A 56,435-nucleotide genomic window follows, 5' to 3' on the forward strand; every position below is an offset into this window, starting at 1 on the left:
AGCGGACATGGATGTCCGCTGTCGAGCTGCCATGGATGGCGCTTTTGCGGTCCCGGGACAGGGTGTCGCAAGCCCCGGCGCCGGACTACGAAGCACCTCCTGAGCCAACCACGAAGCGCCCCGGCACAAGCAACAGTGCACCCAACTGAAAGCATCGAGAACCAGAAGGAATAAGCCAGGCATAAAAAAGCCCGGCAAGTGCAGAGGGGGAGCACCGGCCGGGCAGGGCTTGGCTTTCTCAGGGGAAGAGAAAGGGGCATTCCCACCGGGGATGGTGGAAAGACCCGGTGTGGCTTGCGCCACAACCGGATAGACAGGGTCGGGGGGCCGTTGTTCCCCGTGGCGAGAAAAAAATTTTGGCGCGACCGGGGGGGGCTAGTGCGCCTCGTCCCAGTTGCGGCCGCTGCCCGCCTCGACCACGAGCGGAACCGCGAGCTCGGCAGCGCCGGCCATGCGTTCGCAGAGGGCGGGGGAGATCGCGTCGACATCCTCCTCGGGGACCTCGAGGATCAGCTCGTCGTGCACCTGCATTACCAGGCGGACCGTCGGCGCCTCGGCGGCCAGCCAGTGATCCACGTCGAGCATTGCGCGCTTGATGATGTCGGCGGCCGTGCCCTGCATCGGCGCGTTGATCGCCGTGCGCTCGGCGGCCTGCTGGCGCTGCTTGTTGCGGGCGTTGATCTCCGGGAGGTAGAGGCGGCGGCCGAAGAGCGTTTCCACGTAGCCGCGCTCGTGGGCGGCGGCGCGGGTGCGCTCCATGTAGTCGGCGACGCCCGGGTAGCGCTCGAAATAGCGGTCGATGTATTCCTGCGCCTCGTTGCGACCGAGGTGCAGCTGCCGCGCGAGGCCGAAGGCAGACATGCCGTAGATCAGGCCGAAGTTGATCGCCTTGGCCTTGCGCCGCTGCTCTGTCGAGACCTTGTCCAGGTCCGTCGAGAAGACCTCGGCGGCCGTGGCCCGGTGCACGTCGAGGCCGTCGTTGAAGGCGGCGAGCAGGCCCTTGTCGCGGGAGAGGTGGGCCATGATGCGCAGCTCGATCTGCGAATAGTCGGCGGCGAGGAGCCGGCAGCCTTCCGGGGCGATGAAGGCCTGGCGGATGCGCCGGCCCTCCTCCGTGCGGATCGGGATATTCTGCAGGTTCGGGTCCGAGGAGGACAGGCGCCCGGTCGCGGTCACCGCCTGGTGGTAGGAGGTGTGCAGGCGGCCCGTCCCGGGGTTGACCAGGGTCGGCAGCTTGTCCGTGTAGGTGGACTTCAGCTTGGACAGCCCCCGGTATTCGAGGAGCACCTTCGGCAGCGGGTAGTCGAGGGCGAGCTCCTGCAGCACCTCTTCCGCGGTCGACGGCGCGCCCTTCGGCGTCTTGCGTAGCACCGGCAGGCCGAGGCGCTCGAATAGGATCTCCGCAAGCTGCTTGGTTGAACCCAGGTTGAAGGGCCCGCCGGCCAGCTCGTGGGCCTCCGCTTCAAGCTCGCCCAGGCGCTCGCCGAGCGCCTCGCTCTGCCGCGCGAGGCGCTCGCAGTCGAGAAGAGCCCCGTGGCGCTCCATGCGCGAAAGCACGGGGACCAGCGGCAGCTCGATGTCCTCGAAAACGGCGCGCAGCGCGGGCTCCGCCTCGAGCTTCGGCCACAGCATCGCGTGCAGGCGCAGGGTCACGTCCGCGTCCTCGGCGGCGTACGGGGCCGCCTGCTCCACCGGTACCTGGTCGAAGGTGAGCTGCTTCGCGCCCTTGCCGGCCACCTCCTCGAAGTGGATCGTGCGGTGGCCCAGGTACTTGAGGGCCAGGCTGTCCATGTCGTGGCGGGTGGCGGTGGAGTCCAGCACGTAGGACTCGAGCATGGTGTCAAAGCGCACGCCGGCAAGCTCGATGCCGTGGCGCGCCAGCACGCTGGCATCGTACTTGAGGTTCTGGCCCACCTTGCCGAGCCCCGGGTCCTCGAGGAGGGGTTTCAGCTTCGCGAACACCGCGTCGCGATCGAGCTGCTCGGGGGCGCCGGTGTAGACATGGGCCAGGGGGACGTAGGCGGCCTCGCCCGGGGCGACGGCGAAAGAGACGCCGACGATCTCCGCGACCATGTAATTGAGGCTCGTGGTCTCGGTGTCGAAGGCGAAGAGCTCGGCGCCCTTGAGCCGTTCCAGCCAGGCGTCCAGCGCCGCCTCGGTGGTCACCGTATCATAGCCGTCCCGGTCGATCTCGCCGGCAGCGGTCTCCGGTGCCGGCGCCGAGCCGTCGCCGAGCAGCTCCTCGAGCCAGCCCTTGAACTCAAGCCGGGTATACAGCTCGACCAGGGCGTCCTTGTCGGGCTCGCCGGGCGCTAGATCGCCGGGGGCGAAGGGCAGCTCGACGTCGGTCTTGATCGTCGCCAGCCGGTAGGACAGGCGCGCCTTGTCCTCCTGGTCAGCGAGCTTCCTGCCGAGGCTTTTCGCACCGCGCAGCGGCAGTTCGGCCACCTTGTCGAGGTCCGCGTAGATGGCGTCGAGACTGCCGATACCCTGCAGGAGCCCGAGCGCGGTTTTCTCGCCCACGCCGGGGACGCCCGGGATGTTGTCCACCTTGTCGCCCATGAGCGCGAGGTAGTCGATGATCAGCGACGGCGGCAGGCCGAACTTCTCCTCCACCCCCGCCTCGTCGAGCACCGTCTCCGTCATCGTGTTGACCAGGGTGATGTGCCCGTCCACGAGCTGCGCCATGTCCTTGTCGCCGGTGGAGATCACGACCGCGCGGCCGCGGGCTGCGGCCTCCCGGGCGAGGGTACCGATGACGTCGTCGGCCTCGACGCCGGCCTCGCAGATGAGCGGCAGGCCCATGGCGCGGACGATCGCGTGGATGGGCTCGACCTGGTCGCGCAGCTCGTCGGGCATGGGCGGGCGCTGGGCCTTGTACTCGGCAAAGAGCTCGTCGCGGAAGGTCTTGCCCGGCGCGTCGAAGACGACGGCCACCGTGCTCCCCGGGTAGTCCTTGAGGAGCCGCCGCAGCATGCTGATGACCCCGCGCACGGCGCCCGTCGGTTCGCCGCTGGAGGTCGACAGGTCCGGCAGGGCATGGAAGGCGCGGTAGAGGTAGGACGATCCGTCGACGAGAACCAGCGGTGCGGCATCACCCATGGTCGTTCCTCCCGGGGGGGTCAGCGGTTCCAGAGATAGCGCGCGGAGCGCAGCGTGACCTTCATCTTGGCCAGATCCAGCGGGGCCTTGAAGAAGCCGTGGTAATCGCCGCGCGGGTTGATGAGCACCACGTTTGCGCTGTGGTCGATGACGTAGTCCTCGCCCTGGCCCGGCACCTTGCGGAAGGGTGAGTTCAGCTTTGTGGCGAAATTGAAAAGGTCGAGGAACTCGCCGGTCACGCCGGTGAAGTCGGCGTTGAAATAGGGGACGTAGCTGGCGAGCTGCTCCACCGTGTCCCGGGCCGGGTCCACGGACACCATGAACACCTCCGTAGCTGCCGCCTCCGTGCCCTCGAGCTCGCCGGCCAGGCGATCGAGGAAGGCCATGGTGGTGGGGCAGATGTCCGGGCAGTGGGTGAAGCCGAAGAAGACCAGGCTCCATTGGTCCTCGAGGCTCGCCGGCACGAAGGGCTCCCCGCGGTGGGTCACCAGCGCGAAGTCGCCGAGCTCCCGAGGCGTGTCGAGCAGGTAGAGGCCGTTGGCGCGCATCTCGCTCACCGTGAGAATCCGCGGCTGCTGGATGCGATACACGAAGCCGGCGACGATCACCAGGATGAAAGCGAGGACGCCGACGATGGTCAGGCGCACCCCCCGGGGCATGGGCTTGCCGCTGGACCCGCTCACGGTGCGAGGTACCCGAAGGGCAGCAGCCCCGGCGTGAAGAGATAGTGGTCGACGAGCATGACGAGGAACAGGAGCATCAGGTAGTTGATCGAGTACTTGAAGGTCATGATAGCCGCCCGCGGGTTCGTGCCGCGCAGAAGCACGATGGCCCACCACAGAAAGCGACCGCCGAGCACCAGCGCGCCGGCGAGGTAGAGCGGCCCGGAGAGCCGCGTGGCGAAGGGCAGCAGCGTGATCAGGAACATGATGATCGTGTACAGCAGGATGTGCAGCTTGGTGAAGGCCTCACCGTGGGTCACCGGCAGCATGGGCACGTCCACGAGGGCGTACTCTTCCTTGCGATGGATGGCCAAGGCCCAGAAATGCGGCGGGGTCCAGGCGAAGATGATGAGCACCAGCAGCAGCGCGTGGCCGTGGATTTCGCCGGTCACGGCCGTCCAGCCGAGGAGCGGCGGGGCCGCACCGGCGAGGCCGCCGATGACGATGTTCTGCGGCGTCGCGCGCTTCAGGAACAGCGTATAAATAAAGGCATAGCCCACCAGGGAGGCGAGCGTCAGCCAGGCAGTCAGCGCATTGACCCAGACGAGGAGGATGGCCATACCGGCCACGCCGAGGGCGAGGGCGAAGAGGGCCGCGTTCAACGGTGCCACGCGGCCGCGGGCGATGGGGCGATTGCGCGTGCGCGCCATGCGCTCGTCGATGCGCTGGTCCACCAGGTGGTTTACCGCGGCGGCGGCACCGGCGCACAGGGCGATGCCGAGGTTGCCGAGGATCAGCGCATCGAGCGGCACCCAGCCGGGCACCGCCATGCACATGCCGATGACCGAGGTGAGGATCATCAGCGCCACCACGCCGGGCTTGGTGAGCTCCTTGTAGTCGCGCCAGGTAGCCCCGGCGGCTTGCGTCACGGCTTCCGTCATCGCGCTCACCCGGCCGAGTTCTTGAGGAGGAACTTGAGATCGGCCATTACGTCCTTGTAGTTGACGCTGTCGTCGTAGGCCATCATCACCCAGCCCGCCGGGTCCACGAGGTACCAGGTGTCCGGGCGCTCGGCGAGTTCGGGGAACTGCGCGCGCAGGTCGGCGCCGTCCGCGCCGAGGGTGAGCATGCCCACGTGCTGGGTCTCCAGGTAGCCGGCGAAGGTACCCGGGGCGTCGGTACCGTCGCTCAGGGTGTCCAGCGGAAAGGCGGTCTCGGCAATCTTGCGATCGCCGACCCAGGCGCGCTGCAGGCGGTTGAACTCCTTGCCCATGGCGACATGGATCTGCCGGGTGAGGTAGAGCCGGTGTTCACAGGCGGCGTCGCAGGCCCCCGGCGCGGGTATGAGGAGTGTCCACTTCGGTTCGCCCTTTGCGACCGCATTGGCGGCGAGCGCATAGGGCTCGCCCGCCTGATCCACGAGCCCGAGCTCGGCCACCGGCCGCGGCGGCTGGAGGAGCTGCCCGTTGTTGGCGGTGCCGAGGCTGCCCACCAGGTCAAGGTCACCATTGACCACGAAATACCACAGCCAGGTCGCCGCGAGAATCATGGTCACCGGGATACCGGCGATGGTCAGCAAAACCAACCGGTTGCGGTTTACCGTAGCCGGGTCCAGCTCCGGTGCCGTGTTGCCCATGGGCTCAGTCATGCGTCCGTCCGTCATCGTTGGCCTTCTCTGCCTGGCGCCGGCCACGCAGGAGGGCCCAGAGATTGCTGCTGCGCAGCACAAAAAACAACCCCAGCACCGCCGCCATGGTGAACCACTGCACGGCATAGCCCCGGTGCTTGGCCGGGCTCACGTTGACGACGGGCCAGTCCACGGCCAGCGCACCCGGGGCATCCGCGTCGAGGCGCACGCTCCAGGGAAAGACCGGCGCGCCGAGGTCTGCGGCGAGGGCCTCGGCGAGCGGGGCCATTTCCAGCGCCTGCACCACCCGCGGCCAGTCGTCCACGGCGCGGGACTGCTCGCCCAGCAGGTAGGGCGGGTCCGGCGGCACGTAGAGCTGCCCGGTGACCGCCACCATTCCGGTCGGCGAGGCGGGCTCCGGCAGCGAGCGCCGCGCCGGGTCGCCCGCTACCCAGCCCCGGTTGATCAATGCGTAGCCGCCGTCCTTCCGGGCGAAAAGCGACACGACCTCGTAGCCGAAGCGGCCGCCCTGCACCCGGTTGTCAAGCAGCAGGTAGCGATCCGCCAGGTAGCGCCCGCGCAGGCGCACCGGCAGGTAGGCCAGGGCCGCCGGGGCCCGCGCCGCAAGGACGCTGTTCACGGGTACCGGGTCCGCGGCCTGCCGGACCTCGAAGCGCTCGAGCAGCGCGCGCTTCTCCCTCTCCCGGTCGAGCTGCCAGCAACCGAGGCCGATGAGCGCGGGCAACAGGAGGGCGACGAGCAGTGTCGTCCGCCACTCGAGGTCGAGCTCCAGCGCGCCCAGGGAGGCCCGCATCAGCGGGCACCGACTGCGTTATACTGCCGGTTTGCGCAGCATCCGGGGGCCATCGTGCTGAAAGCGCTGATCATCGTGTTCATGGTACTACTCGTGGCCAGCCTCGGGAGCGGGCTGTACTTCCTGCTGGTCGACCAGGGAGACAAGAACAGCCGGCGGACCTTTCATTCCCTCGGGGTCCGCCTCGGGCTGGCGCTGGGGCTGGCGACGGTGATCGTCTACGGCGTCGCCACCGGCCAGCTCGGCCATCGCAACCCCTGGGATGCCGGCCCGAAGGGCGCGGCATCGCGGGCTGCGGAGTGAAACCTCAGAGCATAACTCAGAGGATGTAGACGAAGAGGAACAGGAACACCCAGACCACGTCGACGAAGTGCCAGTACCAGCTAGACCCCTCGAAGCCGAAGTGGTCGTCCGCCGTGAAATGCCCCGCCCGCAAAGAGCGGTACAGCTGCACGCCCAGCATGAACGTGCCCATCAGTACGTGAAAGCCATGGAAGCCGGTGAGCATGAAGAAAGTCGAGCCGTAGATCCCCGAGTTCAGGGTCAGGCCGAAATGCGCATAGGCCTCGTAGTATTCCAGCGCCTGCAGGCAGACAAAAACAACACCGAGGAACACGGTGAGCCCCAGCCACAGGTTGAACTTGCGCCGGTTGTTGTCAAGCAGACCCATGTGCGCGATGTGAACGGTGACGCTCGAGGAGAGCAGGATGATGGTGTTCCACAGCGGCAGCCAAAGATACCAGGCGGAGGCCTCGGCAAAGGCCATGCTCTTCTGGGCGCTGGTGAAGGTACCGTTGTTGGCCATGAGCTGGCTGCCGGCGCCACCGACAGCCTCCTGCGGCGTCTGCATCATCGGCCAGGAAAACTGGAAGCCCTCCCAGAGCAGGTGGTTCATGCGGCCGCCGTCGCCCTCGCCGGCCAGCCAGGGGCCGACCAGGTTGCGCACGTAGAACAGGGCACCGAAGAACGCGGCAAAGAACATCACTTCCGAGAAGATGAACCAGCCCATGCCGAGCACGTAGGATTTCTTCAGCTGGGCGCTGTTCATGCCCGCGATGTTCTCCCGGATGGCCTGGCGGAACCAGGTAAAGAGGGTGGCACCGAAGACAAAGAGGCCGACGTAGAGGATAAGGCTGGAGTTGCTGTCTGCCCCGGGCTCGCCGAAGGTCATGTCGTTCATGAGGCTGGCGGCGCCAAAAATACTGAGCACGAGACCGATGGTGGCCATCACCGCCATCTTGCTCTTTTCGGGTACGTAATAGGTTTCGTGCGCGGTAGACGTCTGGGTTGTCATTCTCTCTCTCCGTTTACGGCGATGCCGCTCCCCTGCGCGGCACCTCAGCGGGCGGCGACGGCGTCGCTCGCCATGTCCGTCACGTCAAACAGCGTGTAGGACAGCGTGATGGTCTTGATATCCCGGGGCAGATCCCGATCGACGATGAACTGCAGCGGCATGTCCGCCGCGCTATCCCCGTCCAGCGGCTGCTGGTTGAAGCAGAAACACTCGGTCTTGTGGAAATAGGCCGCGGCCCGGGACGGTGAAATGCTCGGGATCGCCTGGGCGACCATGGCCCTCGGCAGCGGGTTCTGTGCGTGGAACACCGTGTTCGCCGCCTGGCCCGGATGCACGCGCAGCACGCGATCGCCGGGGCTGAAGGCCCAGGGCATACCGTCATTGTTGCGGGCGATGAACTGCACCGTGATTTCCCGGGTCTCGTCGATGCCGGCGGGCGCGGCCGTGTAGGCCTGCCCGCTGGTCTTGCCGTTGATGCCGAGGGCATCACAGAGCACGTTGTACAGCGGCACCATGACCACGAACACGAAGCTGAACATCACAAGCGCCGCCACCACCAGCTTCGCGGCGGTGTCGACGGCGGGGTTGTCGCTGATGCGCAGCATGGTTCGCCCTGCTCCTTTCCCTTGCCTGCCTTACGAGTGCGCGTGGGCCGGGTCGATCTTCGGCGGCACCTCGAAGGTGTGGTAGGGCGCCGGCGTCGGCACGGTCCACTCGAGGCCCTCGGCGCCGTCCCAGACCTTCTCGTCGGAGACCGGCTTGCCGGCGACGATGGTCGCGATGACGTTGTAGAGGAACAGCAGCTGCGAGGCGCCGTAGATGAAGGCGCCGATCGAGGACATCATGTTGAAGTCCGCGAACTGTAGCGAGTAGTCCGGGATGCGCCGCGGCATGCCCGCCAGGCCCACGAAGTGCTGCGGGAAGAAGGTGATGTTGAAGCCGATGAACGAGATCCAGAAGTGGGTCTTGCCCATGGTCTCGTTGTACATCCTGCCGCACCACTTCGGCAGCCAGAAATAGATCGCGGCGGTCATGCTGAACACGGCGCCGGCCACCATCACGTAGTGGAAGTGGGCCACCACGAAGTAGCTGTCGTGGTACTGGAAGTCCGCCGGAGCGATGGACAGCATCAGGCCCGTGAAGCCGCCGATGGTGAACAGCACCAGGAAGCCGATACAGAACAGCATGGGCGTCTCGAAGGTGAGCGCACCGCGCCACATGGTGGTGATCCAGTTGAACACCTTCACGCCGGTGGGCACGGCGATGAGCATGGTGGCGTACATGAAGAACAGCTCACCGGCCACGGGCATGCCCACGGTATACATGTGGTGCGCCCACACGATGAAGGACAGGAAGGCAATGGCCGCGGTGGCGTAGACCATGGAGTCATAACCGAAGAGCGGCTTGCGCGAGAAGGCCGGGATGATCTGCGACACCACGCCGAAGGCCGGCAGGATGATGATGTAGACCTCCGGGTGGCCGAAGAACCAGAAGATGTGCTGGAACAGCACCGGATCGCCGCCGCCGGCGGCGGAGAAGAAGCTGGTGCCGAAGTGCACGTCCATGAGCATCATGGTCACGGCCCCCGCCAGTACCGGCATCACGGCCACCAGCAGGAAAGCGGTGATCAGCCAGGTCCAGACGAACAGCGGCATCTTCATGTAGCTCATGCCCGGCGCCCGCATGTTCATCACCGTGGCGATGATGTTGATGGAGCCCATGATCGAGGACAGGCCGAGGATGTGAATGCAGAAGATGAAGATCGTGACCGACGGCGCCGCGTAGGTTGTGGACAGGGGCGCATAGAAGGTCCAGCCGGCCGCCGGGGCGCCGCCCTCCATGAACAGCGTGGAGGCGAGGAGCAGGAACGCCGGGGGCAGGATCCAGAAGCTCCAGTTATTCAGGCGCGGCAGCGCCATGTCCGGCGCGCCGATCATCATGGGGATGAGCCAGTTGGCCAGGCCCACGAAGGACGGCATGATCGCGCCGAAGACCATGACCAGGCCGTGCAGGGTGGTCATCTGGTTGAAGAAGGCCGGTTCCACCAGCTGCATGCCGGGCTGGAACAGCTCCGCCCGGATGATCATGGCAAAGGTGCCGCCGAGCAGGAACATGGCGAACGAGAACCACAGGTACATCGTGCCGATGTCCTTGTGGTTGGTGGTAAAGAGCCACCGCGAGAGGCCCTTGGCCGGGCCGTGATGATGATCTCCCATGGTCTTTCTCTCCTCAGCCCTGCTTGTAGTTGAACACGTCGATGGGCTGCACGAGGTCACCCATGTTGTTACCGAACGCGTTCCGCTGGTAGGTGATCACGGCCGCCAGGTCGACGTCGTTGAGCTGGCCACCGAAGGCCTGCATCGCCGTGCCGGGCACACCGTTGATGCCGACATTAAGATGGCCGGCGATCTCGCCGGTCGCGATAGCGCTGCCCGCGATGGCGGTGCCGACGCCGCCCTCGCCCCGGGCGCCGTGGCAGGCCAGGCAGTTGCGCTCGTAAACCGCCTTGCCGCGCTCCATGAGCTCGTCGAGGGTGAAGGTCTGGGCCATGAGTTCCTGGACCTTGGCCGCCTGCTCCTGCTTCTCACCCAGCCACGCGGCGTAGTCTTCCTTGCTCACGACCTCGACCACGATGGGCATGAAGCCGTGATCCTTGCCGCAGAGCTCGGCGCACTGGCCCCGGTAGGTGCCGATTTCATTGGCGCGGGTCCAGGTCTCGTTGATGAAACCGGGAATGGCGTCCTTTTTTACGGCCAGCTCCGGCACCCACCAGGAGTGGATGACGTCGTTGGCAGTGACCAGGAAGCGGACCTTGGTGTCCACGGGGATCACCAGCGGCTCGTCCACCTCGAGGAGGTAGTTTTCATTCTTGTCGTCGGTGTTGTAGATCTCCGACTGCGGCGTCGCCAGGTTGGAGAAGAAGGCGACGTTCTCTCCCTCCTCGGCCAGGTATTCGTACTTCCACTTCCACTGGTAGCCGGTCACCAGCACGTCCATCTCGGCGTCATCGAAATCGTAGATGTCCAGCAGCGTCGAGGTGGCGGGCACGGCCATGGTAATGAGGATCAGGAACGGCACCACCGTCCAGGCGATTTCCACCTTGGTGCTCTCGTGGAACTGCGCCGGCTTCACACCGCGGGACTTGCGGTGGTAGATGATGGAGTAGAACATGACCCCGAACACCAGCGCGCCGATGGCGACGCAGATCCATAGGATGATCATGTGAAGGTCGAAGATGGACTGCCCGACATCGGTAACACCGACGGGCATGTTCACCGCGTTCTTCTCGCCGCCGGCTGCCAGGGCGAGCGCCGGAAGCGTGACGAGGACGCCGGCCGCGCACACGAGCAGCCTTTTAAGGTTATTCAAGGACATCGAGTACTTCTCCAGTTCCAAGCCTGAGGACATCACCACCACCAGTTCAGGCCCGTCGAGCTGCTGAGCGCGCTGGCCGGACTCGCCCCGGGGGCGTGGTCGACAAGCGCGGAGTGGACTGTGTTGCCGCCCGGTTGCGACAAAGCGACGCAGTCCAGGCGGCGCAAAGTATAACGAAAGGCGTCCGCCTACGTAACCGATTTGCATCTGGATCATCCCCCGGGGATGACAACCGAGGAGCCCTACCAGCAGTGGGTAACAACGGCCGCCTTGACCACAAGATATGGGGGATCGCCTGGCCCGCGATTCTCGCCAACGTATCCATCCCGACCCTCGGACTGGTCGATGCGGCGATCCTCGGGCACCTCGACAGCACCCGCTACCTTGGTGCCGTGGCCATCGGCAGCGCCATCCTCTCGTTTCTTTACTGGGGCTTCGGCTTCCTGCGCATGGGCACGACCGGGCTGGTCGCCCGTGCCGGCGGCGCCGGGAAGCCGGGAGAGGCTCTCAGGGTACTCGCGCGCGCCGCCGCCCTCGGCGTGGCCATTGCCGCGCTCATCGTCATCCTGCACCCGCTCTGGCTGTCCCTGGGCCTGTCCCTCATGCAGCCGGACCCGGCTCTCGCCGCGCCCGCCGCGAGCTACATCCAGCTGCGGCTGCTCAGCGCGCCGGCGGTCCTGGCCACCTATGCGGTGGTCGGCTGGTGCATCGGTCGCCAGGACACGCGCTGGCCGATGGCGATCCTGCTGGTGACCAACGGCAGCAACATCGCGCTGGACGTGCTGTTCATCCTCGGGCTCGGGCTGGCCAGCGACGGCGCCGCCCTGGCGACCGCCTGCGCCGAGTACCTGGGCCTCGCGATCGCAATCGTCGCGGTCCGTCGCGCGGGGGGCCGGCTGCCGCCCGGCGACCTGCGCCGCGCGCTCACGGACCGCCATGGCTACGGCCAGCTCTGGCGCGCCAACGGCCACCTGTTCCTGCGCACGGCCTGCCTGCTGGCCTGCTTTGCCTTCTTCACGGCGGCGGGGGAAAAGCTGGGCGAGGACGTGCTCGCCGGCAATGCCCTCATGCTGCAGTTCCTGCTCTTCGCCGCCTTTTCCCTCGACGGCTTCGCCTACGCCGCGGAGGGACTGGCCGGGGACCGGCTCGGCGCGCGCGACCTCGACGGTTTCCGCACGGTGGTGCGCCGCTGCGCCTGGTGGAGCGCGGGCAGCGCGGTGCTCATCAGTGCGCTGATCTACGCGGGGAGGCCGCTGATCTTCCCGCTGCTGTCTGATCTTGCCAGCGTGCAGGCGGTGCTCGCGGCGCACAGCGGCTGGCTGGTCGCGCTGCCCCTGCTGGCGGCGCCGAGCTACCTGCTGGACGGCGTATTCATCGGCGCCGCGGAGACGCGCCCGATGATGACGACGATGTGGCTGGCCGCCCTCGGGGTCTACCTGCCGGTGTGGTGGCTGACCCGGCCCCTCGGCAACGACGGGCTGTGGCTGGCCTTCAGCCTCTTCAACCTGGCCCGCGGAGTGTTCCTGGGCGGGGTCTTCCTGCGCTACAGCCGCCGCGGCCGCTGGCTGGCGGCGTGACCAGCGGCGCCCCCGCATCGCGGGCTAGTCCTCCGCATCGGAGGGCGGCCGCGACGGGTCGATGAGGTTGACCACCTCCGGCGCGGTCTCGCTGCGCCGCGCTGAGGCGCGCGTGACCCGGGTCGGCACCTCGGACGCCGCGGGCGGCTCGGGGCGGGCCTCGCTGAAGCCGCAGGCGACGCACTCGCGGCGGTCCGTGTCCCGATCCACCACCAGGCGGTCCATGGCAGCGCAGCGGGGGCAGACGGCACCGGCAATGAAGCGGCGGCGCGGCCGGAAGGGCGGTTCCATGCAGGCTCTCCGTGCAGGTGTTTCCGATCGGGTCACGACCGGTTGATGATCCGTGGTCGGTGCTGCGGTTACACTCGGCAGCTCACAGCATTCTAGCAACTCCGGGGAACGCCCCATGCATCACTACACCGCCACCAGCCTGCGCAGCTACGGCGGCCACCGGCCGAAAATCGGCGAGCGGGTGCTGATCGACCCCTCCGCCGTGGTCCTCGGCGACGTCAGCCTCGGCGATGATGTCTCTATCTGGCCGAACGCGGTTGTGCGCGGCGACATGCACTGGATCACGATCGGCGCGCGCACCAGCATCCAGGACGGCAGCGTCCTGCACATCACCCACGCCGGCCCCTACAACCCGGACGGCTGGCCGCTGGCCATCGGCGCCGAGGTCACCGTGGGCCACAACGCCACGCTGCACGGCTGCCGCATCGGCGACCGGGTCCTGGTCGGGATGGGGGCCACCGTCATGGACGGCGCGGTGGTGGAAGAGGAGGTGGTCATCGCTGCCGGGGCGCTGGTCACACCGGGCAAGCGCCTGGTCTCCGGCTACCTGTACGCCGGCGTCCCGGCACGGCAGCAACGCCCATTGACTGATGCAGAGCAAGGCTATTTCCGCTATAGCGCGGATAATTACGTCCGTCTCAAGGACAGCCACCTCGCCGAACTCGAGGGCGGGGGCTGAGCCGCCGTCCCCCGCACCCGCCAGGAGGCCACTATGATCGCCAGCTCTTTTTCCCACTCCCTCAGCGCCGCCCTCCCGCGCACGCTGGCCCGTCTGCCCGGCGTCAGCCGCCTGCCCTGGCCCGGCCCCCTGGCCCTGGTCCCCGCACCCGTGGAGCGGGCCGCTGCCGAGGCGGCGGTGAACCGTGCGCTGGCGCCGCAGCTTGCGGACGGCGACGTGGACTTTCTCGAGGGGCGCAGCCTGCGCATCCGCATCCTCGATATCGGCTGCGACTGGCTGGTGACCAAGAGCGGCGTGCGGCTCGCCTTCCGCGCCGGCCGCGACGGTGCGGAGGCCACCTTTGCGGGGGACGCGCGCAGCCTGCTGCTCCTCGCCGCGCGCCGCGAAGATCCGGATACGCTGTTCTTCCAGCGCCGGCTGGTGATCGAGGGCGATACAGAGCTCGGCCTGCAGGTGAAGAACCTCATCGACAGCGTCGACTTCGACGAACTGCCGGCGCCCCTTACCCGGGCCCTGGGTTTTGGTGCCGAGTTCGCAGAGGCGCTGCCCGGGACTGTCGACGCCGCCTGAAGGGCGCGGCCGGAGGACCGGAAGCGGGCTGCTAGTCCACCGCGGCCGTCATGGCCCGCACACCGCGAAAGAAGCCGTCACACACCGGCGCGCTCACCCAGCGGTCGACGGCCGTTTCCTCGCAGGTACCATCGAGCATGGCGCGGTAGCGGCCGATGATCTCGCCCATGTGGCCGGGCTGCGGGGAAAGGCGCAGCATATCCACGCCGAGCGTGGCGAGGTCGGCACCGTGACCCAGCAGGTGCTGCACCGCACCGGATTGCGTCTGCACGCCATTCAGCGTGAACAGCGGCTCGCCCTCCTGGCTCGCCATGGGCAGCCCCTCCGGATAGTCCTCGCAGACGATGTCGCAGCGATCCTTGGGCCGGCCCACGTGCCGGGCCGTGAAGCAGCGTGCCGAACAGGCCAGCGGCACCCGGCCGAAGGCGAACAGCTCGGTTTCCAGCATGATGCCGGCGCGGCGGGCCTCCCCGAGGAGGTCGCCGAGCCCCTCCCGGGACAGCTCCAGCGGCGGCACCCAGCGCACCATGCCGCGGTCGCGCAGGAGCCGCAGCGCGGCCACGTTGTAGAGGTTAAGGCTGGCGCCGCCAACGAACGGCAGGCCGGCCTCAGCGAGCAGGCGCACCGCGCCCATGTCGTTCGCCTCCACCATGAATTCGCCATTCCGACAGAGCCGCCGCACCGTCGACAGCTCAGAGCCCGCCTGCACCAGCGCCAGGGTAGAGATCACCACCTGCTTGCCGGTGGCGGCGAGTTCCCGGCCCAGGGCGAGCCAGTCATCGGCAGCGAGGCTGCGCCGCCTGGCGCAGACGGTCTCGCCGAGGTACACGGTGTCCAGGGGGTCCGCTGCGCGCTCCACGTAAAAGGCCTCGATGGCATCGCGGGACCACTGGTAGAGGAGAGGGCCGAGGGAAAGACGCATGGCGGGCTCCTGTTGCCGGTCTGTGGCCGGTCTACTGCCAGTCTATTGCCAGGGGCGGTCGTAGGCGCCGAGGGTGGTCTGCGCCCCCTCGGAGAGGCTGGCCAGCGTGGCCATCCATTCCCGGCGCGGCGTGTAGGCCGCCGGGGCCCGGCGGCAGGCATCGAGCGCCTCACGCCAGACCCGGACGACCTTGTCGACATAGGCCACGCTGCGCTGGCGGCCCTCGATCTTCACAGCCGCGACCCCCGCCCGGGCGAGTGCGGGCAGCAGTTCGAGGGTGTTGAGGCTCGTCGGCTCCTCGAGCGCGTGGTAGGTCGCGCCGTTCACCGTGAAGCGGCCCTTGCAGACGACCGGGTAGCCGGCGTTTTCGCCGGGGCCGAAGCGATCGATGAGGATGTCGTTCAGACGCACTTCCGTGCCGGCGTCGCTCTCCACCCAGCGCACGGCCTGCGCCGGGCTGCAGGCGCCTTCCGTATTCGGGGACTCGCCGGTGGTCCAGGCCGAGAGCAGACAGCGCCCCTCGACCATGACACAGAGGCTGCCGAAGCCGAACACCTCCAGCTCCATGGGGCTGTCCTGGCAGAGCCGCTCGACCTGTGCCATCGACAGCACCCGGGGCAGCACCGCACGCTCGACCCCGAAGGCCTCGGCATAGAAACGCAGCGCCTCGCTGTTGGTGGCCGAACCCTGTACGGACAGGTGCCGGCGCACCCCGGGGTGCCTGCGTGCCGCGTAAGCAAGGACCCCGGGATCGGCGAGGATCAGCGCGTCCACGCCGAGATCCGCCGCCATGTCCACCGCGCGCTGCCAGCGGCGCCAGCCGGCGGGCTGCGGGTAGGTGTTGATGGCGACATAAACCTCGCAGCCGCGCCCGTGCGCATGGGCCACGGCCTTGCGCGCGCTGCCATCATTGAAATTGAGACCGGCGAAGTGACGGGCATTCGTGTCGTCGCGAAAACCCAGGTAGACCGCGTCGGCGCCGGCGGCGACGGCCGCCTTGAGCATGGGCAGGTTGCCCGCGGGACAGACGAGTTTCACCGCGATTCCTCCAGGTTCCGGGACGCGCCAGCGTGGCGTGCGTACAGGGCGACCCGTGGACGGGGCGGCCCATGTACAGGAAGGTATTGTCCGGGAAACGGGCCCGCGGCTAGTGAACCCGGGGGGAGGAGGGGCCGGCGCGCGCTCGCCGCCCCGGCGGAAAAGCCCCGCCCGCTAGGCGGCCGCCGCGAGGACCTCGCGCACCTGGCGGATCACGGCGCCGGTCTCCGGCCGGGCCTGGTGCCAGCGGTAGTAGGACTCGGCGGCCTGCTCCACCAGCATGCCGAGGCCGTCGGATACAGCCCAGGCCGCATGTTGCGCCGCCCAGCGCATGAACGCCGTGGGCTCGGCGCCGTAGACCATGTCATAGCAGCAGCTGCGCTCGGTGAGGATGCCCGCAGGCAGCGGGGGCACCTCACCGGACAGGCCGGCACTCGTGGCATTGATGACGAGGTCGAAAGCGCGGCCTTCGAGGACATCGAGGCCGCCCCCGGCAACATCGCCCAGGTCACCGAAAATCCCTGCAAGCTCTTCGGCCTTGGCCGCCGTCCGGTTGGCGATGAACAGGCTGTGCGGGCCTTCGAGGAGCAGTGGCTCCAGCACGCCGCGGGCGGCACCGCCGGCCCCGAGCACCAGCACCCGCGCGCCCTGCACCGCCCAGCCCAGGTTCACGATCATGTCGCGCACGAGGCCGAGGCCGTCGGTGTTGTCGCCGAGGATGGCACCGTCCGGCGCCGGGTGCAGCGTATTCGCCGCACCGGCCCGGCGGGCGCGGTCCGACAGCCGGTCGGCGAAGGCCGCCGCTTCCGGCTTGAAGGGCACGGTAACGTTGAGGCCGGCACCACCGCGCTCAAAGAAGGCGCGGGCCGACCGCTCGAAATCACCGAGCTCCACGCGCACGGCCCGGTACTCGATACGATGGCCGAACTGGGCTGCAAAGGCACTGTGGATGATCGGCGACTTGCTGTGCTTTATGGGGTTGCCGTAGACGGCGAATTTGCGGGCGCTGCTCACGGGGCTGTCCTCCCGGTCCGTCATGGGTTCCGTCACGGGGCCAGCCAGTCGCGGCCGGTCAGGAACTCGCTGGTCAGCGCCGCCTCCGGCGTGCCGGGCTCCGGGTGGTAGTCGTATTCCCAGCGCACCAGCGGCGGCAGGGACATGAGTATCGCCTCCGTGCGCCCGTCGGACTGCAGGCCGAAGAGCGTGCCGCGGTCGAAGACGAGATTGAACTCCACGTAGCGCCCGCGGCGGTAGAGCTGGAACTGGCGCTCGCGCTCGCCCCAGGGGGTATCCCGCCGGCGCTGCACGATCGGCCGGTACGCCGGCAGATAGGAGTCGCCGACCGCGCGCATGAAGGCGAAGCAGGTATCGAAGTCCCAGTCGTTGAGGTCATCGTAGAACAGGCCGCCGACGCCCCGCGGCTCCCTGCGGTGCTTCAGGTAGAAGTATTCGTCACACCAGCGCTTGAAGCGCGGGTAGACGTTCTCGCCGAAGGGGGCGCAGGCATCGCGGGCCGTGCGGTGCCAGTGCACGCAGTCTTCCTCGAAACCGTAGTAGGGCGTGAGATCGTAGCCGCCGCCGAACCACCACACCGGCGCCTCGCCGGGCTTCTCCGCCACGAACAGGCGCACGTTGGCGTGCGAGGTCGGGATATACGGGTTCTCCGGGTGGATGACGAGGGACACGCCCATGGCCTGGTAGCTGCGGCCGGCCAGCTCGGGGCGGGCGGCGGTCGCCGAGGGCGGCAGCCCCTCGCCTAAGACGTGCGAGAAGTTGACCCCGGCCTTCTCGAACACGGCGCCGCCGGCGAGGACGCGGCTGCGGCCGCCGCCGCCCCCGGAGCGCTCCCAGCTGTCGACGATGAAACCCTCGCGGCCATCCTCCTCGGCGAGCTCGTCGCAGATACGGTCCTGCAGGCCGAGCAGGTACGCCTTGACGGTGTCCAGCGGCAGGGTGTCGGGCAGGCTATCGGTCATGGTAGCGGTCCTTCTGGCGGGGCGCGGCCCGGGCGGGGGCCGGCGCGAGCTGCCGGCGAGCACGGATTCTAGCAGGCGCTGGGGGGCAGGCAAGGCGAACTCAGCGCAGGCGCCGGTAGCCGCCGGCGCCGCGGTCGGCAAGGCCTGCGAGCTCAAGCTCTCCCGCGGCAGTCAGTACCCACTCCACACTTTCCCCCAGGTCCAGGGCCGGGCGGTCCGGCGCGCGCTCGCCGGCATCGAGAGCGCCGAGAAGGCGACGCGCGGGTGCCGACAGGGCAGCGCCGGGTGCCGCGGCGCTTTCCGCGGCTCCGCCGGTCTTGAGAAGGCCCGGCGGCAGGAGGCCCGGCCAGCCGAGAGCCAGGAGCACGTCCGCGGCGCTTTCCACCAGCCCGGCGCCATCGCGCAGCAGCTGCAGGCAGCCGCGGCCCCCGGGATGAAAGCGCGACCAGGGCACGGCGAAGACGTCCCGGCCCTGTGCGGCGGCCGCGCTGGCGGTGAGCAGGGTACCGCTGGGCAGCGCCGCCTCGATCACCAGGGTACCGAGCGAGAGCCCGCTGATCAGCCGGTTACGCCGGGGAAAGTGCGAGCGGCGGGGCCCGGCGCCGGGGGGCAGCTCGGTGACCAGGCAGCCGCGCTCGACGATGGCCGCGGCGAGGTCCCGGTGCCGCCGCGGGTAGACCTGGTCGATACCCGTGGCCATGACCGCGACCGTGTCACCACCGGCGTCGAGGGCCCCGCGGTGGGCACAGCCGTCGATGCCGAGAGCCAGGCCGCTGGTTACCGTCAGCCCCGCCTGCGCCAGGTCGCCGGCGAGCTCCCGGGTCGCCCGGCGGCCCAGGGCGCTGGCCCGCCGACTGCCGACAACGGCCAGCTGCGGCCCCGCGAGCAAGGCCGGGTCACCGCGCAGGTACAGCCAGGGCGGCGGGTCGCTGATGGCGCGGAGGAGGGCGGGATAGCCCGCGTTGCCAAAGGGGAGGGCGCTGGCGCCGACACGGCGCGAGCGCTCAAGCGCAGCACGCTCCTCACGGCCGGGACCCCGGCGCCGGCGGGCGGCCAGGGCGCTGCAGGCCGCGGGCGGGAGACCGGCGGCCCGCCAGGCGCGCGGGCCGGCGGCAAGACAGGTGTCGCTATCGGGAAAGGCTGCCAGGAGCGCGCGCGCGGCGGCGGCCGACAGGCCGTCGCAGAACTCGAGCAGCAGGCAATGGGCGAGGCTGTCCCCGGGCATGTGTCTTCCCTGGCCGGGCGGCGCCGCAGCGCCGCGCGCGCCACCTCCCTGTGGCGCCGGAATGCTGAATCAGCAGTGTAGCCTAGGGATTCTTGACTTTGTCCATCACTTTCAGCACCCGGCTCGCCTTGAGCACGAGGGCATAGCTCGCCTTCTCGGCGACCTCGAAGACCATGGCCAGGCCCGCGCGCGTATCCGGCAGGCGGACGTTGTTGCGCGCGACCTCGTCGAAGGTCATGGAGCCCGCCTGGTAGATGGCGAGCACGTGTCCGCGCTCCAGCCCGTCCCGGGCACCCTTGTTCAGAACCACGATATCCGTGGTGCCGATCTGGCTGACGCCGCCGTCCACGGCGATCATGAAGGCATCCTCGAGTTCCACGCCCGGTGCCCGGGGCTGGAAGGTGGCGTCGAGGACCCGCTCCTCCAGGGGCAGCAGCCGGTCGGTAATGCGCACCTCCTCGGTGACCCGGGTCACCTCCAGCGTGGTGACCTCGTCGCGGTTGCTGGACAGCAGCTGGGCATCGCCGATGTCCTTGCCCTGGTAGCCGAGGATTTCCAGCGTGAGCGGATCCCGGTAGATGTCCCCGGCCCGGTAGATCCCGTAGCTGCGCTCGCCGTCGGGAAAGTAGCCCCGGCCGTAAACGGTATCGCCGGCGGCGCTGATGAGCCGTTCCTCCGAGGCGGCGACCACGTAAGCGGCGTTGTCCAGTTCCTCCGCGCCGAGGATACGGTGCCGGCGCAGGAAGGCGCCGATCTGGTCCAGGGGAATCACCGGGATCGCGAGGTCCCGGGGCGAGACGCGCATGTCCGGCGTGAGCTTCACGCCCCGGCCCCGGCGCACGCCGAGCCGCGGCCTGCCGTTGACCCAGCTCAGGTAGAGCTCGTCGCCCGGGAAAATCAGGTGCGGGTTGTCGACCTGCGGGTTGACGTCCCAGAGCTCCGGCCAGAGCCAGGGCTTTTCGAGGTACATGCCGGCGATACCCCAGAGCGTGTCGCCCTTCCTGACGATGTAGGTCTCCGGCGCCCCCTCGGCCAGCTCCAGGGCGGCGGCCAGCGGGGCCGCGAGGCCCAGGGCAACGGCGAGGAAGAGGGCGCGCGCCGCCCCCGTGACGGAACTGCTACCGGGTGCTCTCGAGTTGCTCATGGCTACCTACCGCCCGCTTTATTGTGGTGCTGGTTGTGCTGCTGGTCGTGGCGCCTCCAGGGCGGCCGCTTCCCCCGACGCCTGCGTTGCAACCGGCGTCGCCGGGCGCAAGACAGACCTGTATACTGGGAGTTTGCTGTGGCGGCTGGCAACTGACAAGTCCCCGCGGGACTATTCACGCCGGCCCCGCCGAAGACAAAACACCGCCGAGAACACAGGAAGGGGCGCTGCCGATGGCAATCATGGACATTCTCTCTTTCCCGGACCCGCGGTTGCGCACCCGCGCCGCGCCCGTGGAGTCCGTGGACGACACCCTCCGGTCCCTGGTCGACGACCTCTTCGAGACCATGTACGACGCCGGCGGGATCGGCCTCGCCGCGACCCAGGTCAACGTCCACCAGCGCCTGCTGGTCATGGATACCTCACCGGAGCGCGACCAGCCCCGGGTCTATATCAACCCCGAGTTCGAGATCCTCGACCCGCAGCTGGGCGAATACGACGAGGGCTGCCTCTCCGTGCCCGGCTTCTACGAAACGGTGAACCGGCCGCAGCGCATCCGCGTCAGCGCACTCGGCCGCGACGGCGAGGCCTTCACGGAGGAACTCGAGGGGCTGGCAGCGATCTGCCTGCAGCACGAGGTGGACCATCTCGACGGCAAGCTGTTTGTCGACTACATCTCTCCCCTGAAGCGCCAGCGTATCCGCCGGAAGCTGGAAAAAGCACAGCGCGTGCGCGCCTGAGCCGGTGAAGCTCCTCTTCGCGGGCACACCCGAGTTCGCGCGCGTTCATCTCGACGCCCTCCTCGCCGCGCCGGAACACGAGGTGCTGGCCGTGCTCACCCAGCCGGACCGGCCGGCCGGGCGCGGCAAGCGCCTCACCGCGAGCCCGGTCAAGGAAAGCGCGAGCGCGGCCGGTGTACCGGTCCTGCAGCCACAGACGCTGCGTGACGCCGCGTTCCAGGAGACCCTCGCCGGCTACGGCGCGGACGTGCTGGTCGTGGTCGCCTACGGCCTGATCCTGCCCGCGGCCGTGCTGGCGATCCCGGCCTTCGGCTGCCTCAACGTCCACGCCTCGCTGCTGCCGCGCTGGCGTGGCGCCGCGCCGATCCAGCGCGCCATCGAGGCCGGCGACGCGGAATCCGGCGTGACCATCATGCAGATGGATGCGGGCCTGGACACCGGGGCCATGCTCGCTACCGCGGCCTGCCCCATCGACGAGAGCACCACCGCCGCCGACCTGCACGACCGCCTGGCGACGCTCGGCCCGCCACTGCTCCTGTCCGTGCTCGCTGAGCTGCCGGCACGGCAGGCCGCGGCGTCGACCCAGGACGATACAGGCGCCAGCTACGCGGCCAAGATCGACAAGGCCGAGGCGGCCCTGGACTGGTCCCTGCCCGCCGCAACGCTGGCCCGGCGCATCCGCGCCTTCAACCCCTTTCCGGTCTGCTTCACCACCCTGGGCGACGAGCGGGTGAAGGTCTGGCACGCGGTCACGGCCGCCGGTGGGGCCGGCGCGCCGGGTACCATCCTGGCCAGTGACGACCGCGGTCTGCTCGTCGCCTGCGGCGAGGGCTGCCTGCGCCTGACGGAACTGCAGTTTCCCGGCGGGCGCCGCCTGCCGGTGGCCGAGCTGCTGCGCGCCCGGGCCGACCGCCTCGCCCCCGGCACCCGCTTCGGCAACGCCCCGGCCTGATGACCCTGGCACCGCGCGCCGCCGCCGCCGGCGTCATCGCCGGGGTCCTGGCAGGCCGCTCCCTCGACTCCCTCCTCGCCGGTGCCCGGGAGCGCGTCGCCGAACGCGACCGGCCCCTGGTCGCCCAGCTCTGCTATGGCACGCTGCGCCTCGCGCCGCGGCTGGAGGCCCTCGCCGGCCAGCTCCTGGACCGGCCCCTGCGGCGCAAGGACAGGGACGTTCACGCACTGCTGCTGCTCGGCCTGTACCAGCTCGATGACACGCGCATCCCCGACCACGCGGCGGTGGCGGAAACCGTCGGCGCCACGGCCGAGCTCGGCAAGCCCTGGGCTCGGGGGCTCCTGAATGCCGTGCTGCGGCGCTACCGGCGCGAACAGGCCGCCCTCGAAGCCGCGCTCGCACCGGCGGCCCGGGCGGCGCACCCCGCCTGGCTCTACGACGCGCTGGCAGCGGAATGGCCCGACGCCCTGGACAGTATCCTCGCCGCCAACAACAGCCAGCCGCCACTCACCCTGCGCGTCAACCGGCAGCGCGGGGACCGCGAGGCGGCCCTGGCCGCGCTGGCCGCAGCCGGGATCGAGGCCGCGGCCGGTGCGCTGTCGCCGGATGCGCTGACGCTGGCCCGGCCCGGCCCGGTCGAGGCGCTGCCGGGCTTCGCCGAGGGTGTTTTCAGCGTGCAGGACGAGGCGGCCCAGCTCGCGGCACCGCTGCTCGCCCCCCGGGACGGCGAGCGCGTCCTCGACGCCTGTGCCGCTCCCGGCGGCAAGGCCTGCCACCTGCTCGAGATCGCGCCCGGCTGCAGGCTCACGGCGGTGGACGTCGATGCCGGGCGCCTCCAGCGGGTTCGGGAGAACATCGATCGCCTCGGCCAGAACGCGGAGCTCATCATCGGCGATGCCGCGGACCCGGCGCTGCTCGAGGGCGCAGCGCCCTTCGACCGCATCCTCGTGGACGCGCCGTGCAGCGGTACTGGCGTAGTGCGCCGGCATCCGGATATCAAGGTCCTGCGCCGGGAGGCCGATGCCGGGCAGCTCGCCGCGCGGCAGCGCGCGATCCTGGACGGCTGCTGGTCGCGCCTCGCCCCCGGGGGGCGGCTGCTCTATGCGACCTGCTCCCTGCTCGGCGCCGAGAACGACGGGGTCGTCGGGCCCTTCCTCGCCACCCGCGGGGATGCCCGCGAGTGCACTCCCGAGGTCGCCGGGGCCCGGCGCACCGCGCACGGCTACCAGCTGCTGCCCCGGGCGGGCGGCTGCGACGGCCTCTATTATTCCCTGCTGGCGAGAGCGGACCGGTCGCCGTGAAGGCGTGAGGGTGAAGGCTTACAATGGCCGCGGGAATTCTTTAAGGTTCGATCACCTCAGCGGGGCGGTCAGCGCGGCATGAAAATCATCATCCTCGGGGCAGGCCAGGTCGGTGGCACCCTTGCCGAGCACCTGGCCGACGAGAAGAACGATATCACCGTCGTCGACACCAATGGCGACAAGCTCCGCGCCCTGCAGGACCGGCTCGACATCGGCATCGTCATCGGCCACGCGTCGAGCCCCACCACGCTGGAAGGCGCCGGCATCGCCGACGCCGAAATGCTTATCGCGGTGACCAACAGTGACGAGATCAACATGGTCGCCTGCCAGGTTGCCCATACGCTGCACCGCACCCCGAGAACGATCTCGCGGGTCCGGGCCACGGCCTACCTCGAACGCCAGGAAACGCTCTTCAACCGCGAGCACATTCCCATCGACGTGATCATCGGCCCCGAGCAGCTGATCACCGACAGCATCCGGCAGCTCATCATCAACCCGGGGGCGCTGCAGGTCATGGACTTCGCCGGCGGCCGGGTACAGCTGGTGGCCGTGCGCGCGGTGCACGGCGGTCCCATCGTCGGCCAGGAACTCGCCGCCATCCGCAAGCATATGCCGAAGGTGGATACGCGGGTGGCCGCGATCTTCCGCCAGGACCGGGCCATCATTCCCGAGGGCGATACCGTCGTGGAAGCGGATGACGAGGTCTTCTTTATCGCGGCCCGGCAGCATATCCGCAAGGTCATGTCCGAGCTGCGGCGGGTGGACAAACCCTACCGCCGGGTCATGATCGCCGGTGGCGGCAACATCGGCGAACGTCTCGCCGCCGGCATCGAGAACGACTACTCGGTCAAGCTCATCGAGAACAGCTACCCCCGCTGTCGCGCGCTGTCCGAACGCCTCAAGCATACCCTCGTGATCGACGGCAGCGCCTCGCAGCCACAGCTGCTCAAGGAAGAAAGCATCGACGCCGTGGACGTTTTCTGCGCGCTGACCAACAACGACGAATCCAACATCATGATGTCGATGCTGGCCAAGCGTCTCGGCGCCAAGAAGGTGATCACGCTGATCACCAACAAGGCCTATGCGGAGCTCGTGGGCGACGAGATCGACATCGCCATCTCGCCGCAGGAAATCACCATCTCGAGCCTCCTCGCCCATGTCCGCAAGGGCGAGGTGAGCAATATCCACGCCCTGCGCCGCGGCGCCGCGGAGGCGCTGGAACTCACCGCCCTCGGCGATGCCTATGCCTCGCGGGTCGTGGGCCGCAAGCTCGAGGACATCGCGCTGCCGGAGGGCGTAACGATCGGCGCCATCGTCCGCGGCGACGAGGTACTCATCGCCCACCGCCACGTGGTGGTCGAAACCGGGGACCACGTGATCCTCTTCGTCGTGGACAAGACGCGGATCCCGGCGGTGGAGAAACTCTTCGCCGTCGGTCTCGGCTTCTTCTCCTAGGAGCAGGCCCGGCCCATGCAGCTCGCCATTTCCCTGCGCATCCTCGGCCTGCTGCTGACGCTCTTTTCCAGCGCCATGCTGGTCCCGCTGGTCGTGGCGGTGGTGGCCGAGGACGAAACGGTGCCCGGCTTCCTCGCGGCCTTCTCCATCACCCTGACCGCGGGCCTGCTGCTCTGGCTGACCATGCGCGGCGCAGAGCGGGAACTGCGCATCCGCGACGGCTTCCTCGTCACGGCCCTGTTCTGGACCGTTCTCGGCCTGTTCGGGGCCCTGCCCTTCGCCCTGACCGAATCCCTCGGTGTGGGGCCCGTGGACGCCGCCTTCGAGTCTATCTCCGGGCTCACCACCACCGGCGCGACGGTGCTCGTTGGCCTGGACGACCTGCCCCGGTCCCTGCTGCTCTACCGGCAACTGCTGCAGTGGCTCGGCGGCATCGGCATCATCGTGGTGGCCGTGGCGGTCCTGCCCATGCTCGGTATCGGCGGCATGCAGCTCTACCGCGCGGAAACGCCGGGGCCGAGCAAGGACAGCAAGCTGACACCGCGCATCGCCGAGACGGCGAAGGCGCTGTTCATCATCTACGTGGCCCTGACCGCGACCTGCGGCCTGGCCTATTTCGCCGCAGGCATGACGCCTTTCGACGCCGTCTGCCACGCCTTCTCGACCGTGGCCATCGGCGGCTTCAGCACCCACGACGCCAGCATGGGCTACTTCAACAGCAACACCATCTACCTCATCTGCACGCTGTTCATGCTGGTATCGGCGATCAACTTCGGCATGCACTACAGCGCCTTCAAGCGGCGCAGCCTGGCCCACTACCGGCAGGACTCGGAAACCCGCTTCTTCGGCAGCGCCATGCTCGTTTGCACCACCGCGACCATCGCCTATCTCATCGCCTCGGGCACTCTCGACGTCGAGGACGGCATCGTCCACGGCCTTTTCCAGGCGGTCTCGATCACCACCACAACCGGCTTCGCCACCCAGGATTTCGCGGCGTGGCCCGGCTTCCTGCCCATGATGCTGCTGATGTTCTCCTTCATGGGCGGCTGTGTCGGCTCGACCGGCGGCGGCATCAAGGCCATGCGCCTCATGCTGATTTACAAGCAGGGCATTCGCGAGCTCAAGCAGCTGATACACCCGCACGCGGTGATCCCCCTGAAGGTGGGCAACCGCCGGGTGGAGGCCACGGTGGTCAGCGCGGTGTGGAGCTTCTTCGCCGTCTACACCTTCGTGTTCATCGTACTGATGCTGGTGCTCATGGCCACCGGGCTAGACTTCCTCACGGCCTTCTCGGCCATGGGCGCCACCCTGAACAACCTCGGCCCCGGGCTGGGTGCCGTGAGCGCCAACTACGCCGGCATCGGCGACTTCGCCAAGGCCGTACTCTGCCTATCGATGCTGCTCGGCCGCCTGGAGGTGTTCACGCTGCTGGTGCTGTTCACGCCGATGTTCTGGCGCCAGTAGCCGGCGCCGCCGATCCTCACGCCCGGTCCCGGGCCTTGCGGATCATGTCGTAGGCGACCTGGATTTCCTGCGCCCGCTCCGTGGCCACCTTCAGCATGTCTTCCGGCACGCCGCGGGCGATGAGCTTGTCCGGGTGGTGCTCGCTCATGAGCTTGCGGTAGGCCCGTTTCAGTTCGCGGTCGTCCACGTCCGGGCTAACGCCCAGGGCCGCGTAGGCATCATCGAGGGAGGTGCCGGGCTGCACGGCGGCACCGCCGGCACCGTGGAAATGCTCCTGCGCCCGGGTCATGCCGAGGATCTGGTCGAGCTGCGCCTCCGTGTAGCCGAGGAGTCCGGCCACCTCGCCGAGGACCCGCCGCTCCGCCGCGTCGAGCTGCTGATCCGCCAGCGCCAGCGACACCAGGAAGAACAGCAGCGTCTGCTTCACCAGGCGCTGGCCGCGGCAGGCCTCGAGGAAGCGGGCCACCACCGGGGCGGGGTCGAAGCCCGGCGCCGAGCCCTGCTTGAACAGGCCGATGGCCTCCTTGCGCTGCCCGGCATTCAGGCGCAGCTGGCGGAAGAGCGCCTCCGTGTGGTCGATCTCGGCCTGGGAAACGCGACCGTCCGCCTTGGCGATATAGCCGAGAAGCAGGAAACAGGTTTCGAAGAAGCTGCGCTGGATGCGGGCGATACCCTCGCGGCCGCCCAGCGCGAACTGACCCGCGAGGCCGCGATCGAAGGCGTGGCCGAGCAGCAGGCCGACCAGGAGGCCCAGGGGGCCGGCGACGAGGAGCCCGAGAAGGCCGGCGACGAGTTTGCCGTAGAACATGCGCGTCTCCGCTTGCGGGGGGAGGCTTCTCCGGGCAGCGGAAAATGCCCGGGAGGGCACCGCTGCCGGGGCAGCGGCGCATATTATGCCGGGTGCTCAGCCTGTATAATAGCCGCTTTTTTGCCCCGGCCCGTCGCCGGGGCCGGGGGACGGAACAGCATGAGCGACAAGCTGACTTTCCAGGAGCTGATCCTGCGCCTGCAGGCCTTCTGGGGCGAAAAGGGCTGCGTGGTCCTGCAGCCGCTGGACATGGAGGTGGGCGCCGGCACCTTCCACCCGGCCACCTTCCTCCGCTCCCTCGGCCCGGAGAACTGGAACGCGGCCTACGTGCAGCCCAGCCGCCGGCCTACCGACGGCCGCTACGGCGAGAACCCGAACCGGCTGCAGCACTACTACCAGTTCCAGGTGGTCATGAAGCCCTCGCCGCCCGAGTTCCAGGCGCTCTACCTCGAGTCCCTGCGCGCCCTCGGCATCGATACGGGCATCCACGACGTGCGCTTCGTGGAGGACAACTGGGAGTCACCGACGCTCGGCGCCTGGGGCCTGGGCTGGGAGGTCTGGCTGAACGGCATGGAGGTGACCCAGTTCACCTACTTCCAGCAGGCCGGCGGCCTCGAGTGCTACCCGGTCACCGGCGAGATTACCTACGGCCTGGAACGCATCGCCATGTACCTGCAGGGCGTGGACAGCGTCTACGACCTCGCCTGGGCCGAAACGCCCGCCGGCACCGTGAGCTACGGCGACGTGTTTCACCAGAATGAAGTCGAGATGTCGCGCTACAACTTCCGCGAAGCGGACACGCGGGCGCTCTTTCACCAGTTCGACCACTGCGAGGCCGAGGCCGGCCGCCTGGTCGGCCTTGAACTGCCGCTGCCCGCCTACGAGATGGTCATGAAAGCCTCGCACACCTTCAACCTGCTCGACGCCCGGCACGCCATCTCGGTGACCGAGCGCCAGCGCTACATCCTGCGCGTGCGCACCCTGGCCCGCGCCGTGGCCGCCGCCTACGTCGAGGCGCGGGCGCGCCTCGGCTTCCCCATGGCGGATGAGGCTCTGCGCGAGGCCGCCCTTGCGGACCGGCAGCAGGTCGCGGAGGCCAGCGCATGAACACGGAGACGCTGCTGATCGAGATCGGCACCGAGGAACTGCCGCCGAAAGACCTCAAGACGCTGGGACTCGCCCTGCGCGACGGCCTGCTGAAGGGCCTGGCGGACCGCGACCTGACCCGCGGCGAGGCCCGCTGGTTCGCCACGCCCCGGCGCCTTGCCGTGCTGGTGGAAGACGTTGCCGAGGCCGCGCCGGCCCGGCAACTCGAACTGCTCGGCCCGCCGGCGGACCGCGCCCGCGACGCGCAGGGCGCGTGGACACCGGCCGCGGCGGGCTTCGCCCGCAAGCAGGGGGTCGACCCCGACGACCTCGAGCTCATCGACACGCCGAAAGGGCAGCGCCTGGGCCTGCGCCGGGAAGAACCCGGCGCGCGCACGGCCGACTGCGTCGGCGCCATTGTCGACGAGGCCGTCGCCGGCCTGCCGGTCAGCAAGCGCATGCGCTGGGGCGCGCACCGTTTCGAGTTCGTGCGTCCGGTGCACTGGGTCATGGCCCTCTTCGGGGAGGCGGTCCTGCCCTGTGAGGTGTTCGGCATCGCAGCGGGCAACCGCACCCGTGGCCATCGTTTTCACGCGGACCGCGAGCTTACCCTGGCCCGCCCCGAAGACTACGAGCGGACCCTCGCGGAAGCCCGGGTCGTCGCCGACTTCGAGCGCCGCCGCGGCATGATCCGCGAACAGGTCCTCGTGGAGGCCAGCGCCCTCGGCGCCGAGGCCGTCATCGACGAAGACCTGCTCGACGAGGTCACCGGCCTGGTGGAGTGGCCCGTGGCCCTGACCGGCGCCTTCGACAAACGCTTCCTGGCCGTGCCCCCGGAGGCCCTGGTCTCCGCCATGAAGGAGCATCAGAAGTATTTCCACGTGGTCGACGACGCCGGTGAGCTGCTGCCCCACTTCATCACCGTTGCCAACATCGAGAGCCGGGACCCGGCGCAGGTCATCGCCGGCAACGAGCGCGTGATCCGCCCGCGCCTTGCCGATGCGGCCTTCTTCTACGAGCAGGACCGGCAGGCGACGCTCGCCAGTCGCGTGGAGGCGCTGAAGAGCGTCGTGTTTCAGAAGGACCTGGGCACCCTGTGGGACAAGACATCGCGGGTGCAGTGTCTCATTCGTGAACTGGCCGATGCCATCGGCGCCCCGGCGGACGACGGCGAGCGCGCCGCGCACCTGGCCAAGGCCGACCTGACCACGGAGCTGGTGCTGGAATTCGGCGACCTGCAGGGCATCGCCGGTGCCTACTATGCGCGCCACGACGGCGAGGCCCCGACCGTTGCCGAGGCGCTGCAACAGCAGTACTGGCCGCGCTTCGCCGGTGATCGCCTGCCGGAAGGGCCCGTGGCAACGGCCCTCGCCCTGGCGGACCGGCTCGATACGCTGGTCGGCATCTTCGGCATCGGCCAGCCGCCCACCGGCTCCCGGGACCCCTTCGCCCTGCGCCGGGCAGCGCTCGCCGTGCTGCGCATCCTGGTGGAGAAGGGCCTGGACCTCGACCTGCGCGAGGCCCTCGCCCTCGCCGCGGCCCAGTTCCCCGCCGGGACGCTGGCCGACGACGCGGTGGAACAGACCCTGGGCTACAGCATCGAGCGCTTCCGGGCCTGGTTCGAGGACGAGGGCATCGCCACGGGTAGCTTCCGCGCCGTCACCGCGCTCGGCCCGACCCGGCCGCTGGACATCCACCGCCGGGTACACGCGGTGCATGCGTTCAGCGAAATGCCCGAGGCGGAGGCCCTGGCGGCAGCCAACAAGCGGGTGGCGAACATCCTCGCCAAGGCCGGGGAGAACGACACAGCGGCGGCTGTCGACCCCGCGCGTTTCACCGAACCCGCGGAGGGCGCGCTCTGGGACGCCCTCAGGGAAGCCGGTGCCGCGAGCGCTGCGCAGCTGGCCGAAGGCGCCTACCGCGAGGCCCTGGCGGCCCTTGCCACCCTGCGCGAGCCCGTCGACCGCTTCTTCGACGAGGTCATGGTCAACGCCGAGGACCCGGCGCTGCGCGGAAACCGGCTCGCCCTTCTGCACGTGCTGCGGCAGCACTTCCTCGCCGTGGCGGACATTTCCCTGCTCGAACCGCGCTGACCCGCCTGCGCAGGCGACAGGTCCGCCCCGGCGCCCCTGCCCGGGCGCGGGCCGGTGCTTTACACTGCGCCCATGGACAACCCCGACCTGCTGCTTTCCTCCCTCGGCGTGCTGCTCGCGCTGCTCGCCGGCGCCGGCCTCGGCGCGCTCCTCCGCGGCCGCACCCTGGGCCGGCTGCAGGCCCGCTGCGAAGGGCTCGAGGGGCAGCTGGCCGCCGCCGCCGGGGAAGGCGAGCGCGCCCGGCAGACCCTGGAGGAGGCGCGGGCCGAAGGCGATCGGCTGTCGCGCCGGGAAGCGGAGCTCAAGGCCGAGCTTGCCCACCGCGAAGCGCGTTATGCGGAGCAGCTGGCGCTCCTGAAGGACAGCCGGGAGCAGCTGGCGCGGGAGTTCGAGAACCTCGCCAACCGGATCTTCGAGGACAAGGGCAAGCGCTTCTCGGACCACAACCGACAATCCCTGGAGGCGCTGCTTACGCCCTTCCGCGAGCAGATCGAGGGCTTCCAGCGCCGCGTCAATGAGGTACACGGCGAAACCCTGCGTGGCAACACGGCCCTGGAAAAGGAAATCCAGAAGGTGCTGGAGATCGGCCTGAAGATGAACACCCAGGCCGACAACCTCACCCTCGCCCTCAAGGGCGACAACAAGGCGGCGGGTAACTGGGGCGAGGCCCAGCTGGAGCGGACCCTGGAAATGGCCGGGCTCCTGCGGGAAGAGCATTACCAGACCCAGGCCAGCTTCCGCGATACCGAGGGCCGGCGGAAACAGCCGGACTTCCTGATCAAGCTGCCGGACGGCAAGCACCTCGTGATCGACAGCAAGGTCTCGCTCGTGGACTACGAGCGCGCGGTGACGGCGGCGACGGAGGAAGAACGCCGGCAGGCGCTGGCCGCCCACGTGCAGGCCGTGCGGCGGCATATCGATGATCTCGCATCAAAGGACTACGCCAACCTGCCGGAGCTCGGCAGCCCGAGCTTTGTGCTCATGTTCATGCCTATCGAACCCGCCTACATCGAGGCCATGAAGGAGAACCGCGACCTGTTCAACTACGGCTACCAGCGGGGCGTCGTCATGGTCTCGCACACGACGCTCATGCCGATCCTGCGCACCGTGGCCAACCTGTGGATGGTGGACCGCAGCAACCGCGAGGCGCGGCAGATCTCCGACGCCGCCGGCGACCTGTTCAACCAGGTGTGCCTGGTGTCGGAGCGGCTATCGAAGCTCGGCAAGTCACTCACCGCGGCGAGCAACCATTACAACGACACGGTAACGGCCCTGGTCGGCAACCAGGGCCTGCACGGCAAGGTCGAACGTTTCAAGACCCTGTCGGCGAAAGCCAGCAAGGACCTGCCGGCCATGGAACCGCTGCACCCGGGGCTGGACGACGAGCGCCTGGACCTCGTGTTGGCGGCCCCTGCCACCGAAGAAGCGGACACGGCAGAAGAGCCCGCGGACGCCGGCGACCCGGTCCCGGGAGCGCCGTAGACCTTGTGCCGTAGACCTTGCGACAGGGCGCCTAAACGTCCAGGTTGGCCACCGAGAGCGCGTTCTCCTCGATGAACTCGCGCCGCGGGTCGACCTGGTCTCCCATGAGCGTGGTGAAGATCTGGTCGGCCTTGATGGCGTCCTCGATGGTGACCTGCAGCAGGCGACGGGTTTCCGGGTCCATGGTGGTTTCCCAGAGCTGGTCCGGGTTCATTTCGCCGAGGCCCTTGTAGCGCTGGATGCTGTAGCCCTTGCGCGCCTCCGCCATGAGCCAGGCGAGACCCTCGGAGAAGTTCCGCGTCTCGAGGGTCTTCTCGCCGCGCTGGAAGTAGCCGCCCTCGTCGATGAGGCTGTTCAGCTCGTCGCCGAGTTCGGCAAGGCTGCGGTACTCGCCGGAGGCAAAGAAATCGCGCTGGTAGTCGTGCTCGGTCTCGACGCCGTGCGCGAGCAGGCGTACCACGGGATAGTAATAGCCCTGCTCCGGCGCACGCCGCACCGTCACCGTGTAGCGTTCCCCCTGGCCAAGGTTCGATTGTAAGCGCTCACTTAGGCGCTCGGCGAAGTCGGTAACGGCACGCTCATCCTCCAGCTGCTCGGGCGAAAGGCGCAGACCATCGACGATGGCCCACAAGGCCGAGGGAGAATAGCGGCGCGAGAGCCGGTCGATGGTCGCCGCGACGGCGCGGAAACGGCCGACCAGGGCGGCGAGGGCTTCACCGGCGATGGCGGGCGCTTCCGGGTTCACGTAGAGGGCGGCGCCGTCCAGGGCGGCTTCCGTGAGGTACTGGGTCAGTGCCGCCTCGTCCTTCAGGTAGTGGTGCTGCTTGCCACGGCTGATCTTGAACAGCGGCGGCTGTGCGATGAACACATGGCCGCGCTCGATGAGCTCGCGCATGTGGCGGAAAAAGAAGGTCAGCAGAAGGGTTCTAATATGGGACCCATCAACATCGGCATCGGTCATGATAATGATGCTGTGATAGCGCAGCTTGTCCGGGTCGAACTCCTCCTTGCCCACGCCGCAGCCCAGCGCCGTCACCATGGTACCGACCTCGGCGGAGCCCAGCATTTTGTCGAACCGCGCCTTCTCAACGTTGAGGATCTTGCCCTTGAGGGGCAGGATGGCCTGGAAGCGCCGGCTTCTGCCCTGCTTCGCGGAACCCCCCGCGGAATCCCCCTCAACCAGGAACAGCTCGGACAGCGCCGGGTCCTTCTCCTGGCAATCCGCCAGCTTCCCGGGCAGGCCGGCGATATCCAGCGCGCCCTTGCGCCGGGTCATCTCCCGAGCCTTGCGTGCAGCTTCCCGGGCCCGGGCCGCGTCCAGCATCTTGCCGACCACGGCTTTCGCCTCCTGCGGGTTTTCCAGCAGGTAGTCGGAGAAGTGCGTATTCATGGCCTGCTCTACGGCAGTTTTCACCTCGGAGGAGACCAGCTTGTCCTTGGTCTGGGAGGAAAACTTCGGGTCCGGCACCTTTACCGAGATGATCGCGGTCAGGCCCTCGCGCGCGTCGTCGCCGGTGGTGTTGACCTTCGCTTTCTTCGCCAGGCCCTCCCGCTCGATGTAGGCGTTCAGGCTGCGGGTCAGGCTGGCGCGGAAACCGGCGAGGTGCGTACCGCCGTCCCGCTGGGGGATATTGTTCGTATAGCAAAAGATGCTTTCCTGGAAGGCATCGTTCCATTGCATGGCGACCTCGACGCTGATGCCGCCCTCGCCTTCCACCTGGAAATGAAAGGGCTGGTTGATCGGGGTCTTGTTCTGGTTGAGGAAGTTCACGAACTCCTGCAAACCACCCTCGTAATGATAGGTTTCCGCCTTGCCGGAGCGTTCATCGTGTAACTCGATGTGCACGCCGGAGTTCAGGAACGCCAGCTCCCGGAGCCGCTTGGCCAGCAGATCGAAGTGAAACTCGATGTTGGTGAAGGTCTCCGCGGAGGGCTTGAAGCGGATCAGGGTGCCGGTCTGCTCTGTGTCACCGATAACCGCGAGCGGCGCCGCGGGCACACCGTGATGATAGACCTGCTCGTGCACCTTGCCGTCGCGCCAGATGGTGAGGCGGAGCTCTTCGGAAAGCGCGTTCACAACGGAAACACCCACACCATGCAGGCCGCCGGAGACCTTGTAGGTATTGTCATCGAACTTGCCGCCGGCATGGAGCACGGTCATGATGACCTCGGCGGCCGAGACGCCCTCCTCGTGCATTTCGGTGGGTATGCCTCGCCCATCGTCCGATACCGAGATGGATTCGTCGGGATGGATGATAATCCGGACGGTGCTGCAGTAGCCGGCCAGGGCTTCGTCAATGGAGTTGTCCACCACCTCGAAGACCATGTGGTGCAGACCCGTGCCATCGTCCGTGTCACCGATGTACATCCCGGGGCGCTTCCGTACCGCATCCAGGCCCTTGAGGACCTTGATGCTGGAGGAGTCGTATTGGGCGGGGTTGTCTTGTTCGCTCATGCGTCGCTCTCACTGTCCGTGTTCGACGGTGTCGGGGTGCCGGGGTCAGCCGCCGGGCCCACCGGAGTTACCCGCCCCTGTTCCACGTGGAACAGTTGCGGCGGCACCGCCGCAGCGGGCCACGTGCCTGCCATCGCGTCCTCCGCGATGCAGGTGATGAAAACCTGGGCGCCCAGGGCCTCGAGCTGCTCACACACCCGCCGCAGGTGGGCCGCATCCAGCTCCGAAGGCAGGTCGTCGATGAGGTAGGTACACGTCATCGGACGCTCCTGGCGCCGGAGCACCTGGCCCTGCGCCAACTTGAGCGCACAGACCACGAGCTTCTGCTGGCCACGGGATAGCGTATCCGCAGCACTGTGGTCGCCCGCGGTAACGACAATCTCCGCCCGCTGGGGCCCGACATGCGTGTAGCCCTGTTCACGGTCAGTACCTGCCGTGGCGGCGAGCGCGTCCCGGTAAGGCAGGCTCGCATCCCATCCCTGGCGAAACCGAAGACTCACCGCCTCGCATTCGGGCAGCAATTCGGTCGCTACCTCCTGAAACACGGGCACCAGCTGTTCAAAGTACCTGCGGCGACAGGCGGTCAGCCGCTCCCCGGCCTGCGCCAGGTCTCTCGTCCACACCGCCAGTTCGTCAGCGTCCAGTTTATCACGGCGAAGTAGCGCGTTGCGCTGCTTTATGCAGCGCTGAAACCGTTGCCAGATGGCGAAGAACTCGTGTTCCACGTGGAACACTCCCCAGTCCAGGAAGCGACGCCGCCCCGTCGGCGGACCCACCAGTAGCTGAAAGCTGTCCGCATTGATCACCAGCACCGGAAGCTCCGCCGCAAGGCTGGACACGTTGCGTACCGGTCGACCAGCCACCTTCAGCATCGCCATCCCGGACGTATCTCGTTGAACCCCAAGCCCACGGACCGCTCCGCCTGCCCGCGCCACTTCGCCATACACCGTGCAATGAGCCTCGCCATGCCGAATAACCGAGCGGGCGCTGCTGGCGCGGAAGGAGCGGGCGAGACTGAGCATGTGGATCGCTTCGAGCACGCTGGTCTTCCCGCTCCCGTTCTCCCCGAACAGCACGCAGGTCCGGCCAAGGCCGTGCAGGCGTACTGCGTCCAGGTTGCGGACGCTATAAATATCCAGGCGGGTCAACACAGGACTGCGGAGAACCAGACAGAGCTCGCGTAGTTCCGGGGCGAGGGCGGCATACTGCTCTCAGTCACTCCCCGTTACACGCTTTGTGGGGGCACCCTCCACCAGCCGCCCCTGCCGCCTCAGCACGGGATCTACGTGGGGCGGCAGGGGCGAGGGCGGCATACTGCTCTCACAAAGCGTGTATCGGGGAGCGACTGGGGGTACCCTCCACCAGCCGCCCCGGGAATCTGCGACTGCTCAGGGGGTAAGGAACCGCCCACTGAAGTATCAGGTATTGCCCCAAAAAGTCCGCGAAGGGCAATAACGACGCAAGACGCTTCTGCCATCTCCGCGACGCGAACTGGAAAATCAGCGCCCTATCAGAGCCGCATGGGCATGACGACATAGAGCGAGTCGCCCGCCTCGGACTCCTCAAGCAGGGCACTGCTGTTCGGGTCGGACAGCGAGAAGCGAACCTCCTCGCCGGAGAGCACACCGAGCACGTCGAGGAGGTAGCCGACATTGAAGCCGATCTCGAGACCATCGCCCGCGTAGTCGACCGGGACCACCTCTTCGGCCTGTTCCTGCTCCGGGTTGTTGGCAACGATTTCCAGCGTATCCGGCGAAAGCTTGAGGCGTACGCCCCGGTACTTCTCGTTGGAGAGAATCGCGGTCCGCGTGAACGCCTGGCGAAGGTCCAGGCGGGACCCGACCAGGACCTTCTCCGCCGAACGCGGCAGTACCCGTTCGTAGTCGGGGAACTTGCCGTCCACCAGCTTGGACGTGAAAGTGAAACCCGCGGTCGTCGCACGCAGGTGGTTGTTGCCGAGAATCACCGTGACCGCATCGTCGTCATCCTGGAGGAGACGACCCAGTTCAAGCACGCCCTTGCGCGGAAGAATCACCTGCGCATCCTCGACCCCCGAAAGGGCCTCGGGCAGCGTGCAGATCGCCAGCCGGTGGCCATCGGTGGCCACGAAACGCAGGCGACCGCCCTTGATTTCCCAGAGCATGCCGTTCAGGTAGTAGCGCACATCCTGCTGTGCCATGGCGAAGCTGGTCCGCTCAATAAGCCGGCGCAACTGCTGCGGTTCGATGGTGAACTGGTGCGTGCCGATACTGTCTTCGATATTCGGGAACTCGCGCGCCGGCAGCGTTGCCAGCGTGAACCGGCTGCGGCCGGAGGTCACCGTCGCCTTGCCGTCCGTGACGCTGACCTGCACATCGCTGCCTTCGGGCAGGGACTTGCAGATATCGAGGAGTTTGCGCGCCGGCAGGGTGACTTCGCCCGCATCTCCCGGCGTCGGCAGCTGAACGCGACCGACCAGTTCCACCTCGAGATCCGTACCCGTCAGCGAGAGACGATCGCCATCGAGCTGGAGCAGCACATTGGCAAGCACCGGCAGCGTGTTGCGCCGTTCCACGACCCCGGCGACCAGGTTCAGGGGTTTTATGAGGGCATCCCGGGGTACGCTGAATTTCATGGATGTTCCTTAGCCAGCCGTAATTGTAAGTGTGCACTTACTTATTGCTATTGCCGTTGGCGCAGAGCGCCCCCTGGCGCCAACCCTCCATTGTGCTCAAGTTGTCAGGGAGCGCAACAGGTTCTTGTAATCTTCGAGAATATCCGAGCTCGTTTCCCGCAGTTCCTTGATCTTCCGGCAGGCATGAAGCACGGTCGTATGATCGCGGCCTCCGAAGCTGTCGCCGATCTCCGGCAGGCTGTGGTTGGTGAGCTCCTTGGCAAGCGCCATGGCCACCTGTCGCGGTCGCGCCACCGAGCGGCTGCGTCGCCGCGACATGAGATCGGCCACCTTGATCTTGTAGTACTCGGCGACGGTACGCTGGATGTTGTCAAGGCTTACCTGCTTGTCCTGCAGAGCCAGGAGATCCTTCAGGCTCTCCTTGACCAGGTCGACATCAATGGGCCGGCGGGTGAAGTTGGCGCTGGCGATGACCCGCTTCAACGCCCCCTCCAGCTCGCGGACATTGGAGCGAATCCGCTGGGCGATGAAAAACGCGGCTTCCGGCGGCAGGTCGAGCTGGGACTGGTTCGCCTTCTTCATGAGGATGGCCACTCGCGTCTCGAGATCCGGCGGCTCCACCGCCACCGTGAGACCCCAGCCGAAGCGGGACTTCAGCCGCTCCTCCAGCCCCTCGATCTCCTTCGGATAGCGGTCGCAGGTGAGAATCATCTGCTGGCCGCCCTCCAGCAGCGCATTGAACGTGTGGAAGAATTCCTCCTGGGACCGGTCCTTCTTGGCAAAGAACTGGATGTCGTCGATCAGCAGCGCATCCACCGATCGGTAATACCGCTTGAAATCCGTGATGGCGTTCAGCTGCAGTGCCTTGACCATATCGGCCACGAAGCGCTCGGAGTGCAGGTAGACGATCCGTGCCTCCGGGTTGTTCTCCTTGAGCGCATTACCCACCGCGTGCATGAGGTGGGTCTTGCCCAGGCCGACACCGCCGTAGAGAAAGAGCGGATTGTAGGCATCCCCGGGATTCTCGGCGACCTGGTTGGCGGCCGCCAGCGCAAGCTGGTTCGACTTGCCCTCGACGAAGTTGCGAAAGGTATAGTTGGCCACCAGGTTGTGCTGGTGCTGCAGGGCCTCGTGGACCTCGGAATGCTGCGCCTGGCCGAAGGGGGCCGTACTCACACTGGCGAGCACCGGTGCGGGACGCGAAGCCGCAGCGGGATCGGGCTCCCGCCGCGGCGCGGGCGCGGGTGACGAGCCGGCGGAGGCACCGCCCACCGCCGCCAGGGACACGGCCCGGCGAGCCTCGCCGATCTCCAGGATCACGTCCCGGTCGCACCCTGCCTCGCGCAGCAGTTCAGCGATACGTGGGGCGAACTTGTCGGTCACGAAGTCCCGGATGAAACGATTGGGCGCCAGAAGGCGCAGGCACTGCGCCTCTTCCCTGGCCTCGAGGGGGCGGATCCAGGTGTTGAATTGCTGCGCCGGCAACTCGTCCTGCAGCAGATTCCTGCATTGGGTCCATACCGCGTCGGGCAAAGATCACCTCGCTCGTGCCCTTCGAAGCGGGGCACTGGTGGTTCCTGTTCTGGTTTTCGGTGCTCCCGGCCACCTGTTGACAGCTTTGTGCTTCCCGGCGGCAGGACAACGCATCATAACCTGCCAGCCACCACTTATCCACACGTAAAGGAAAGTTTTTTGTGTTTTTAATTTCTTTAATATCAATGGGTTATCCCGCCAGCCGGCAATAGCCGGTTTTCGATTCCCATACTGGTTCAGCCCCGCCGGTCTGTGGATAACCTGTTACTATCTTTGGGGGTTTTTGTTGGTCGATGGCTGTAAGCCGCTGCATTGCTGGCTTCTGCCCGTTCACGGCGCGCCGGCCGGAAGCGACCCGGACAACGGCCGCCCCAGGCGAACCTCAGGCCCGGATACGGATCATCACGGAACACGTTGAATAACCCGGGCGCTTTCTCTACAATCTGCGTCCTTTTTTGACTGTGCCCCATCGGCACCGCGGCGGCGCCGCGACTGCCTTCCTTTATATACTGCAGATTGAGTCACTGACATGAAAAGAACGTTCCAGCCCAGCGTGCTCAAGCGCAAGCGCAACCACGGCTTCCGCGCGCGGATGGCAACCAAGAACGGGCGCCAGGTTCTCGCCCGGCGCCGCGCCAAGGGCCGCAAGCGCCTCTCCGCGTAAGCCGGCGCCGCGCACAGCGAGAGCCGGTAACTTCGCTGATGGCCGCGTCCTTTCGCAAGAATCAACGCCTGCTCACGGCCCGGGACTACCGGGCCGTGTTCTCCTGTGTCAGCGTAAAAGCCGGCCAGCGAGAGTTCCTGCTGCTCGCACGCCCCTCGCAGGAACCGCACCATCGCCTCGGCCTGGCCGTCGCCAAGAAACACGTGGCCCGGGCCGTGCGTCGCAACCGCATCAAGCGCGTTGCACGGGAACGCTTCCGCCAGCTGCCCCCAGCGACCGTGCCCCTGGATATCGTCTTCCTGACGCGGCCGGGCGCAGGCGAGCTGGACAAGGCCGCTCTCGCCGCGGGCATCGATCGTCAGTTCCGTCGCCTGATCGAGCGCGCCGCAGCATGAAGAAATTGCTTCTCGTCGTGCTCCGCGTCTACCAGTGGTGCCTGAGCCCCTTTCTCGGACACCATTGCCGCTTCTATCCGACGTGTTCCGAATACGCCCGGGAAGCCGTCGAAATCCACGGTGCGGGCCGCGGCATCATGCTGGCAGCAAGACGCCTGTCCAAATGCCACCCCTGGCACGAAGGCGGTGCCGACCCGGTCCCCGCCACCCGACGCACAGACTGAGAGATTATGGATATCCAGCGAACCCTGCTCATCGGCGCCATCGCCCTGCTGTCGTTCATGCTGCTGTCCGAATGGGTCGCATTCCGCGACGCCCGTGAGGCCGATGCAACACCGGCCACCCAGCGGCTGACGGCCGACGACGCCCCGGCCCCCGCACAGCTACCGGCCGACGGCGGCGAGGCGCCGGCCAGTGGGGAGCTGCCCGCGGACCTCCCGCCACCGCCCGAGGAGGGCGCGGCGCCCGCCGCGGTGGAAGCCGACGAGGCGCGCATCGTTCAGGTGTTCACCGATACACTCGAACTGGCCATCGACCTGAACGGCGGCGACATCGTCGAGGTCGCCCTGACCAAATACCTCGCGGAACTCGACGGGGACGAACCCTACGTCCTCCTCGAGCGCAACAGCCGGCGGACCTACGTAGCCCAGAGCGGGCTGGTCGGCCCCGACGGCATCGACGCTCCCCGCCGTGCGCGCTATGAGGCCGCCCAGACCCGCTATGAACTCGCACCGGGGCAGGACACGCTGACCATCGATCTCCAGTGGGCCGGCAGCAACGGCATCGACATCACCAAGCGCCTCACCCTGCGCCGCGGCGACTACGTGCTCGACGTCACCTACCTGGTCGAAAACAACACGGAAGCGCGCTGGCAGGCCAACCTGTTCGGGCAGATCAAGCGCGACTCGAGCCCGGACCCGTCCGCCGACGCGGGGCTGGGACTGCAGCCCTTCCTCGGCGCCGCTACCACGCAGCCCGACGACCGCTTCACCAAGTTCGACTTCAAGGACATGCGCGAGGATCCCTTCAAGCGGCAGCTTGAAGGCGGCTGGATGGCCATGGTTCAGCACTACTTCCTGAGCGCCTGGATTCCGAACCCGGAGCAGACGCATACCTACTCCACGCGTGTCACCAGCGCCGGCTTCAACATCGCCGGCTTCACCAGCCCGGCCCTGGTCGTCGACCCCGGCGAACGCGGCAGCAGCACGGCGCGTTTCTACGCGGGCCCGAAGGACCAGTACCGCCTCGAGGAGATATCCCCCTTCCTCGAGCTGTCGGTGGACTACGGCTGGCTCTGGTGGATCGCGCAGCCGCTGTTCTGGCTCCTGAACAAGATCCACGCGCTGGTCGGCAACTGGGGCGTTGCCATCATCGCCCTGACGGTGCTGATCAAGGCGGCTTTCTACAAGCTGTCCGCTACCAGCTACCGGTCCATGGCGAACATGCGCCGCATTACGCCGAAGGTACAGGATATCCGCGAGCAATACGCCGACGACAAGCAGAAGCAGTCACAGGCGATGATGGACCTCTACCGGAAGGAAAAGATCAATCCCCTCGGCGGCTGCCTGCCGATCCTCGTGCAGATGCCGGTTTTCATCGCGCTTTACTGGGTGCTGATGGAAAGTGTCGAGTTGCGCCACGCGCCCTTCATGCTGTGGATCGAAGACCTCTCGGTTATGGACCCTTACTTCGTCCTGCCGATACTCATGGGCGCGAGCATGTTCTTCATGCAGAAGCTCAACCCGCCGCCTCCCGATCCCATGCAGGCGAAGATCATGCAGTGGCTACCGGTGGTCTTCACCTTCTTCTTCCTCTGGTTCCCGGCGGGCCTCGTGCTCTACTGGCTGGTGAACAACCTGCTCTCCATGGCGCAACAGTTCATCATCACCCGGCAGATCGAGAACGCCGGCAAGGCCTGAGGCGGCGCCCGTGGCCGGTGCCCCGCCTGAAGACACGATCGCCGCCGTCGCCACGGCGGCCGGTCGCGGCGGTATCGGCATCCTGCGCCTTTCAGGGCCCGGCGCCCTCACCATCGCGAGGCTGCTGACCGGTCGCGACCGCTTCCGGGCCCGCTACGCGCACCGCGCGGATTTCCTCGACGGCAATGGCGCGCGCATCGACGACGGCCTCGCCCTCTATTTCCCCGGTCCCCACTCCTTCACCGGGGAAGACGTTGTCGAACTCAACTGCCACGGCAGCCCGGTCGTCCTCGACCTCCTCCTGCAGGCGGCCTGCGCCCGCGGCGCGCGCCCGGCGGAACCGGGGGAGTTCTCCCGCCGCGCCTTCCTGAACGACAAGCTCGACCTGGCTCAGGCCGAGGCGATCGCCGACCTCATCGACAGTGCCAGTGCCGACGCCGCGCGCAACGCGCTGCGCTCCCTGAGCGGCGCTTTCAGTGAACGCATTCATGAGCTGGTGGAGGCAGTCACCCGCCTGCGTGTCTACGTCGAAGCCGCTATCGATTTCCCGGACGAGGAAGCTGTGGATTTCCTGGCCGAAGGCGATGTCGAGCACCGGCTGGCGGACATCGCGGCACGCCTCGCCGCCGTGCGCGAGAGCGCCCGCCAGGGAAGCCTGCTGCGGGAGGGGCTCAAGCTGGTGATCGCCGGGCGGCCGAACGCCGGCAAGTCCAGCCTGCTCAATGCCCTGGCCGGCGAGGAACGCGCCATCGTCACGGCCATCGAGGGCACCACCCGGGATGTACTCCGCGAGGACATCCTGGTCCACGGACTGCCGCTGCACATCGTCGATACCGCCGGGCTCCGGGACAGCGACGATCCCGTCGAACAGGAGGGCGTACGCCGGGCCATGGTCGAGATCGCCAGCGCCGACCGGGTGATCCTTGTTGTCGACGATAGTGCCGGCGGGGCACCGCCCCGGCTCGCCGACCTGCTGCCGGAAGGGGTGGAACCACCGCCGCCGGGTACGCCGGTGACCCGCGTTCACAACAAGGTCGACCTCTCCGGCACCCCCGCGCGCATAGAAAGTACAAAAGACAGCACGGACATCTGGCTGTCGGCGCAGAGCGGGGCAGGGCTGTCGCTCCTGCGGGAACACCTGCGCGACAGCGTCGGGCTGGCGGCTGCCGGGGAGAGTACCTTCAGCGCGCGACGCCGGCACCTCGATGCCCTGGACCGCGCCGGCGCCCACCTTGACGACGCGCGGGCACAGCTCGCAGACAGCGGCGCCGGCGAACTCGTCGCCGAAGACCTCCGTTACGTGCAGGCCTGCCTCGGGGAAATTACCGGCAAGGTCAGCAGCGATGACCTGCTCGGCGAGATTTTCTCCAGCTTTTGCATCGGCAAGTAACACGCTGTCCACAGCCCTGTACAGAAAACGGGCCGGCGCAACCACCGTCCCCGGCTCGTCCACACCCTCTCCACAACCGTTCTCGATACCTGTCCACAGCACCGGACCACCTGTGGCCAGCGCGGTAACGGCGACCGGACAAGCGGTGGACAGCGCGTCGGCTTATCCACCGCCCCATCGGCCCCGAGGAATGCTCCACACCCGGTACCCAGCCTGCCACGGGGCCATACCGGTACTGCAAACAGGCCTTTCCCGCACGCAAGTCCCGGCCGGGCAAGCAAAAAAACGGGTTGTCCCCGGAATCTGGCAAGGCCAGTAGTTACAACAATAACTCTTCAATACTTACCCAATACGTTATTTATCTACCTTCTCCTGTAAGTTGAGTTCCCGTTTGGCGGAACGGCAGCACGCCCGTATAATCCGGAGCCCTTTCCGCGCGTCTCGTAGCGGCGCAGGTACGGCACCATGCGTTACCCGGACAGTTTTGACGTGATCGTAATCGGCGGTGGCCACGCCGGGACCGAGGCGTGCCTGGCTGCCGCACGCATGGGCTGCCGGACGCTGTTACTGACCCACAGCATCGATACGCTCGGGCAGATGTCCTGCAATCCGGCCATCGGCGGGATCGGCAAGAGCCACCTCGTGCGTGAAGTCGACGCCCTCGGCGGCGCCATGGGTATGGCCACGGACCATGCGGGGATCCAGTTCCGCGTACTCAACGCGCGCAAGGGGCCTGCGGTGCGCGCGACCCGGGCCCAGGCCGACCGCGTCCTCTACCGCGGGGCAATCCGCGGCATCCTGCAGGCACAGCCGGGCCTGCAGATCTTCCAGCAGCCGGTGGATGACCTGCTGCTGTCGGGCGACCGGGTCGTTGGGGCGCGTACGGCCATGGGTCTGGATTTTTATGCCGATGCGGTCGTGCTGGCCACCGGGACTTTCCTCGGCGGGCGCCTGCATATCGGCCTCGAGAGCTCGAGCGGCGGCCGCGCCGGCGACGCCCCGGCCACCGCCCTCGCCCGGCGCCTGCGCGAGCTGCCTTTCCGCGTCGACCGGCTGAAAACAGGCACCCCGCCTCGCATCGATGCCCGCTCCGTGGATCTCGCCTCCCTCGAGCAGCAGTGGGGCGATGAACCGCGACCGGTCATGTCCTTCCTCGGTGATCCGGCGACGCACCCCGAGCAGCGCTGCTGCTGGGTCGCGTACACCAACGCGCACACGCACGACATCATCCGCGCGAACCTCGACCGGTCGCCCATGTACTCCGGGGTCATCGAGGGCACCGGCCCGCGCTATTGCCCGAGCATCGAGGACAAGATCCACCGCTTCGCGGACAAGGACGCGCACCAGGTGTTCGTCGAGCCCGAGGGCCTCGACACCCCGGAGCTCTATCCGAACGGCATTTCCACCAGCCTCCCCTTCGATGTACAGCTGGAATTCGTGCGCTCCCTCGCCGGCTTCGAGAACGCGGTGATCACGCGCCCCGGCTACGCGATCGAGTATGATTTCTTCGACCCGAGGGACCTCCGTCCCTCCCTGGAGACGCGCCCGCTCGAGGGGCTTTTCTTCGCCGGGCAGATCAATGGCACCACCGGTTACGAGGAAGCTGCCGCCCAGGGGCTCCTCGCCGGTATCAACGCCGCCCGCCGCGTGCGCGGCGAAACGCCCTGGTGCCCTCGCCGCGACGAGGCCTACCTCGGCGTACTGGTGGATGACCTCATCACCCTGGGGACCCGCGAGCCCTACCGCATGTTCACCTCCCGTGCCGAGTACCGCCTCCTGCTCCGGGAAGACAACGCGGACCTGCGCCTGACCGCGACGGGGCGTGCACTGGGGCTTGTCGACGATGACCGCTGGGCCCGCTTCGAGGCCAAGCGGGAAGCGATCGAGCGCGAGCAGCAGCGCCTGCGCACGACGTTCCTCCATCCCGGCACGCCGGCGGCCCGCCAGCTGGAAGAAAAGCTGGGCAGTGAGCTGAAGCGTGAGTATGCACTTGCTGATCTTCTCAAGCGCCCGCAGCTGGATTACCCGGCGATTGCACCGCTCGCCGAAGGTGCGGTGGAAGACCCCCAGGTTGCCGAGCAGGTGACGATCCAGGCGAAATACGCAGGCTACATCGAGCGCCAGGCCGAGGAGATCGCTCGCCTGGCCCGGCACGAGAGCCTGGCGCTGCCGGAGGACCTGGACTACGCCGCCGTCGACGGACTGTCCCACGAGGTTCGCGGCAAGCTCGCCGATGCGCGGCCGGCGACCCTCGGCCAGGCGGGCCGGGTACCGGGCGTGACCCCGGCCGCGATTTCCCTGCTGCTCGTACACCTGAAGAAGCGCGAGGGCCAGGCGCGCGCTGCGGCCCGGATCAGCGCCTGAGGTGCGTGACCCGGCGCTGGCAGCGGGCTGTGCCGCGCTGGGGCTGACGCTCCCGCCGGCAACCCTGGCGGCCTTGTCGTCCTATCTCGATCTCCTCGAGAAATGGAACCGGGCCTACAATCTCACCGCGGTGCGGGAGCGGGGTACCATGGTAACCCGCCACCTCCTCGACAGCCTGGCCGTGCTGCCCCACCTGCCCGCCACCGGCTCGTTCATCGATGTCGGTACCGGTCCCGGGCTGCCGGGAATCCCGCTGGCCCTTGCAGCGCCGTCCCATGGCTACTGCCTTCTCGACAGCAACGGCAAGAAGACCCGTTTCCTGTTCCAGGTGAAAACGGCCCTGGCCTTGGCTAACATACGCATCGTGTCGGAGCGTGCGGAAACGCACCGGCCGGAACGGCCTTACACGGGCGTCCTGAGCCGGGCCTTCGCGGCGTTGCCCGCCATGCTGGAGAGCTGCGCTCACCTGCTCGCTCCCGGTGGCTCGTTCTACGCCATGAAGGCGCAGGTGACCGCCGACGAGCTGGCGGCGGCCGAGGCCCTGGGCTACCGGGCGGCGGTGACGGCCCTCACCGTCCCCGGCCTCGACGAGCAGCGCTCCCTGATCACCCTGCGGCCGGAGACCAGCGCGTGACACGAACCATCGCCATCGCGAATCAGAAGGGCGGCGTCGGCAAGACCACGACTTGCGTCAACCTCGCCGCGTCCCTGGCCGCGATGAGGAAGCGTGTCATGCTCGTTGACCTCGATCCGCAGGGCAACGCCACCATGGGCTGCGGCGTCGACAAGTATGCCATCGAGCAGAGCATCTACGACGTGCTCGTCCACCAGGCCCCGGTGGCGGAGGTCCGCTGCACTGCCGGAGAGGCGGGCTTCGACGTGCTGCCGGCGAACGGCGATCTCACCGCGGCGGAGGTCGAGCTCCTGCAGGTGGACGGGCGCGAGCGGCGGCTGCGGGCGAGCCTCGCCCGGGTCACCGACGATTACGACTACATTCTCGTCGACTGCCCGCCGTCCCTGAACATGCTCACGGTGAACGGGCTGGTCGCCGCCGATGGCGTTATTGTCGCCATGCAGTGCGAGTACTTCGCTCTCGAGGGGTTGTCCGCACTCCTCGACACGATCCGCCGGGTGGCCGAGAGCGTGAACCCGGCGCTCGAGGTCGAGGGTATCCTGCGCACCATGTACGACCCGCGCAACAGCCTGACCAACGAGGTTTCCTCGCAGCTGCACGAACACTTCGGTGACCGGGTGTTCCGCACCGTGGTGCCGCGCAACGTCCGCCTCGCGGAGGCGCCCAGCCACGGCATGCCGGCGATGTATTACGACAAGTATTCCCGCGGGTCCCGGGCCTACCTGGCCCTGGCGGGAGAGATGATCCGCCGCGAGGAACGCCTCGCCGAAGCGGGAGGGCCTGACTGATGGCTGGCAGAAAAGCGCGCATGGGCCGGGGCCTCGATGCCCTGCTGTCGTCCTCCGCCGCGTCGTCGAAGCGCGAACCGGCCGCGGCCGGGGTGGACAGCGACGGCGAGCTGCGGGACGTTCCCGTCGACCTGATCCAGCGCGGCAAGTACCAGCCGCGCAAGGACATCGAGCCCGAGTCCCTGCAGGAGCTGGCCGACAGCATCAAGGCCCAGGGGCTCATGCAGCCCATCGTGATCCGGCCGATTTCCGACAAGCGCTACGAGATCATTGCCGGCGAGCGCCGCTGGCGCGCCGCCCAGCTCGCGGGGCTTGGCGAGATCCCCGCCCTGGTGCGCGATGTCACCGACGAGGCGGCCATTGCCATGGCCCTCATCGAGAACATCCAGCGCGAGGACCTGAACCCGATCGAGGAAGCGGTGGCACTGCAGCGGCTGCAGCGGGAATTCGATCTCACGCAGCAGGAAGTGGCCCAGGCCGTCGGCAAGTCGCGTTCGACCGTTGCCAACCTGCTGCGCCTGATGAGCCTGGAGCCCGAGGTACGGACTTTGCTCGAGCACGGCGACATCGATATGGGCCACGCGCGCTGCCTGCTGTCCCTGGCCGGTGCGGCGCAGTGCCAGGCGGCCCGCCAGGTAGCCGCGCGGGGTCTGTCCGTGCGCCAGGCCGAGGCCCTGGTCCGGCGCCTGCTGGCGGAAGCGGAACGCGGGCCGGAAGAGAAGCCGGCGCTCGACCCGGACATCCGCCGGCTCCAGGATGATCTTTCGGAGCGGCTGGGCACCCGGGTCCAGATCCAGCACGGCAAGGGTGGCAAGGGCAAGCTCGTGCTGTCCTACGGCAGCCTGGAGGAACTGGACGGTATCCTCGGCCACATCCAGTAGGTCGATAGGCACTATCTTCCTTCTTTATACACGGCTGTTTCAGGCATATCATGCGCCCGTGGGTCCTGTAGACCCCCACATGCTGTGCTTGCAGCTACGGTGACGGAAAATGCGTCGCCGGGTGTGCGCTCGCTCGGTTGATGGGCCCCCGCATACCCCCTATAATGCGCGCGCCCGAAACGAGGACCCACTTGCGTGGCTGACGGCAAAGGGGGAGCGAGCGGGACCGCGCCGACAGGGGCCAGGCTGAAGCCGCCACCGGTTTACCGCATCACGCTGGTCCAGCTGGCGGTCCTCGGTTTCCTGTCTATCGTGACCCTGGCGTTGGCGGATACCGCGACGACGGTGTCCCTGGTCGCCGGAGCCTGCTGCAGTGCCTTGCCGCAGGCCTGGTTCGCCGTGAAGATGTTCGGGCGCGGAGGGCGGCGCGGCGCCGAAGCGGCGGGCGTCGGGTACTCTGCAGCAGCGGGCAAGTTCCTCCTCAGCGCTGTGGGGTTTGCCCTGGTTTTCGCGCTGTTGCGGCCGGTGGTACCGCTGGCCGTTTTCGGCGGCTTTGCCGCCATGCTGCTCGTGCAGGTCGCGGGCGGCGTCACGCTACTGCGCCGCGGGCAGTCGGATCAGTAGCGGGACAGATAACCTCGGCGAACGACGATCAGAGAGTGATTGGCATGGCAGGCGAGACACAGACCGTATCCGGGTACATCGTCCACCATCTGACGAACCTCACCTATGGCAAGCTGCCGGCAGGCTATGAACGCCATGACGGCAGCATCGTCGGTGAAGGCGGCGCCTGGGTCATGGCCCATGGCGGCGAGGAAGCCGCGGCCATGGGCTTTACGGCCGTTCACGTGGATTCCATGGTCTGGTCCCTGGGCCTCGGGGTTTTCTTCTGCTGGTTTTTCCACCGCATGGCGAAGCGGGCCAGTGCCGAGACGCCCAGCGGTGCCCTCAACGCGGTGGAGATGATCGTGGGCTTCGTCGACAACACGGTGCGGGACACCTTCCACGGGCGCAATCCACTCATTGCGCCCCTCGCCCTGACCGTTTTCGTCTGGGTGTTCCTGATGAATCTCATGGACCTCGTTCCCGTCGACCTGGTGCCCCACACCCTGGCGCTGCTCGGTGTCGAGTACCAGAAGATCGTGCCGTCCACGGATCCGAACATCACTTTCGGCCTGTCCATCGGCGTCCTGTTGCTGATCCTGTACTACTCGATCAAGGTCAAGGGCTTCGGCTTCGCGCGCGAGCTGGCCATGAACCCGTTCAACCACTGGCTGCTCATTCCCGTGAACCTGTTCATGGAAATCGTCGGGCTGTTGGCGAAACCCTTCTCCCTCGCCCTGCGACTGTTCGGCAACATGTATGCTGGCGAGATGATCTTCATCCTGATCGCAGCGCTGTTTAGTGCCGGTGTGGCCTGGATGCTACCCGCCGGCCTGTTGCAGATCGGCTGGGCGATCTTCCACATTCTTATCATCACCCTGCAGGCCTTCATATTCATGGTGCTGACGATCGTCTACCTGAGCATGGCCCACGAAGATCACTGACCCCCCTTAACCTTTGGTAATCAACTGCTAGGAGAAACACATGGAACTCGTTCTCATCGCCGCTGCGATCATGATCAGCTTTGGTGGCCTCGGCGCCGCTATCGGTATCGGTATGCTCGGCGGCAAGCTTATCGAGGGCTCCGCCCGTCAGCCTGAGCTCGCCCCGAAGCTGCAGGTCACCTTCTTCCTCGGCGCCGGCCTCGTGGACGCCATCCCGATTATCGGCGTCGGCCTTGCCATGTATCTCATCTTCGTCGTTGCGCCGGGCATGGCCTGAAGCCTTCACCCTGGAAGCAATGACGCGCAGGGCCGCCGCTCGGGCGGTCCTGCCACAGCAGTGAGGAGCACGGCGTGAATATCAACCTTACGCTCATCGGACAGGCAATCGCTTTCTTCGGCTTCGTGTGGTTCTGCATGAAGTATGTGTGGCCGCCCCTGGTCGCCGCCATGGCAGAGCGCGAGAAGAAAATAGCCGAAGGACTGGCCGCCGCGGATCGTGCGAACCGCGACCTTGAGATCGCCCAGCAGAAAGCTCTCGAGCGCCTCAAGGAGGCGAAGCAGGAAGCGGCGGGCATCGTCGATTCCGCCAACCGGCGAGCCACCCAGATTATCGAGGAAGCCAAGGACACGGCGCGGCTCGAAGCAGAGCGGGTCAAGGCGGCGGCGCAGGCCGAAATCGACCAGGAAGCCAATCGCGCCCGGGAACAGCTGCGCGCGCAGGTCGCCATGCTCTCCGTGGCCGGCGCCGAGAAGATACTGGGAGCTGCCATTGACCAGCAGGCGCACGCGCAGCTGGTCGATGAGCTCGCTGCAGAGCTTTGACGAGAGGTCGCGATGGCTGAACCAACAACGCTGGCACGTCCCTACGCGAGAGCGGCCTTCGAGTACGCGAGCGAGAAGGGCGAGCTGGACCGCTGGCAGGAACAGCTCGCGGTAGCGGCGGGCGTTTCTGTCGACCCGCGGGTCCGGGCGCTCCTGGATGATCCGTCGCTGACGGCGTCAGAGCAGGGCGAGCGGTTCCTTGCCCTGCTCGGAGACAGCGCGAGCGAGCCGCTGCGGAACTATCTCGAGCTGATGGCGGCGAACCGGCGTCTGCTGCTGCTGCCGCAGGTCCTCCAGCAATTCGAGGCGCTGAAGGCCGAGCGCGAGCGCGTGATCGAGGTAGAGGTCATTTCTGCGTTCGACCTGCCGGAGGACGTGAGCGAGCGCATCGCCGCCGCCCTCGGCAAGCGCCTGCAGCGAGAAGTCCTCGTGAGCCGTGCAACGGATGCATCGCTGCTGGGGGGTGTATTGATACGGGCCGGCGATACGGTCATCGATGGCTCCGTGCGCGGCCGGCTGAGCAGGCTGGCCGACGCACTGACAAACTGAATTCGAGGAAGCGATCATGCAGCAACTCAATCCCGCGGAAATCAGCGATATCATCCGGCAGCGCATCGATCAGCTCGATGTCAGCACCGAGGCCCGCAACGAGGGCACGGTCGTTTCCGTGACCGACGGCATCATCCGCATTCACGGCCTCGAGGACGTGATGTACGGCGAGATGATCGAGTTCGACGGCGGCCTCTACGGCATGGCCCTGAACCTCGAGCGCGACTCGGTCGGCGCCGTGATCCTGGGTGACTACAAGGGGCTCGCGGAAGGCCAGTCGTGCCGCTGTACCGGCCGGATCCTGGAGGTACCGGTCGGGCCGGAGCTGCAGGGCCGCGTCGTCGACGCCCTCGGCAACCCGATCGACGGCAAGGGTCCGATCGAAGCGACGATGACGGACGCTCTGGAGAAAGTCGCGCCGGGCGTTATCGCCCGCCAGTCCGTCGACCAGCCGGTGCAGATCGGCCTCAAGGCCATCGACGCCATGGTCCCCATCGGCCGCGGCCAGCGCGAGCTGATCATCGGCGACCGCCAGATCGGCAAGACCGCCATCGCCGTCGACGCGATCATCAATCAGAAGGGGACCGGCATCAAGTGTATCTATGTCGCCGTCGGCCAGAAGGCCTCCTCGGTCGCCGCCGTGGTGCGCAAGCTCGAGGAGCACGGCGCCATGGAGCACACGATCGTGGTCGCCGCGACCGCCTCGGACCCGGCCGCCATGCAGTACCTGGCGCCCTTTGCCGGGTGCACCATGGGCGAATATTACCGGGATCGCGGCGAAGACGCGCTGATCATCTACGATGACCTCACCAAGCAGGCCTGGGCCTACCGCCAGATCTCCCTGCTGCTGCGCCGCCCGCCGGGTCGCGAAGCCTACCCCGGCGACGTGTTCTACCTGCACTCGCGGCTGCTGGAACGCGCCGCGCGGGTCAACGCCGACTACGTCGAGCAGTTCACCCAGGGCGAGGTCAAGGGAAAGACCGGTTCCCTCACCGCCCTGCCGGTGATCGAGACCCAGGCCGGTGACGTGTCCGCTTTCGTACCGACGAACGTGATCTCCATCACCGACGGCCAGATTTTCCTCGAGACCGACATGTTCAACGCCGGCATCCGCCCGGCCATGAACGCCGGTATCTCTGTATCCCGGGTCGGTGGTTCGGCGCAGACGAAGATCATGAAGAAGCTCTCCGGCGGCGTGCGCACGGCCCTGGCGCAGTACCGTGAGCTGGCGGCGTTCTCGCAGTTCGCCTCGGACCTGGACGAGGCCACCAAGGCGCAGCTGGACCACGGTGAGCGGGTCACCGAGCTCATGAAGCAGAAGCAGTACTCGCCGCAGAGCATCGCCGAGATGGGACTCATGCTCTATGCCGCGAACGAGGGCTTCCTGAAGGATGTGGAAGTCGACAAGATCGGCGCCTTCGAGGATGCGCTCCTGGCCTACATGCACGCCGAGCACGGCGAGCTTATGGGCAAGGTGGTCGAGACCGGCGCGTGGGACGACGAGATCGAGGGTGCCTTCAAGGGCGCCATCGAGTCCTTCAAGTCGACGCAAACCTGGTAAGCCCCGGAGGCCCCGATGGCAGTCGGTAAGGAAATCCGCACCAAGATCTCGAGCATCCAGAGCACGCAGAAGATCACCAGCGCCATGGAAATGGTCGCGGCGAGCAAGATGCGCAAGGCCCAGGATCGCATGGAGGTCGGCAAACCCTACGCCCGGCGTATGCGCGACGTGGTCGGGCACCTGGCCAACTCGGCGCCGGAGTACCGCCACGTCTACATGGAAGAGCGCGAGCCGAAGCGCGTCGGCTTCATCATCGTGGCCACGGACCGCGGCCTTTGCGGCGGTCTGAATATCAACCTGTTCAAGGCGACGATCCGCGCCATGAAAGCCTGGGACGACCAGGGCTGCGGGATCGACCTGTCGCTCATCGGTGCCAAGGCGGCGGCGTTTTTCAACAGCTACGGCGGCAATGTCGTGGCAGCGATCCGCGACATCGGCGAAGAACCGGCCCTCGAGGATCTCATCGGCGGCGTCAAGACCATGCTCGACGCCTACGCCGAGGGGCGCATCGACCGCCTGTTCCTCGTCAGCAACGAGTTCGTCAATACCATGACGCAGACGCCGACGGTGGAGCAGCTCCTGCCGCTGCCCGCGGATGACAGTGAAGAGATGAAGCACCACTGGGACTACATCTACGAGCCCGATGCCCGGGAGCTTCTCGATCGGCTGATGGTCCGCTACGTCGAGTCGCAGATCTACCAGGCGGTGGTGGAAAACGGGGCCTGCGAGCAGGCGGCGCGCATGCTGGCCATGAAGAACGCGACCGACAATGCCGGCGAGATCATTGACGACCTGCAACTGATCTACAACAAGGCCCGCCAGGCGGCCATTACCCAGGAGCTCTCGGAGATCGTGAGCGGCGCTGCAGCCATCAGCTAGCGCCCCCGGTCACCCCGAGCCAGGCAATCTTTCAGAGACAGAGGATCCGGACATGAGTAGCGGACGAGTCGTTCAAATCATCGGCGCGGTCATCGACGTGGAGTTCCCGCGCGACAGCGTCCCCAAGGTCTACGATGCGCTGACGGTCACCGAGAAGGGGCTGACCCTCGAGGTGCAGCAGCAGCTGGGGGACGGCGTCGTGCGCACCATCGCCATGGGCTCTTCGGAAGGTGTCTCGCGCGGGCTGGCCGTCGACAACAGCGGCGCACCGATCTCTGTCCCCGTAGGCGCGGAGACGCTCGGCCGCATCATGGACGTACTCGGCAACCCCATCGACGAGCGCGGCGCGATCGGCGAGCAGGAGCGCGCCGCGATACACCGCGAGGCGCCCAGCTACGAGGAACTCGCCGCCTCCAGCGAGCTGCTGGAAACGGGCATCAAGGTCATCGACCTGGTCTGCCCCTTCGCCAAGGGCGGCAAGGTCGGCCTCTTCGGCGGCGCCGGCGTGGGCAAGACCGTGAACATGATGGAGCTCATCAACAACATCGCCATCCAGCACTCCGGCCTCTCCGTCTTCGCCGGTGTCGGCGAGCGGACCCGGGAAGGTAACGACTTCTACTACGAGATGCAGGAGTCGAAGGTCGTGGACATCGAGAACCCGGCCAACTCCAAGGTGGCGATGGTCTACGGCCAGATGAACGAGCCGCCGGGCAACCGCCTGCGCGTGGCCCTGACCGGCCTGACCATGGCGGAGAAGTTCCGCGACGAGGGCCGCGATGTCCTCCTGTTCATCGACAATATCTACCGCTACACGCTCGCCGGCACCGAGGTGTCCGCGCTGCTGGGGCGCATGCCCTCGGCGGTTGGCTACCAGCCGACCCTGGCCGAGGAAATGGGCGTGCTGCAGGAGCGGATCACCTCCACCAAGGTCGGCTCCATCACCTCCATCCAGGCCGTGTACGTACCCGCGGACGACCTCACGGATCCGTCCCCGGCCACGACCTTCGCCCACCTCGACTCCACGGTGGTGCTGTCCCGGGATATCGCGGCAAAGGGTATCTATCCGGCCGTGGACCCGCTGGACTCCACTTCCCGCCAGCTCGACCCCCTGCTTATCGGCGCCGAGCATTATGAGACGGCGCGTGGCGTCCAGAACGTGCTGCAGCGTTACAAGGAGCTCAAGGACATCATTGCTATCCTGGGCATGGACGAGCTGTCCGAGGAAGACAAGCTGACGGTGGCACGCGCGCGGAAGATTGAACGCTTCCTGTCCCAGCCCTTCCACGTGGCCGAGATCTTCACCGGTGCGCCGGGCAAGTACGTGTCGCTGAAGGATACGATCTCGAGCTTCAAGGCGATCCTTGCCGGCGAGTATGATGACCTCCCGGAGCAGGCCTTCTATATGGTCGGCACCATCGAGGAAGCCGTCGAGAAGGCGAAGAACCTGTAAGGTCAGCGAGGGCCGCACATGGCTATGACAATTCACTGCGACATCGTCAGCGCGGAAGAGGGCATTTTCTCCGGGCTGGTGGAGTCCCTGGTCGCCACCGGCGAGCTGGGCGAGCTGGGGATCAACTACGGTCACGCGCCGCTGTTGACCGCCCTCCGCCCCGGCCCTGTGCGTATCGTCACCCAGCACGGTGACGAAGAGGTCTACTATGTTTCCGGCGGTTTTCTCGAGGTGCAGCCCGGGGTCGTGACGATCCTCGCCGATACGGCCCTGCGCGCCGATGACGTCGACGAGGCAGCCGCCGAAGAGGCACGTCGCGAAGCGGTACAGACCCTGACCAACCAGTCCGGCGACTTCGATTACGGCCGCGCCTCCGCTCAGCTCGCCGAGGCCGCCGCCCAGCTGGCAACGCTGCGCAAAATGCGCAATCGCGCCGGCCGCGGCTGACCCCGCCCTCGCCGCCCTCCCGGGGCGGCGCTCCCCTTCCCTTCCTTCTCCCACCCGACCGCGAGAGCGTGGCCGACCGGGCGGAAAAGGTTACACACCGGCTCCTTCTCGTCATCAAGTCCTGAGCACTCTGTGACTCAGTGCACGGTCCGGTGCTTTGCCGGACCGCTGTGCCGTTGTTTTGCCGACGTGTACCGCTAAGATGAAGACCTCTCGAACCGGTCCGGTCGCGAGCCGGGAAACAGGGTATCGCCATGAGCCTCACTGTCGTCATTCTCGCCGCTGGCCAGGGCAAGCGCATGCGCTCATCCCGGCCCAAGGTACTGCACCCCGTCGCCGGCCGCCCCATGCTCGCCCATGTGCTCGACCTTGCCCGCCGTCTCGAACCGGTGCGCATCTGCGTGGTTGTCGGCCACGGTGGCGACGCGGTACGCGACGCCCTCGCGGCGGACGACGTCGAGTGGGTCGAGCAGCGCGAGCAGCTTGGTACCGGGCACGCGGTGCTGCAGGCCCTGCCGCAGGTGCGGGAGGACGACGGCCAGGTACTGGTGCTCTATGGCGATGTGCCGCTGCTGCCCGATGCGCCCGTGCGCGAGCTGGTGGCGGCAGGTACCGCCCTGCTCACGGCGCGCGTCGCGGACCCCGCCGGTTATGGCCGCATCCGCCGCGATGCGGCCGGCGCCTTCCGCGGCGTCGTCGAGGACAGGGACGCGAGCGATGAGGAGCGGGCCATCGACGAGATCAATACCGGTGTCCTCGCCATTCATGCGGCACTGCTCCGCCGCTACCTGCCCGCGGTCTCCAATGACAACGCTCAGGGCGAGTACTACCTGCCCGAGGTGCTGCCCCTGGCCATGGCCGACGGCCAGGTCGTGCACACCGTCTGCACCGGCGACAGCGGCGCCGTGCTGGGGATCAATGACCGGCTTCAGCTGGCGAGCGCCGAGCGCGAGTTCCAGCGCCGCTGCGCGGAAGCGCTGCTGCGCGAGGACGTCACCCTGGCGGACCCGGCCCGCCTCGACGTGCGCGGCAGCCTGCGCTGCGGCCGCGATGTCTTCATCGACGTGGGCGTGGTCGTGGAAGGAGACGTCACCCTCGGCGACGGCGTGCGCGTCGGCCCCTATTGCGTGCTGCGCGACGTCAGCGTCGAGGCGGGCAGCGAACTGCATCCCTTCAGTCACCTCGACGGCGCCCGGGTCGGTGCCGACTGCAGTGTCGGGCCCTACGCGCGCCTGCGCCCGGGCACGGTGCTGGCCGACCGGTCCCGGGTGGGCAACTTCGTCGAAACGAAGAAGGCAGCAATCGGTGCAGGCAGCAAGGTCAACCACCTGAGCTACGTGGGTGACGCGACCCTCGGTGCGGGTGTCAACGTCGGCGCCGGCACGATTACCTGCAACTACGACGGCGTCGCCAAGCATCACACGACCCTCGGCGACGACGTTTTCATCGGTTCCAACAGCACCCTGGTCGCGCCGCTCGCCGTCGCCAACGGGGGTTTCGTCGCCGCCGGCTCAACGGTGACCCGCGATGTCGGCGAGGACCAGCTCGCCGTGGGCCGCGGCCGGCAGCGAAACATCGATGGCTGGCACCGCCCCGGCGCCGCCGGCCCGGACGGCAAGGGAGGGCACTAATCGTGTGTGGCATCGTGGCGGCGGCCGCCCGCCGGGAAGTATCGGAGATCCTCCTCGAGGGGCTCAGGCGCCTGGAATACCGCGGCTATGACTCAGCGGGCATGGCCCTGGTCGACAACGAGGGGCAGCTGCAGCTGCACAAGGTACAGGGCAAGGTCGCGCGCCTCGAGGAGGCCCAGGCCCTGGACCCGATCCTCGGCTGCACGGGCCTGGCCCACACGCGCTGGGCGACGCA

The 56,435-nt window shown here is 67.5% G+C and carries 53 protein-coding genes (1 of these 53 running past the window's edge); 32 read left to right on the forward strand and 21 right to left on the reverse strand.

Annotated elements, in window-relative coordinates:
* Positions 1-375: 375 nt before the first annotated feature.
* Genes polA through ACX93N_RS08175 form a run of 5 tightly spaced genes read right to left on the reverse strand, consistent with a single transcriptional unit; the run spans position 376 to position 6,205 of the window.
* Positions 376-3,102, reverse strand: a complete 2,727-nt coding sequence (gene polA, locus ACX93N_RS08155; RefSeq protein WP_459427913.1) for a DNA polymerase I — start codon at positions 3,100-3,102, stop codon at positions 376-378.
* A gap of 20 nt (positions 3,103-3,122) precedes the next feature.
* Entirely contained in the window at positions 3,123-3,761 is a 639-nt protein-coding gene (locus ACX93N_RS08160) for an SCO family protein (RefSeq protein ID WP_459427994.1), read from the reverse strand.
* A gap of 20 nt (positions 3,762-3,781) precedes the next feature.
* Complete coding sequence (gene cyoE / locus ACX93N_RS08165; RefSeq protein WP_459427914.1) at positions 3,782-4,705, reverse strand: heme o synthase; 924 nt, start codon at positions 4,703-4,705, stop codon at positions 3,782-3,784.
* Between the two features lie 5 nt (positions 4,706-4,710).
* A complete protein-coding gene (locus tag ACX93N_RS08170) occupies positions 4,711-5,412 on the reverse strand; it encodes a hypothetical protein (RefSeq protein WP_459427915.1) in 702 nt (233 codons plus the stop codon).
* The gene (locus ACX93N_RS08175) at positions 5,405-6,205 is read right to left on the reverse strand and encodes an SURF1 family protein (RefSeq protein ID WP_459427916.1); all 801 of its coding nucleotides are present in this window, start codon (positions 6,203-6,205) and stop codon (positions 5,405-5,407) included. The genes ACX93N_RS08170 and ACX93N_RS08175 overlap by 8 nt, the downstream gene beginning before the upstream one ends.
* Positions 6,206-6,259: 54 nt before the next feature.
* Here ACX93N_RS08175 and ACX93N_RS08180 point away from each other — a divergent pair, with 54 nt between their 5' ends.
* A complete protein-coding gene (locus ACX93N_RS08180; RefSeq protein ID WP_459427917.1) occupies positions 6,260-6,508 on the forward strand; it encodes a DUF2909 domain-containing protein in 249 nt (82 codons plus the stop codon).
* A gap of 16 nt (positions 6,509-6,524) precedes the next feature.
* Here the strand turns inward: ACX93N_RS08180 and ACX93N_RS08185 are convergent, their stop codons facing one another.
* Genes ACX93N_RS08185 through coxB form a run of 4 tightly spaced genes read right to left on the reverse strand, consistent with a single transcriptional unit; the run spans position 6,525 to position 10,874 of the window.
* Positions 6,525-7,499, reverse strand: coding sequence for a cytochrome c oxidase subunit 3 (locus ACX93N_RS08185; RefSeq protein ID WP_459427918.1), 975 nt, complete (start codon positions 7,497-7,499; stop codon positions 6,525-6,527).
* A 44-nt stretch (positions 7,500-7,543) separates the two neighbouring features.
* The gene (locus ACX93N_RS08190) at positions 7,544-8,104 is read right to left on the reverse strand and encodes a cytochrome c oxidase assembly protein (RefSeq protein ID WP_459427919.1); all 561 of its coding nucleotides are present in this window, start codon (positions 8,102-8,104) and stop codon (positions 7,544-7,546) included.
* Between the two features lie 30 nt (positions 8,105-8,134).
* Positions 8,135-9,715, reverse strand: a complete 1,581-nt coding sequence (ctaD, locus tag ACX93N_RS08195) for a cytochrome c oxidase subunit I (RefSeq protein ID WP_459427920.1) — start codon at positions 9,713-9,715, stop codon at positions 8,135-8,137.
* Positions 9,716-9,728: 13 nt separating this feature from the next.
* Positions 9,729-10,874, reverse strand: coding sequence for a cytochrome c oxidase subunit II (coxB, locus tag ACX93N_RS08200; protein WP_459427921.1), 1,146 nt, complete (start codon positions 10,872-10,874; stop codon positions 9,729-9,731).
* A gap of 251 nt (positions 10,875-11,125) precedes the next feature.
* Here coxB and ACX93N_RS08205 point away from each other — a divergent pair, with 251 nt between their 5' ends.
* Entirely contained in the window at positions 11,126-12,451 is a 1,326-nt protein-coding gene (locus tag ACX93N_RS08205) for an MATE family efflux transporter (protein WP_459427922.1), read from the forward strand.
* Positions 12,452-12,475: 24 nt separating this feature from the next.
* On the opposite strand, the gene ACX93N_RS08210 is transcribed toward ACX93N_RS08205, so the two are convergent.
* Positions 12,476-12,742, reverse strand: a complete 267-nt coding sequence (locus ACX93N_RS08210) for a YheV family putative zinc ribbon protein (RefSeq protein WP_459427923.1) — start codon at positions 12,740-12,742, stop codon at positions 12,476-12,478.
* 115 nt (positions 12,743-12,857) lie between these two features.
* Between ACX93N_RS08210 and ACX93N_RS08215 the strand changes: the two genes are divergently transcribed.
* Positions 12,858-13,421 carry a gamma carbonic anhydrase family protein gene (locus tag ACX93N_RS08215; protein ID WP_459427924.1) on the forward strand — a complete coding sequence of 188 codons (564 nt, stop codon included), beginning with the start codon at positions 12,858-12,860 and terminating at the stop codon, positions 13,419-13,421.
* A gap of 33 nt (positions 13,422-13,454) precedes the next feature.
* Entirely contained in the window at positions 13,455-13,991 is a 537-nt protein-coding gene (gene ubiT, locus ACX93N_RS08220; RefSeq protein WP_459427925.1) for a ubiquinone anaerobic biosynthesis accessory factor UbiT, read from the forward strand.
* 31 nt (positions 13,992-14,022) lie between these two features.
* On the opposite strand, the gene ACX93N_RS08225 is transcribed toward ubiT, so the two are convergent.
* The 6 genes from ACX93N_RS08225 to ACX93N_RS08250 all read right to left on the reverse strand — a co-directional run bounded on the left by ACX93N_RS08225 (position 14,023) and on the right by ACX93N_RS08250 (position 20,296).
* Positions 14,023-14,913, reverse strand: coding sequence for a U32 family peptidase (locus ACX93N_RS08225; protein WP_459427926.1), 891 nt, complete (start codon positions 14,911-14,913; stop codon positions 14,023-14,025).
* A gap of 42 nt (positions 14,914-14,955) precedes the next feature.
* Positions 14,956-15,951: a ubiquinone anaerobic biosynthesis protein UbiU gene (gene ubiU / locus ACX93N_RS08230; protein ID WP_459427927.1), complete on the reverse strand. Its 996-nt coding sequence runs from the start codon at positions 15,949-15,951 to the stop codon at positions 14,956-14,958.
* 174 nt (positions 15,952-16,125) lie between these two features.
* Positions 16,126-16,965, reverse strand: coding sequence for a shikimate dehydrogenase (aroE, locus tag ACX93N_RS08235; protein WP_459427928.1), 840 nt, complete (start codon positions 16,963-16,965; stop codon positions 16,126-16,128).
* Positions 16,966-16,997: 32 nt separating this feature from the next.
* Positions 16,998-17,927: an oxygen-dependent coproporphyrinogen oxidase gene (hemF, locus tag ACX93N_RS08240; protein ID WP_459427929.1), complete on the reverse strand. Its 930-nt coding sequence runs from the start codon at positions 17,925-17,927 to the stop codon at positions 16,998-17,000.
* A 100-nt stretch (positions 17,928-18,027) separates the two neighbouring features.
* Positions 18,028-19,152, reverse strand: coding sequence for a DNA-processing protein DprA (gene dprA / locus ACX93N_RS08245; protein WP_459427930.1), 1,125 nt, complete (start codon positions 19,150-19,152; stop codon positions 18,028-18,030).
* A gap of 82 nt (positions 19,153-19,234) precedes the next feature.
* Complete coding sequence (locus ACX93N_RS08250) at positions 19,235-20,296, reverse strand: LysM peptidoglycan-binding domain-containing protein (RefSeq protein ID WP_459427931.1); 1,062 nt, start codon at positions 20,294-20,296, stop codon at positions 19,235-19,237.
* A gap of 233 nt (positions 20,297-20,529) precedes the next feature.
* Between ACX93N_RS08250 and def the strand changes: the two genes are divergently transcribed.
* The 5 genes from def to ACX93N_RS08275 all read left to right on the forward strand — a co-directional run bounded on the left by def (position 20,530) and on the right by ACX93N_RS08275 (position 26,208).
* On the forward strand, positions 20,530-21,036 hold the full coding sequence (gene def, locus ACX93N_RS08255) for a peptide deformylase (RefSeq protein WP_459427932.1): 507 nt from the start codon (positions 20,530-20,532) through the stop codon (positions 21,034-21,036).
* Positions 21,037-21,040: 4 nt separating this feature from the next.
* A complete protein-coding gene (fmt, locus tag ACX93N_RS08260) occupies positions 21,041-21,988 on the forward strand; it encodes a methionyl-tRNA formyltransferase (protein WP_459427933.1) in 948 nt (315 codons plus the stop codon).
* Positions 21,988-23,289: a 16S rRNA (cytosine(967)-C(5))-methyltransferase RsmB gene (rsmB, locus tag ACX93N_RS08265; protein WP_459427934.1), complete on the forward strand. Its 1,302-nt coding sequence runs from the start codon at positions 21,988-21,990 to the stop codon at positions 23,287-23,289. Before fmt ends, rsmB begins: the two co-directional genes overlap by 1 nt.
* A 78-nt stretch (positions 23,290-23,367) precedes the next feature.
* Complete coding sequence (trkA, locus tag ACX93N_RS08270; RefSeq protein WP_459427935.1) at positions 23,368-24,744, forward strand: Trk system potassium transporter TrkA; 1,377 nt, start codon at positions 23,368-23,370, stop codon at positions 24,742-24,744.
* Between the two features lie 15 nt (positions 24,745-24,759).
* Positions 24,760-26,208 (forward strand): TrkH family potassium uptake protein, encoded by a 1,449-nt coding sequence (locus tag ACX93N_RS08275; protein WP_459427936.1) that lies wholly within the window; start codon positions 24,760-24,762, stop codon positions 26,206-26,208.
* A 16-nt stretch (positions 26,209-26,224) separates the two neighbouring features.
* On the opposite strand, the gene djlA is transcribed toward ACX93N_RS08275, so the two are convergent.
* Positions 26,225-27,016 carry a co-chaperone DjlA gene (djlA, locus tag ACX93N_RS08280; protein ID WP_459427937.1) on the reverse strand — a complete coding sequence of 264 codons (792 nt, stop codon included), beginning with the start codon at positions 27,014-27,016 and terminating at the stop codon, positions 26,225-26,227.
* Positions 27,017-27,175: 159 nt separating this feature from the next.
* Between djlA and glyQ the strand changes: the two genes are divergently transcribed.
* Genes glyQ through ACX93N_RS08295 form a run of 3 tightly spaced genes read left to right on the forward strand, consistent with a single transcriptional unit; the run spans position 27,176 to position 31,677 of the window.
* The gene (gene glyQ / locus ACX93N_RS08285; RefSeq protein ID WP_459427938.1) at positions 27,176-28,123 is read left to right on the forward strand and encodes a glycine--tRNA ligase subunit alpha; all 948 of its coding nucleotides are present in this window, start codon (positions 27,176-27,178) and stop codon (positions 28,121-28,123) included.
* Positions 28,120-30,195: a glycine--tRNA ligase subunit beta gene (gene glyS, locus ACX93N_RS08290; RefSeq protein ID WP_459427939.1), complete on the forward strand. Its 2,076-nt coding sequence runs from the start codon at positions 28,120-28,122 to the stop codon at positions 30,193-30,195. The genes glyQ and glyS overlap by 4 nt, the downstream gene beginning before the upstream one ends.
* A gap of 54 nt (positions 30,196-30,249) precedes the next feature.
* Positions 30,250-31,677 (forward strand): DNA recombination protein RmuC, encoded by a 1,428-nt coding sequence (locus ACX93N_RS08295; protein ID WP_459427940.1) that lies wholly within the window; start codon positions 30,250-30,252, stop codon positions 31,675-31,677.
* Positions 31,678-31,708: 31 nt separating this feature from the next.
* On the opposite strand, the gene gyrB is transcribed toward ACX93N_RS08295, so the two are convergent.
* The 4 genes from gyrB to dnaA all read right to left on the reverse strand — a co-directional run bounded on the left by gyrB (position 31,709) and on the right by dnaA (position 38,279).
* On the reverse strand, positions 31,709-34,132 hold the full coding sequence (gyrB, locus tag ACX93N_RS08300) for a DNA topoisomerase (ATP-hydrolyzing) subunit B (protein ID WP_459427941.1): 2,424 nt from the start codon (positions 34,130-34,132) through the stop codon (positions 31,709-31,711).
* Entirely contained in the window at positions 34,129-35,280 is a 1,152-nt protein-coding gene (recF, locus tag ACX93N_RS08305) for a DNA replication/repair protein RecF (RefSeq protein ID WP_459427942.1), read from the reverse strand. Before recF ends, gyrB begins: the two co-directional genes overlap by 4 nt.
* A 362-nt stretch (positions 35,281-35,642) precedes the next feature.
* Positions 35,643-36,746: a DNA polymerase III subunit beta gene (dnaN, locus tag ACX93N_RS08310; RefSeq protein WP_459427943.1), complete on the reverse strand. Its 1,104-nt coding sequence runs from the start codon at positions 36,744-36,746 to the stop codon at positions 35,643-35,645.
* 96 nt (positions 36,747-36,842) lie between these two features.
* Positions 36,843-38,279, reverse strand: coding sequence for a chromosomal replication initiator protein DnaA (gene dnaA, locus ACX93N_RS08315; RefSeq protein WP_459427944.1), 1,437 nt, complete (start codon positions 38,277-38,279; stop codon positions 36,843-36,845).
* Between the two features lie 529 nt (positions 38,280-38,808).
* Here dnaA and rpmH point away from each other — a divergent pair.
* The 20 genes from rpmH to glmS all read left to right on the forward strand — a co-directional run.
* Entirely contained in the window at positions 38,809-38,943 is a 135-nt protein-coding gene (gene rpmH, locus ACX93N_RS08320) for a 50S ribosomal protein L34 (RefSeq protein ID WP_080048951.1), read from the forward strand.
* A gap of 38 nt (positions 38,944-38,981) precedes the next feature.
* Positions 38,982-39,338 (forward strand): ribonuclease P protein component, encoded by a 357-nt coding sequence (gene rnpA / locus ACX93N_RS08325; protein ID WP_459427945.1) that lies wholly within the window; start codon positions 38,982-38,984, stop codon positions 39,336-39,338.
* On the forward strand, positions 39,335-39,562 hold the full coding sequence (yidD, locus tag ACX93N_RS08330; protein ID WP_459427946.1) for a membrane protein insertion efficiency factor YidD: 228 nt from the start codon (positions 39,335-39,337) through the stop codon (positions 39,560-39,562). The genes rnpA and yidD overlap by 4 nt, the downstream gene beginning before the upstream one ends.
* 6 nt (positions 39,563-39,568) lie before the next feature.
* Positions 39,569-41,257 carry a membrane protein insertase YidC gene (yidC, locus tag ACX93N_RS08335; protein ID WP_459427947.1) on the forward strand — a complete coding sequence of 563 codons (1,689 nt, stop codon included), beginning with the start codon at positions 39,569-39,571 and terminating at the stop codon, positions 41,255-41,257.
* A gap of 10 nt (positions 41,258-41,267) precedes the next feature.
* Positions 41,268-42,647: a tRNA uridine-5-carboxymethylaminomethyl(34) synthesis GTPase MnmE gene (gene mnmE, locus ACX93N_RS08340; protein WP_459427948.1), complete on the forward strand. Its 1,380-nt coding sequence runs from the start codon at positions 41,268-41,270 to the stop codon at positions 42,645-42,647.
* Positions 42,648-43,112: 465 nt separating this feature from the next.
* Positions 43,113-45,011 carry a tRNA uridine-5-carboxymethylaminomethyl(34) synthesis enzyme MnmG gene (gene mnmG, locus ACX93N_RS08345; RefSeq protein ID WP_459427949.1) on the forward strand — a complete coding sequence of 633 codons (1,899 nt, stop codon included), beginning with the start codon at positions 43,113-43,115 and terminating at the stop codon, positions 45,009-45,011.
* A 1-nt stretch (position 45,012) separates the two neighbouring features.
* Positions 45,013-45,645, forward strand: coding sequence for a 16S rRNA (guanine(527)-N(7))-methyltransferase RsmG (gene rsmG, locus ACX93N_RS08350; RefSeq protein ID WP_459427950.1), 633 nt, complete (start codon positions 45,013-45,015; stop codon positions 45,643-45,645).
* A complete protein-coding gene (locus tag ACX93N_RS08355; RefSeq protein ID WP_459427951.1) occupies positions 45,642-46,433 on the forward strand; it encodes a ParA family protein in 792 nt (263 codons plus the stop codon). The genes rsmG and ACX93N_RS08355 overlap by 4 nt, the downstream gene beginning before the upstream one ends.
* Positions 46,433-47,314, forward strand: coding sequence for a ParB/RepB/Spo0J family partition protein (locus tag ACX93N_RS08360; RefSeq protein ID WP_459427952.1), 882 nt, complete (start codon positions 46,433-46,435; stop codon positions 47,312-47,314). The genes ACX93N_RS08355 and ACX93N_RS08360 overlap by 1 nt, the downstream gene beginning before the upstream one ends.
* 195 nt (positions 47,315-47,509) lie before the next feature.
* Positions 47,510-47,938, forward strand: coding sequence for an ATP synthase subunit I (locus ACX93N_RS08365; RefSeq protein ID WP_459427953.1), 429 nt, complete (start codon positions 47,510-47,512; stop codon positions 47,936-47,938).
* A gap of 44 nt (positions 47,939-47,982) precedes the next feature.
* Positions 47,983-48,861: a F0F1 ATP synthase subunit A gene (gene atpB / locus ACX93N_RS08370; RefSeq protein ID WP_459427954.1), complete on the forward strand. Its 879-nt coding sequence runs from the start codon at positions 47,983-47,985 to the stop codon at positions 48,859-48,861.
* Positions 48,862-48,901: 40 nt separating this feature from the next.
* A complete protein-coding gene (gene atpE, locus ACX93N_RS08375) occupies positions 48,902-49,138 on the forward strand; it encodes a F0F1 ATP synthase subunit C (protein WP_035516453.1) in 237 nt (78 codons plus the stop codon).
* Between the two features lie 74 nt (positions 49,139-49,212).
* Positions 49,213-49,683 (forward strand): F0F1 ATP synthase subunit B, encoded by a 471-nt coding sequence (locus ACX93N_RS08380; protein ID WP_459427955.1) that lies wholly within the window; start codon positions 49,213-49,215, stop codon positions 49,681-49,683.
* 12 nt (positions 49,684-49,695) lie between these two features.
* On the forward strand, positions 49,696-50,232 hold the full coding sequence (locus ACX93N_RS08385; RefSeq protein ID WP_459427956.1) for a F0F1 ATP synthase subunit delta: 537 nt from the start codon (positions 49,696-49,698) through the stop codon (positions 50,230-50,232).
* A gap of 16 nt (positions 50,233-50,248) precedes the next feature.
* Positions 50,249-51,793 (forward strand): F0F1 ATP synthase subunit alpha, encoded by a 1,545-nt coding sequence (atpA, locus tag ACX93N_RS08390; protein WP_459427957.1) that lies wholly within the window; start codon positions 50,249-50,251, stop codon positions 51,791-51,793.
* A 15-nt stretch (positions 51,794-51,808) separates the two neighbouring features.
* Positions 51,809-52,672 carry a F0F1 ATP synthase subunit gamma gene (gene atpG, locus ACX93N_RS08395; RefSeq protein WP_459427958.1) on the forward strand — a complete coding sequence of 288 codons (864 nt, stop codon included), beginning with the start codon at positions 51,809-51,811 and terminating at the stop codon, positions 52,670-52,672.
* Positions 52,673-52,724: 52 nt separating this feature from the next.
* The gene (gene atpD / locus ACX93N_RS08400; RefSeq protein WP_459427959.1) at positions 52,725-54,122 is read left to right on the forward strand and encodes a F0F1 ATP synthase subunit beta; all 1,398 of its coding nucleotides are present in this window, start codon (positions 52,725-52,727) and stop codon (positions 54,120-54,122) included.
* Positions 54,123-54,140: 18 nt separating this feature from the next.
* Positions 54,141-54,569, forward strand: a complete 429-nt coding sequence (locus ACX93N_RS08405) for a F0F1 ATP synthase subunit epsilon (RefSeq protein ID WP_459427960.1) — start codon at positions 54,141-54,143, stop codon at positions 54,567-54,569.
* Between the two features lie 254 nt (positions 54,570-54,823).
* Positions 54,824-56,200, forward strand: coding sequence for a bifunctional UDP-N-acetylglucosamine diphosphorylase/glucosamine-1-phosphate N-acetyltransferase GlmU (gene glmU / locus ACX93N_RS08410; protein WP_459427961.1), 1,377 nt, complete (start codon positions 54,824-54,826; stop codon positions 56,198-56,200).
* 2 nt (positions 56,201-56,202) lie between these two features.
* A protein-coding gene (gene glmS / locus ACX93N_RS08415; RefSeq protein ID WP_459427962.1) for a glutamine--fructose-6-phosphate transaminase (isomerizing) crosses the window boundary here: on the forward strand, positions 56,203-56,435 show its start. Its footprint extends 1,597 nt past the window's final position; 233 of the gene's 1,830 nt are visible here — the first part of the coding sequence; its start codon is at positions 56,203-56,205; the stop codon falls past the right edge of the window.

This window comes from Pseudohaliea sp. (assembly GCF_054552115.1).

What these genes read in the sequence shown, in the direction of transcription:
- ACX93N_RS08175 (WP_459427916.1), bottom strand. Translation starts at nt 6,205, where the DNA reads ATGCGGGCCTCCCTGGGCGCGCTGGAGCTCGACCTCGAGTGGCGGACG.
- hemF (WP_459427929.1), bottom strand. Translation starts at nt 17,927, where the DNA reads ATGACCGATAGCCTGCCCGACACCCTGCCGCTGGACACCGTCAAGGCG.
- atpB (WP_459427954.1), top strand. Translation starts at nt 47,983, where the DNA reads ATGGCAGGCGAGACACAGACCGTATCCGGGTACATCGTCCACCATCTG.
- gyrB (WP_459427941.1), bottom strand. Translation starts at nt 34,132, where the DNA reads ATGAGCGAACAAGACAACCCCGCCCAATACGACTCCTCCAGCATCAAG.
- trkA (WP_459427935.1), top strand. Translation starts at nt 23,368, where the DNA reads ATGAAAATCATCATCCTCGGGGCAGGCCAGGTCGGTGGCACCCTTGCC.
- cyoE (WP_459427914.1), bottom strand. Translation starts at nt 4,705, where the DNA reads ATGACGGAAGCCGTGACGCAAGCCGCCGGGGCTACCTGGCGCGACTAC.
- ACX93N_RS08210 (WP_459427923.1), bottom strand. Translation starts at nt 12,742, where the DNA reads ATGGAACCGCCCTTCCGGCCGCGCCGCCGCTTCATTGCCGGTGCCGTC.
- rpmH (WP_080048951.1), top strand. Translation starts at nt 38,809, where the DNA reads ATGAAAAGAACGTTCCAGCCCAGCGTGCTCAAGCGCAAGCGCAACCAC.
- atpA (WP_459427957.1), top strand. Translation starts at nt 50,249, where the DNA reads ATGCAGCAACTCAATCCCGCGGAAATCAGCGATATCATCCGGCAGCGC.
- rnpA (WP_459427945.1), top strand. Translation starts at nt 38,982, where the DNA reads ATGGCCGCGTCCTTTCGCAAGAATCAACGCCTGCTCACGGCCCGGGAC.
- ACX93N_RS08170 (WP_459427915.1), bottom strand. Translation starts at nt 5,412, where the DNA reads ATGACTGAGCCCATGGGCAACACGGCACCGGAGCTGGACCCGGCTACG.
- mnmG (WP_459427949.1), top strand. Translation starts at nt 43,113, where the DNA reads ATGCGTTACCCGGACAGTTTTGACGTGATCGTAATCGGCGGTGGCCAC.
- glyQ (WP_459427938.1), top strand. Translation starts at nt 27,176, where the DNA reads ATGAGCGACAAGCTGACTTTCCAGGAGCTGATCCTGCGCCTGCAGGCC.
- def (WP_459427932.1), top strand. Translation starts at nt 20,530, where the DNA reads ATGGCAATCATGGACATTCTCTCTTTCCCGGACCCGCGGTTGCGCACC.
- ctaD (WP_459427920.1), bottom strand. Translation starts at nt 9,715, where the DNA reads ATGGGAGATCATCATCACGGCCCGGCCAAGGGCCTCTCGCGGTGGCTC.
- yidC (WP_459427947.1), top strand. Translation starts at nt 39,569, where the DNA reads ATGGATATCCAGCGAACCCTGCTCATCGGCGCCATCGCCCTGCTGTCG.
- ACX93N_RS08215 (WP_459427924.1), top strand. Translation starts at nt 12,858, where the DNA reads ATGCATCACTACACCGCCACCAGCCTGCGCAGCTACGGCGGCCACCGG.
- ACX93N_RS08405 (WP_459427960.1), top strand. Translation starts at nt 54,141, where the DNA reads ATGGCTATGACAATTCACTGCGACATCGTCAGCGCGGAAGAGGGCATT.
- ACX93N_RS08225 (WP_459427926.1), bottom strand. Translation starts at nt 14,913, where the DNA reads ATGCGTCTTTCCCTCGGCCCTCTCCTCTACCAGTGGTCCCGCGATGCC.
- glyS (WP_459427939.1), top strand. Translation starts at nt 28,120, where the DNA reads ATGAACACGGAGACGCTGCTGATCGAGATCGGCACCGAGGAACTGCCG.
- ACX93N_RS08160 (WP_459427994.1), bottom strand. Translation starts at nt 3,761, where the DNA reads ATGCCCCGGGGGGTGCGCCTGACCATCGTCGGCGTCCTCGCTTTCATC.
- glmU (WP_459427961.1), top strand. Translation starts at nt 54,824, where the DNA reads ATGAGCCTCACTGTCGTCATTCTCGCCGCTGGCCAGGGCAAGCGCATG.
- ACX93N_RS08275 (WP_459427936.1), top strand. Translation starts at nt 24,760, where the DNA reads ATGCAGCTCGCCATTTCCCTGCGCATCCTCGGCCTGCTGCTGACGCTC.
- djlA (WP_459427937.1), bottom strand. Translation starts at nt 27,016, where the DNA reads ATGTTCTACGGCAAACTCGTCGCCGGCCTTCTCGGGCTCCTCGTCGCC.
- ACX93N_RS08385 (WP_459427956.1), top strand. Translation starts at nt 49,696, where the DNA reads ATGGCTGAACCAACAACGCTGGCACGTCCCTACGCGAGAGCGGCCTTC.
- ACX93N_RS08190 (WP_459427919.1), bottom strand. Translation starts at nt 8,104, where the DNA reads ATGCTGCGCATCAGCGACAACCCCGCCGTCGACACCGCCGCGAAGCTG.
- polA (WP_459427913.1), bottom strand. Translation starts at nt 3,102, where the DNA reads ATGGGTGATGCCGCACCGCTGGTTCTCGTCGACGGATCGTCCTACCTC.
- atpD (WP_459427959.1), top strand. Translation starts at nt 52,725, where the DNA reads ATGAGTAGCGGACGAGTCGTTCAAATCATCGGCGCGGTCATCGACGTG.
- yidD (WP_459427946.1), top strand. Translation starts at nt 39,335, where the DNA reads ATGAAGAAATTGCTTCTCGTCGTGCTCCGCGTCTACCAGTGGTGCCTG.
- atpE (WP_035516453.1), top strand. Translation starts at nt 48,902, where the DNA reads ATGGAACTCGTTCTCATCGCCGCTGCGATCATGATCAGCTTTGGTGGC.
- ACX93N_RS08250 (WP_459427931.1), bottom strand. Translation starts at nt 20,296, where the DNA reads ATGAGCAACTCGAGAGCACCCGGTAGCAGTTCCGTCACGGGGGCGGCG.
- coxB (WP_459427921.1), bottom strand. Translation starts at nt 10,874, where the DNA reads ATGTCCTTGAATAACCTTAAAAGGCTGCTCGTGTGCGCGGCCGGCGTC.
- dprA (WP_459427930.1), bottom strand. Translation starts at nt 19,152, where the DNA reads ATGCCCGGGGACAGCCTCGCCCATTGCCTGCTGCTCGAGTTCTGCGAC.
- rsmB (WP_459427934.1), top strand. Translation starts at nt 21,988, where the DNA reads ATGACCCTGGCACCGCGCGCCGCCGCCGCCGGCGTCATCGCCGGGGTC.
- atpG (WP_459427958.1), top strand. Translation starts at nt 51,809, where the DNA reads ATGGCAGTCGGTAAGGAAATCCGCACCAAGATCTCGAGCATCCAGAGC.
- ACX93N_RS08360 (WP_459427952.1), top strand. Translation starts at nt 46,433, where the DNA reads ATGGCTGGCAGAAAAGCGCGCATGGGCCGGGGCCTCGATGCCCTGCTG.
- dnaN (WP_459427943.1), bottom strand. Translation starts at nt 36,746, where the DNA reads ATGAAATTCAGCGTACCCCGGGATGCCCTCATAAAACCCCTGAACCTG.
- ACX93N_RS08185 (WP_459427918.1), bottom strand. Translation starts at nt 7,499, where the DNA reads ATGACAACCCAGACGTCTACCGCGCACGAAACCTATTACGTACCCGAA.
- ubiT (WP_459427925.1), top strand. Translation starts at nt 13,455, where the DNA reads ATGATCGCCAGCTCTTTTTCCCACTCCCTCAGCGCCGCCCTCCCGCGC.